47 protein-coding genes and 1 pseudogene (1 of these 48 running past the window's edge) are annotated in these 57671 nt (G+C 63.6%); 28 read left to right on the top strand and 20 right to left on the bottom strand.

Going from position 1 to position 57671, the window contains the following annotated elements:
* On the bottom strand, nucleotides 1-770 hold the 5' portion of the coding sequence (locus tag CMN27_RS11995) for an enoyl-CoA hydratase/isomerase family protein (protein ID WP_293626733.1). The gene continues 352 nt to the left of window position 1, outside the view; 770 of the gene's 1122 nt are visible here — the first part of the coding sequence; the start codon lies at nucleotides 768-770; its stop codon lies beyond the left edge, outside the window.
* Between the two features lie 183 nt (nucleotides 771-953).
* On the opposite strand from CMN27_RS11995, the gene CMN27_RS11990 reads away from it, so the two are divergent.
* Entirely contained in the window at nucleotides 954-1208 is a 255-nt protein-coding gene (locus tag CMN27_RS11990; protein WP_293626731.1) for an Lpp/OprI family alanine-zipper lipoprotein, read from the top strand.
* A gap of 118 nt (nucleotides 1209-1326) precedes the next feature.
* Here the strand turns inward: CMN27_RS11990 and CMN27_RS11985 are convergent, their stop codons facing one another.
* From CMN27_RS11985 to CMN27_RS11975, 3 genes are all read right to left on the bottom strand, one after another.
* Nucleotides 1327-2286: a L,D-transpeptidase family protein gene (locus tag CMN27_RS11985; RefSeq protein WP_293626729.1), complete on the bottom strand. Its 960-nt coding sequence runs from the start codon at nucleotides 2284-2286 to the stop codon at nucleotides 1327-1329.
* 116 nt (nucleotides 2287-2402) lie between these two features.
* Nucleotides 2403-3047: a pyridoxamine 5'-phosphate oxidase gene (pdxH, locus tag CMN27_RS11980; RefSeq protein ID WP_293626727.1), complete on the bottom strand. Its 645-nt coding sequence runs from the start codon at nucleotides 3045-3047 to the stop codon at nucleotides 2403-2405.
* A gap of 43 nt (nucleotides 3048-3090) precedes the next feature.
* The gene (locus CMN27_RS11975) at nucleotides 3091-3309 is read right to left on the bottom strand and encodes a dodecin (RefSeq protein ID WP_293626725.1); all 219 of its coding nucleotides are present in this window, start codon (nucleotides 3307-3309) and stop codon (nucleotides 3091-3093) included.
* Between the two features lie 128 nt (nucleotides 3310-3437).
* Between CMN27_RS11975 and CMN27_RS11970 the strand changes: the two genes are divergently transcribed.
* The 5 genes from CMN27_RS11970 to CMN27_RS11950 all read left to right on the top strand — a co-directional run bounded on the left by CMN27_RS11970 (nucleotide 3438) and on the right by CMN27_RS11950 (nucleotide 9796).
* Nucleotides 3438-4424, top strand: coding sequence for a YhdH/YhfP family quinone oxidoreductase (locus CMN27_RS11970; RefSeq protein WP_293626723.1), 987 nt, complete (start codon nucleotides 3438-3440; stop codon nucleotides 4422-4424).
* 51 nt (nucleotides 4425-4475) lie between these two features.
* Entirely contained in the window at nucleotides 4476-5609 is a 1134-nt protein-coding gene (gene prpC / locus CMN27_RS11965) for a 2-methylcitrate synthase (protein WP_293626721.1), read from the top strand.
* 67 nt (nucleotides 5610-5676) lie between these two features.
* Nucleotides 5677-6069: an MAPEG family protein gene (locus tag CMN27_RS11960; RefSeq protein ID WP_293626720.1), complete on the top strand. Its 393-nt coding sequence runs from the start codon at nucleotides 5677-5679 to the stop codon at nucleotides 6067-6069.
* Nucleotides 6070-6382: 313 nt separating this feature from the next.
* Nucleotides 6383-7885: a wax ester/triacylglycerol synthase family O-acyltransferase gene (locus CMN27_RS11955; protein ID WP_293626719.1), complete on the top strand. Its 1503-nt coding sequence runs from the start codon at nucleotides 6383-6385 to the stop codon at nucleotides 7883-7885.
* 216 nt (nucleotides 7886-8101) lie between these two features.
* The gene (locus CMN27_RS11950; protein WP_293626718.1) at nucleotides 8102-9796 is read left to right on the top strand and encodes a glutamine--tRNA ligase/YqeY domain fusion protein; all 1695 of its coding nucleotides are present in this window, start codon (nucleotides 8102-8104) and stop codon (nucleotides 9794-9796) included.
* 398 nt (nucleotides 9797-10194) lie between these two features.
* Here the strand turns inward: CMN27_RS11950 and CMN27_RS11945 are convergent, their stop codons facing one another.
* A complete protein-coding gene (locus CMN27_RS11945; protein WP_293626716.1) occupies nucleotides 10195-11682 on the bottom strand; it encodes a carboxyl transferase domain-containing protein in 1488 nt (495 codons plus the stop codon).
* 333 nt (nucleotides 11683-12015) lie between these two features.
* On the opposite strand from CMN27_RS11945, the gene rsmG reads away from it, so the two are divergent.
* The 17 genes from rsmG to glmS all read left to right on the top strand — a co-directional run bounded on the left by rsmG (nucleotide 12016) and on the right by glmS (nucleotide 30873).
* Nucleotides 12016-12657 carry a 16S rRNA (guanine(527)-N(7))-methyltransferase RsmG gene (gene rsmG, locus CMN27_RS11940; RefSeq protein WP_293626714.1) on the top strand — a complete coding sequence of 214 codons (642 nt, stop codon included), beginning with the start codon at nucleotides 12016-12018 and terminating at the stop codon, nucleotides 12655-12657.
* A 138-nt stretch (nucleotides 12658-12795) separates the two neighbouring features.
* A complete protein-coding gene (locus CMN27_RS11935; protein WP_293626712.1) occupies nucleotides 12796-13641 on the top strand; it encodes a ParA family protein in 846 nt (281 codons plus the stop codon).
* 35 nt (nucleotides 13642-13676) lie between these two features.
* Complete coding sequence (locus CMN27_RS11930; protein ID WP_293626710.1) at nucleotides 13677-14525, top strand: ParB/RepB/Spo0J family partition protein; 849 nt, start codon at nucleotides 13677-13679, stop codon at nucleotides 14523-14525.
* A 181-nt stretch (nucleotides 14526-14706) separates the two neighbouring features.
* The gene (locus tag CMN27_RS11925) at nucleotides 14707-15057 is read left to right on the top strand and encodes an ATP synthase subunit I (protein ID WP_293626708.1); all 351 of its coding nucleotides are present in this window, start codon (nucleotides 14707-14709) and stop codon (nucleotides 15055-15057) included.
* 52 nt (nucleotides 15058-15109) lie between these two features.
* Nucleotides 15110-15952 (top strand): F0F1 ATP synthase subunit A, encoded by an 843-nt coding sequence (atpB, locus tag CMN27_RS11920; protein ID WP_293626706.1) that lies wholly within the window; start codon nucleotides 15110-15112, stop codon nucleotides 15950-15952.
* A gap of 50 nt (nucleotides 15953-16002) precedes the next feature.
* On the top strand, nucleotides 16003-16281 hold the full coding sequence (atpE, locus tag CMN27_RS11915; RefSeq protein WP_293626704.1) for a F0F1 ATP synthase subunit C: 279 nt from the start codon (nucleotides 16003-16005) through the stop codon (nucleotides 16279-16281).
* Nucleotides 16282-16334: 53 nt separating this feature from the next.
* On the top strand, nucleotides 16335-16808 hold the full coding sequence (locus tag CMN27_RS11910) for a F0F1 ATP synthase subunit B (RefSeq protein WP_293626703.1): 474 nt from the start codon (nucleotides 16335-16337) through the stop codon (nucleotides 16806-16808).
* Nucleotides 16809-16810: 2 nt separating this feature from the next.
* Nucleotides 16811-17347 carry a F0F1 ATP synthase subunit delta gene (locus CMN27_RS11905; protein WP_293626702.1) on the top strand — a complete coding sequence of 179 codons (537 nt, stop codon included), beginning with the start codon at nucleotides 16811-16813 and terminating at the stop codon, nucleotides 17345-17347.
* 70 nt (nucleotides 17348-17417) lie between these two features.
* Complete coding sequence (atpA, locus tag CMN27_RS11900; protein WP_293626700.1) at nucleotides 17418-18959, top strand: F0F1 ATP synthase subunit alpha; 1542 nt, start codon at nucleotides 17418-17420, stop codon at nucleotides 18957-18959.
* 37 nt (nucleotides 18960-18996) lie between these two features.
* Nucleotides 18997-19857 carry a F0F1 ATP synthase subunit gamma gene (gene atpG, locus CMN27_RS11895; protein ID WP_293626699.1) on the top strand — a complete coding sequence of 287 codons (861 nt, stop codon included), beginning with the start codon at nucleotides 18997-18999 and terminating at the stop codon, nucleotides 19855-19857.
* A 66-nt stretch (nucleotides 19858-19923) separates the two neighbouring features.
* A complete protein-coding gene (gene atpD / locus CMN27_RS11890; protein WP_293626697.1) occupies nucleotides 19924-21324 on the top strand; it encodes a F0F1 ATP synthase subunit beta in 1401 nt (466 codons plus the stop codon).
* A gap of 70 nt (nucleotides 21325-21394) precedes the next feature.
* Nucleotides 21395-21808 (top strand): F0F1 ATP synthase subunit epsilon, encoded by a 414-nt coding sequence (locus CMN27_RS11885; RefSeq protein WP_293626696.1) that lies wholly within the window; start codon nucleotides 21395-21397, stop codon nucleotides 21806-21808.
* 244 nt (nucleotides 21809-22052) lie between these two features.
* Nucleotides 22053-23174, top strand: coding sequence for a hypothetical protein (locus tag CMN27_RS11880; RefSeq protein ID WP_293626695.1), 1122 nt, complete (start codon nucleotides 22053-22055; stop codon nucleotides 23172-23174).
* 128 nt (nucleotides 23175-23302) lie between these two features.
* Nucleotides 23303-25078: a glucan biosynthesis protein gene (locus CMN27_RS11875; RefSeq protein ID WP_293626694.1), complete on the top strand. Its 1776-nt coding sequence runs from the start codon at nucleotides 23303-23305 to the stop codon at nucleotides 25076-25078.
* Nucleotides 25075-27573: a glucans biosynthesis glucosyltransferase MdoH gene (mdoH, locus tag CMN27_RS11870; RefSeq protein ID WP_293626693.1), complete on the top strand. Its 2499-nt coding sequence runs from the start codon at nucleotides 25075-25077 to the stop codon at nucleotides 27571-27573. Before CMN27_RS11875 ends, mdoH begins: the two co-directional genes overlap by 4 nt.
* A gap of 30 nt (nucleotides 27574-27603) precedes the next feature.
* A complete protein-coding gene (gene glmU, locus CMN27_RS11865) occupies nucleotides 27604-28980 on the top strand; it encodes a bifunctional UDP-N-acetylglucosamine diphosphorylase/glucosamine-1-phosphate N-acetyltransferase GlmU (protein WP_293626691.1) in 1377 nt (458 codons plus the stop codon).
* Nucleotides 28981-29040: 60 nt separating this feature from the next.
* Nucleotides 29041-30873 (top strand): glutamine--fructose-6-phosphate transaminase (isomerizing), encoded by a 1833-nt coding sequence (glmS, locus tag CMN27_RS11860; protein ID WP_293626689.1) that lies wholly within the window; start codon nucleotides 29041-29043, stop codon nucleotides 30871-30873.
* 146 nt (nucleotides 30874-31019) lie between these two features.
* Here glmS and CMN27_RS11855 read toward each other — a convergent pair whose 3' ends face one another.
* The gene (locus tag CMN27_RS11855; protein WP_293626688.1) at nucleotides 31020-31592 is read right to left on the bottom strand and encodes a pesticin C-terminus-like muramidase; all 573 of its coding nucleotides are present in this window, start codon (nucleotides 31590-31592) and stop codon (nucleotides 31020-31022) included.
* A 12-nt stretch (nucleotides 31593-31604) separates the two neighbouring features.
* On the bottom strand, nucleotides 31605-32063 hold the full coding sequence (locus CMN27_RS11850) for a hypothetical protein (protein ID WP_293626686.1): 459 nt from the start codon (nucleotides 32061-32063) through the stop codon (nucleotides 31605-31607).
* Between the two features lie 1179 nt (nucleotides 32064-33242).
* Here CMN27_RS11850 and CMN27_RS11845 point away from each other — a divergent pair.
* A pseudogene (locus CMN27_RS11845) lies at nucleotides 33243-33494 on the top strand (hypothetical protein); the annotation flags it as partial.
* Nucleotides 33495-33707: 213 nt separating this feature from the next.
* Here CMN27_RS11845 and CMN27_RS11840 read toward each other — a convergent pair.
* Nucleotides 33708-38414, bottom strand: coding sequence for a tropomyosin (locus CMN27_RS11840; RefSeq protein WP_293626684.1), 4707 nt, complete (start codon nucleotides 38412-38414; stop codon nucleotides 33708-33710).
* A 416-nt stretch (nucleotides 38415-38830) separates the two neighbouring features.
* On the opposite strand from CMN27_RS11840, the gene CMN27_RS11835 reads away from it, so the two are divergent.
* Genes CMN27_RS11835 through CMN27_RS11825 form a run of 3 tightly spaced genes read left to right on the top strand, consistent with a single transcriptional unit; the run spans nucleotide 38831 to nucleotide 41748 of the window.
* Entirely contained in the window at nucleotides 38831-40000 is a 1170-nt protein-coding gene (locus CMN27_RS11835) for an amidohydrolase (protein ID WP_293626683.1), read from the top strand.
* A gap of 60 nt (nucleotides 40001-40060) precedes the next feature.
* Nucleotides 40061-40288 carry a hypothetical protein gene (locus tag CMN27_RS11830; RefSeq protein WP_293626681.1) on the top strand — a complete coding sequence of 76 codons (228 nt, stop codon included), beginning with the start codon at nucleotides 40061-40063 and terminating at the stop codon, nucleotides 40286-40288.
* The gene (locus CMN27_RS11825; RefSeq protein WP_293626680.1) at nucleotides 40285-41748 is read left to right on the top strand and encodes a sodium:solute symporter family protein; all 1464 of its coding nucleotides are present in this window, start codon (nucleotides 40285-40287) and stop codon (nucleotides 41746-41748) included. The genes CMN27_RS11830 and CMN27_RS11825 overlap by 4 nt, the downstream gene beginning before the upstream one ends.
* A 107-nt stretch (nucleotides 41749-41855) precedes the next feature.
* On the opposite strand, the gene CMN27_RS11820 is transcribed toward CMN27_RS11825, so the two are convergent.
* From CMN27_RS11820 to CMN27_RS11790, 7 genes are all read right to left on the bottom strand, one after another.
* Nucleotides 41856-43025 (bottom strand): acyl-CoA desaturase, encoded by a 1170-nt coding sequence (locus CMN27_RS11820; RefSeq protein ID WP_293626678.1) that lies wholly within the window; start codon nucleotides 43023-43025, stop codon nucleotides 41856-41858.
* A gap of 50 nt (nucleotides 43026-43075) precedes the next feature.
* On the bottom strand, nucleotides 43076-44134 hold the full coding sequence (locus CMN27_RS11815) for a ferredoxin reductase (protein ID WP_293626676.1): 1059 nt from the start codon (nucleotides 44132-44134) through the stop codon (nucleotides 43076-43078).
* A gap of 406 nt (nucleotides 44135-44540) precedes the next feature.
* Complete coding sequence (gene murI, locus CMN27_RS11810) at nucleotides 44541-45356, bottom strand: glutamate racemase (protein WP_293626674.1); 816 nt, start codon at nucleotides 45354-45356, stop codon at nucleotides 44541-44543.
* 94 nt (nucleotides 45357-45450) lie between these two features.
* Entirely contained in the window at nucleotides 45451-47034 is a 1584-nt protein-coding gene (locus tag CMN27_RS11805) for a gamma-glutamyltransferase family protein (protein WP_293626672.1), read from the bottom strand.
* A 311-nt stretch (nucleotides 47035-47345) separates the two neighbouring features.
* Nucleotides 47346-47774 (bottom strand): BLUF domain-containing protein, encoded by a 429-nt coding sequence (locus CMN27_RS11800; protein ID WP_293626671.1) that lies wholly within the window; start codon nucleotides 47772-47774, stop codon nucleotides 47346-47348.
* A gap of 15 nt (nucleotides 47775-47789) precedes the next feature.
* Entirely contained in the window at nucleotides 47790-49412 is a 1623-nt protein-coding gene (locus CMN27_RS11795) for an EAL domain-containing protein (protein ID WP_293626669.1), read from the bottom strand.
* 124 nt (nucleotides 49413-49536) lie between these two features.
* Entirely contained in the window at nucleotides 49537-50958 is a 1422-nt protein-coding gene (locus tag CMN27_RS11790; RefSeq protein ID WP_293626667.1) for a sensor domain-containing diguanylate cyclase, read from the bottom strand.
* Nucleotides 50959-51221: 263 nt separating this feature from the next.
* On the opposite strand from CMN27_RS11790, the gene CMN27_RS11785 reads away from it, so the two are divergent.
* On the top strand, nucleotides 51222-52457 hold the full coding sequence (locus CMN27_RS11785) for an MFS transporter (RefSeq protein WP_293626665.1): 1236 nt from the start codon (nucleotides 51222-51224) through the stop codon (nucleotides 52455-52457).
* Between the two features lie 33 nt (nucleotides 52458-52490).
* Here CMN27_RS11785 and CMN27_RS11780 read toward each other — a convergent pair whose 3' ends face one another.
* The 5 genes from CMN27_RS11780 to CMN27_RS11760 all read right to left on the bottom strand — a co-directional run.
* Nucleotides 52491-52880 carry a DUF2267 domain-containing protein gene (locus CMN27_RS11780; protein ID WP_293626664.1) on the bottom strand — a complete coding sequence of 130 codons (390 nt, stop codon included), beginning with the start codon at nucleotides 52878-52880 and terminating at the stop codon, nucleotides 52491-52493.
* A 157-nt stretch (nucleotides 52881-53037) separates the two neighbouring features.
* Entirely contained in the window at nucleotides 53038-55458 is a 2421-nt protein-coding gene (locus CMN27_RS11775) for a heavy metal translocating P-type ATPase (protein ID WP_293626662.1), read from the bottom strand.
* The gene (locus CMN27_RS11770) at nucleotides 55451-55846 is read right to left on the bottom strand and encodes a MerR family DNA-binding protein (RefSeq protein WP_293626660.1); all 396 of its coding nucleotides are present in this window, start codon (nucleotides 55844-55846) and stop codon (nucleotides 55451-55453) included. Before CMN27_RS11770 ends, CMN27_RS11775 begins: the two co-directional genes overlap by 8 nt.
* A gap of 131 nt (nucleotides 55847-55977) precedes the next feature.
* A complete protein-coding gene (locus CMN27_RS11765) occupies nucleotides 55978-56787 on the bottom strand; it encodes a copper resistance protein B (RefSeq protein WP_293626658.1) in 810 nt (269 codons plus the stop codon).
* The coding region (locus CMN27_RS11760) for a multicopper oxidase domain-containing protein (RefSeq protein WP_293626656.1) at nucleotides 56780-57671 on the bottom strand (892 nt) is incomplete at its 5' end. The genes CMN27_RS11760 and CMN27_RS11765, both read right to left, overlap by 8 nt.

The raw sequence follows: 57671 nt of genomic DNA, 5'->3' as shown, positions 1-57671 counted from the left end.
ACGATGCCCGCCAGCGTGGCGGCATCGGTGGCTTCGCGAATGGTCATGGCGTGTTCGAGCAGCTTCGATTCGCCCAGGCCCGCGGGGTGTTCCCGGGCGTGCTGGCGCAGCACGCGATCGACCGCGGCATGCGGCTGGTTCCAGTCGGTGATGCGGGTCAGGGCATCGAAGACGGTCTGCTTGGCGTCGTGATCGATGGCGCGGTCGGCAAGGCCTGCCACCAATGCATCCTGTGCGCCGAGCGTGGCGCCGGTCAGGGCGACGAACAGGCCCAGGCGGGTGGGCAGGCGGTTGAAGAACCAGGTGGCGGCGCAGTCCGGGAACAGGCCGATCTTGATTTCCGGCATCGCCAGCTTCGATGAGGCGGTAACGATGCGATGCGAGGCGGCCGAGAACAGGCCCATGCCGCCGCCCATGATCAGGCCGTTGCCCCAGGCGATACAGGGGGTGGCCAGCATGTGGATGGCGTGACAGAGCCGGTATTCGAGAGTGAAGAAACGGTCGGGATAATCCGGATCACCCTGTCCGGTCATGCCCTTGTAGAGCGCGACGATATTGCCGCCCGCGCAGAAGGCCTTGTCGCCGCTGGCGTCGATGAAGATCGCGGCAATTTCGGTATCGGCGTCCCAGGCGGTGAGCTTTTTGTACAGCGGCTCCAGCATTTCCAGCGTCAAGGCGTTGAGCGCGCTCGTGTTATTGAGCGTAACGTGGCCGATACGCTTGCCGTTGGTGCTCACGACCTCATCGAAAAGAATGGCGGCGTCTGTCATGGGCGATCTCGTAGCCGTGCTGATCGGGCGCGCATGCTCGCGCGGAATGCGGGTATGCACAAGAATTAGTTTTCGGCTGCAGAATATGATCTACAAAAGTGTATGGCTGTGATAGCTTATAGACGCCCTGTCAGGCGGTTTGCCTGGCGTTATATGAAAGAAATGAAAGACAGGAGTCTTATTATGACCAAGACGCTGCTGAAATCCGCGTTTGTTGTTGGCGTTGTCGCTGCTGCTGCCGGTTGCGCGAGCAACTCCGACGGTATGCAGTCGCAGGTTGACCAGGCCATGCGCAAGGCCGAATCCGCTCAGTCGACTGCCAACGAAGCGCAGCGCACGGCCAACCGCGCGATGCAGACCGCGCAGGAAGCCAAGTCCGCCAGCCAGGCGAACTCGCAGCGCATCGAGCGTATGTTCGAGTCCTCGCAGCGCAAGTAAGCGTTTGCGAATGACGGCGGCCTGAGCGCCGTCGCGTGAAAAACCCCGCCTCGGTGCGGGGTTTTTTTTGCCCGGCTGAAGCGGCGCGGCACGATCGGCGCGCCGGCCGCAGCAGGCGCTAGCGTTGTTCGACGGTCACCCCGATCGGTTCCGGCATGCCGTCGGCCTTTTCGACCACGGCCTGGGCACGATCCCAGTCGATCGGCGCCTTGGGATGATTGGCGGTCGCCGCGATCAGGCTTTCCACCCACGGCGTGAAGGAACGCACCGGCGCGTCGCCGTTGGCATCCGGCGGGTGCGATTCAATGAACAGCGTATTGCCTTCCCAGCCGATCTTGTACGGTTCGCTGATGATGTTGACCGGTGTCCCCGTGGGTACGAGCGCGAACAGCGACGCGATATCTTCCGGATAGAGTCGGATACAGCCGTGCGACACCTTCAGGCCGATACCGGCCGGCTTGTTGGTGCCATGCAGCAGGTAGGAGGGCAGGCCCAGATACAGGGCATGCTGGCCGAGCGGATTGTCCGGCCCGGCAGGCACCACGGCCGGCAGCGTATCGCCGGCCTTTTCGTGTTCCGCGCGAATCGAGGCCGGCGGCGTCCAGGTCGGATCGGCCTTCTTGCGCACGATCGTGGTCTTGGCCAGCGGGGTGGACCAGCCTTCGCGGCCGATCCCCAGTGGGTAGGTCACCACCTTGCCCGCATATTCGCTGCCCGCCGGCGGGAAGTAGTACAGGCGCATTTCCGGGATATTGATGACGATGCCCTTGCGCGCCACGTTGGGCAGCACATAGCGGGTGGGGATCACCATCGGCGTGCCGTCGCCGGGCAGCCACGGGTCGACGTCGGGGTTGGACAGGCGCAGCTCGCGATAGCCGACGTTGTAGCGGCGCGCGAGTTTGACGAAGGTGTCATCTTCCGAGGTCTTGATGTGCTGGAGTTTGCCGACCACGTCCGAGCCCTCGGGCGGCATGTTGTAAATCGCCGCATGGGCAGCGCTCGTGGCGAGGCCGAACCCCAGCAGGCCGGTCATGAAGACAAGAAGAGCGTAGCGGTGCAGGCGCGCGCGCAAGGTCATAGCATCAGTTCCATCAAAACGGTACGGCCGATATCGGCATTCGGCCCATGCAACTGCAGACTGTACCGAATTCGTTCGGGCGCGGTGGCACACGATCGCAGCCAGCGCCTTTGGGTTCAGGGGGCGAGCCGGTCGATCTGCCAGTGCTCGCCGCTGCGCTGGTAGCGCAGACGGTCGTGCAGGCGGCTGCGCCGCGCCTGCCAGAATTCGAACATATCGGGTACGAGCGCATAGCCGCCCCAGTGTTCCGGCCGGGGTACTTCCTGTTCGGCAAAGCGGGCTTCGACATCGACCACGCGCTGTTCGAGTTCGGCGCGGTCGGCGATCACATGGCTCTGCGGCGAGGCGTGCGCGCCCAGCCGGCTGCCGCGCGAACGGCGCGCAAAATAGGCATCAGAGGCGCTGGCATCGAGTTTTTGGACCCGGCCTTCGATACGCACCTGGCGTTCGAGCGCTTCCCACCAGAACACCAGCGCGGCCTGCGGATGCGCGGCCAGTGCCTCGCCCTTGCGGCTGAGGTAGTTGGTATAGAAACGAAACCCCTGCGCGTCGAAGCCCTTGAGCAGCACGATACGCGCCGAGGGCCGACCACTGGCGTCGACCGTGGCCAGGGTCATGGCCGTGGGTTCGATCATGGCGGCCTGTTGGGCAAGGCGATACCAGTCGTCGAACAATGCGAGCGGCTCGGCCGGCGCGTTCTCTTCGATGAGATCGCGCCGGTCGAGCTCGCCCTGCCACGGGCTTGGAGCGTCGTCGGTCATCGAGTCGGATCCTCTATTCACGCCCCAACTCCCGTATCAGTCGTTAACCGGCCTTGTCTTCGAGCGTGAAGCCGACCTTCACCGACACCTGCCAGTGGGCGACCTCGTTGTTCTCGATATGCCCGCGCACGCCCGTGACCTGGAACCAGCGCATGTTCGCGATCGTCTTCGATGCTTCGGCGATGGCCTTGCGCACGGCGTCTTCCTGACTGGTTTCCGAGGAGCCGGTCAGTTCCACGGATTTATATACGTTGTCGCTCATGAATCGTTCTCGTTGGAAATTGAACCCCGGCAAGCCTACGCCCGAGCCGGCAAGGCCTCAAGCGAGGGCGAACAGTTGTTCAATATGATACAAACGGCGGCCTGACCTTCAGTCACGGACACGCGAAAATGAAAGCACTGCGCATCGTCGATACGGACGACGGCACCCGCGCCGATATCACCGACATGGAGCTCAGCGAGCTCAGCGACGGCAACGTCGTCATCAAGTCGCACTATTCCTCTCTCAACTTCAAGGACGCACTGGCGATCACCGGCAAGGGCAAGATCGCGCGCAAGCGTCCGCTCAATGCCGGCATCGATGTGGCCGGCGTGGTCGAGTCCAGCGAGGACGATCGCTTTTCCCCCGGCGACGAGGTGGTGGTCACCGGCTGGTTCATGAGCGAAACCCGCGACGGCGGTCTCGCCGAGTACGTGCGTATCCCGGCCGAATGCGTGGTGAAAAAGCCCGAGGGGCTGACGCTGTGGCAGACCATGGCGCTGGGCACGGCCGGTTTCACCGCCGGTATGGCAGTCAAGCGCATGACCGACAACTTCCAGAAACCCGAGGACGGCCCCGTACTGGTCACCGGTGCGACTGGCGGCGTGGGCATGTTCGCGATCGATATCCTGGCCCGGGCCGGCTATGAAGTCGTGGCCGTATCGCGCAAGGCCGAGGCCGAAGGCGATTTTCTCAAGACGCTCGGCGCCTCCGACGTCATCACCCCGGACGCGCTCGATCTGGAAGGCAAGCCGCTGGGCAAACCGGTCTATGCCGGCGCGATCGATGCAGTGGGCGGCGATCTGCTGGCCAATATCGTGGCCCAGGTTCAGCCCTACGGAAACGTGGCCGCGATCGGTCTGGCCGGCGGGCCCAAGCTGTCGACCACGGTGATGCCGTTCATCCTGCGCGGCGTATCGTTGCTGGGTATTCATTCGGTGGAATGCCCGAACCCCTGGCGCGAGGAAATCTGGGGCAATCTCTCCGGCGCGCAGAAGCCTGCCCATCTGGACACCATCGCGAACCAAACCGTAGGCTTGGCCGACGTTCACGGCGTGTGCGACACCATCATGGCGGGTGAAAACACCGGCCGCACGGTCGTCGATATTCAGGCCTAGGGTCTGGCTTATCCACACGTCGAATCACGAACAATCCCAGGAGTTTCAGGTATGAGCAAGACAGAAAACACGGCCGGTCTGGCCGGTGTCACTGCGGGCAAGACGGCCATCTGCACGGTCGGCAAGAAGGGCGTGGGTCTGACCTATCGCGGCTATCTGATCGAGGATCTGGCAGCCAAGGCCGAGTTCGAGGAAGTGGCGTATCTGATGCTCTACGGCGAGCTGCCCACACAGAGCCAGCTCAGCGACTACAAGAAGCGCCTGGCCGGCATGCGTGGTCTGCCGGACGGGGTGAAGACCGCGCTGGAAGTGTTGCCGCGCGATACCCATCCGATGGACGTCATGCGCACGGGCGCGTCGGTGCTGGGCACCATCGAACAGGAAAACGATGCCGAGAAGCAGCAGCACGACGTGGCCGATCGCCTGCTGGCGAGCTTCCCGTCAATGCTGATGTACTGGTACCACTTCATGGAGTCGGGCAAGCGTATCGATGTGGATACCGACGACGACAAGATCGGCGGCCACTTCCTGCATCTGCTGCACGGTGAAAAACCCAGCGAGGACGCCATCAAGTGCATGTCGACGTCGCTGATTCTCTACGCCGAGCACGAGTTCAACGCCTCCACCTTCACCGCGCGCGTGATTACCGCGACACTGTCGGACTTCTACTCGGCGGTCACCGGTGCGATCGGCGCGTTGCGCGGCCCGCTGCACGGCGGTGCCAACGAAAAGGCCATGGAGCTGATCCAGACCTTCAAGGATCCGGACGACGCCGAAGCCGGCCTCAAGAAGATGCTGGAGAACAAGGAAAAGATCATGGGCTTCGGCCATCGTGTCTACAAAAAAGCCGATCCGCGTAACGGCATCATCAAGGAATGGTCGAAGAAACTCGCCGGTGACGATCCGTACAAGCAGAACCTGTACGCGATCTCGGAACGCCTCGAGCAGGTCATGCTCGACGAAAAAGGCATGTTCCCGAACGCCGACTTCTATCATGCGACGGCCTACCACTTCCTGGGCATTCCCACCCAGCTGTTCACGCCGATCTTCGTGATCTCGCGGCTGACCGGCTGGGGCGCGCATATCTTCGAACAGCGCGCCGACAACCGCCTGATCCGTCCGAACGCGGAATACGTGGGTCCGGAAGTGCGTGATTTCCGCCCCATCGATCAGCGCGGCGCATAATCGCAATCGTGGCGCGCGCCGGTAGGTCGTCAGCTCTGTCGACAATAATCAAAGCAAGGAGATAGTGATGATTCTGGCTTACTGGTGCGTGCTGGTTGCCGCGCTCATGCCCTTCGGCTTCGTGCTGTACGCGAAGCTCGCGGGCCGCGACAAGATGGGGTTGGAAGAAAACCGCTACCCGCGGCAATGGCTCGAGCAGGTGGAAGGCGCGCAGAAACGCGCCTACTGGGCTCAGCTGAATTCGTTCGAGGCGTTTCCGCCGTTCGCGGCGGCGGTGATCATTGCCGTGATTTCCGGCGGCTCGATTGGCGCCATCAACTTCCTTGCCGTGCTGTTCATTCTGCTGCGCCTGGTCTACGGCTGGTGCTATATCAGCGACCGGGCCACCCTGCGCAGCCTGGTCTGGTTTGGCGGTTTGAGCTGCGTGCTGGCGCTGTTTGTCGTGGCTGCCATTGGCTGAGGTCGGGCGGCCTCGTCCCTTGGGCCTGGAATCGTTGATCGTGTAACGCAAGATGCGTCGTACCCGGCTTGGGTATGGCGCATTTTTTTGTATGCGGCATTCCCGACAGGTGCGCCGGCGCATGAAAGAGCGCAACGTAAAGGCGTAGACGGCACACGCGGGACTTGCGTTGCGCTACCGTGTTTACGATTATTGGCAATAATAAAAATATCAATTTTCACAAATGCGCGATGACACTAACCCGGCCTGAGCCGGTAAAAGATCGTGCCGGTCGATCCATGCCCGGCATCGTGTGCGAACAGGAGACACGTTGATGGAGACCAAACGCCTGAACCTGGTCGATATGGCCTGGCTCAATGTGGAAACCGAAAATGCGCCGATGCAGGTCGGCGGGTTGCTGACCTTTCAGATCCCCGACGGTGCGCCGAAGGATCTGCCGCGCCGCATCGTCAAGCATTACCACCAGTTCTCGCAGGCCTATTCGCCCTGGAACCACCGCCTGCGCAAGGGTGCGCTGCGTACCGTCGCGCCGGAGTGGGAGCTGCTCGACGAAATCGATGTCGAATACCACTTCCGGCATTCGGCCCTGCCGGCGCCCGGTGGCGAGCGCGAACTCGGCGAACTCGCGTCGCGTCTGCATAGTCATCCGCTGGATTTCCGGCGCCCGCCCTGGGAAGCGCATCTCATCGAAGGGCTCGAAGGCAATCGCTTCGCGCTCTATATCAAGCTGCACCATTCGCTGCTCGACGGCGTGGCCGGTATGCGCCAGCTCGCCAGGGCGCTCACCGACGATCCCAACGATACCGAGCGCCCGCCATTCTGGGCGCTGCCGCCGAAAAAACGCCGCAAGCGTTCGCCCAGCGAAGCGCGGCCGGGCCTGTATCGGGCCGTGGCCGAATTGATGGGGGGTGCGGCCGAGCAGGTCGGTTCGCTGCCGGGCTTCGCGCGCGTGGTGCGCAGCATGCTCAAGAGCGCGCGTTCGGAAACCGGCACCGCCGGCCTGCCGTTCTCATCGGCCTCGTCGCTGCTCAACAGTCGTATCCAGTCGCAGCGGCGCTATGCCACCCAGCTGTACTCGCTGGCCGAATGCCGCAGCCTGGCGCACAACGCCGGGGTGACCGTCAACGACATCGTGCTCACCATCTGCGGCGGCGCGCTTCGGCGTTATCTGCGCGAGATCGGCGAACTGCCCAGCAAGCCGCTGACCGCCGGTATTCCGGTTTCGGTACGCCCGGCCGACGATCAGGACGAAGGCAACGCGCTGACCTTCATCGTCGCCAACCTGGCGACCGATATCGAGTCGACGCCGGAACGTCTTCAAGCGGTGGCGCGTTCGACAAAACGCGCAAAGAACGAGCTGAGCAAACTCTCGGCGGCGGCCATCACCCAGTACACGGTCGCGCTCATGGCGCCCTACGTGCTGTCGCTGGTCACCGGCATGGGCGGACGCACGCGGCCCGTGTTCAATGTGACGGTATCCAACCTGCCCGGCCCGGAAGGCCCGCTCTATATCCACGGCGCGGAGATGGAAGCGTTCTACCCGACCTCGCTGGTGACCCACGGCCAGGCGCTCAATATCACCGTGCACGGCTATGGCGATACGCTGGGCTTTGGCTTTATCGGTTGTCGGGAGACCCTGCCCTCGATGCAGCGTCTGGCCGTTTATGCCGGCGAAACGCTCGACGAACTGCGCGAAACCTACGGCGATCGCGAGCCGGCCGGCAAAACCGAGGCGGCAGATAGCGACGCGTCTTCGGCAAAGAAGAGTACGGCCAAGCGGCGCAGCAAGACCCAGCAGAGCAGCGCTGCCAGCTGACTTTTGCGCCCGGTCTGATGGCGACGGGCCGAGTCCATCTCGGCCCGTGGCCCGGCGTCGCTTCGCCTCGATACGCATGCAACGCCGGACCGAGTGTGCGCCCCGATACGCCGGTGCAATGAACCGGCGCCGAAAGCCACGCCCCGAGCCGTTATAATTGGCGCCTGAGTTTCATGTTTTTCGTTCGGCTTGCGGGCACGAGCGCGGGTGGCATTTATGAGCGACAACGCACCGTCGACGTCCAGGTCCGGCAACAATTTCGTACGCAACATGATCGCCGAGCAGATCGAGCGCGGCGATCACGTGGGCGAGGTGGTCACACGCTTTCCGCCCGAGCCGAACGGCTTTCTGCATATCGGCCATGCGAAATCGATCTGTCTGAACTTTGGTCTGGCCGAGCACTTCGGTGGGCGGTGTCGGCTGCGCTTCGACGACACCAACCCGGAGAAAGAGGAACAGGCCTTCATCGATTCCATTCAGGAAGACGTGCACTGGCTGGGCTTCGACTGGGATGGTCATGTGCGCTTTACGTCGGACTATTTCGATACCCTTTACGAATACGCCCTGCACCTGATCGAAAACGGCGATGCCTACGTCGACGAGCTGACTTCCGAACAGGCACGCGAATACCGCGGCGACTGGAATACCCCGGGCACGAACAGCCCCTATCGCGATCGCACCCCGGCCGAAAACCTGGCGGCCTTCGAAAAGATGCGTGCCGGTGAATTCGGCGAAGGCCAGGCCTCGCTGCGCGCCAAGATCGACATGGCCGCCGGCAACATGAATCTGCGCGACCCGGTGATCTATCGAATCCGGCATGCCGCGCATCATCAGACCGGCGACAAATGGTGCATCTACCCGTCCTACGATTTCGCCCACGGCCAGTCGGACGCCATCGAAGGCGTGACCCACTCCATCTGTACGCTGGAATTCGAGGATCATCGCCCGCTCTATGACTGGTTCATCGAGCATCTGCCGGTGCCGGCCCGGCCCGTGCAGACCGAATTCGGGCGGCTCAACCTCAACTACACCGTCACCAGCAAGCGCAAGCTCAAGCGCCTGATCGACGAGCACGTTGTCGACGGCTGGGACGACCCGCGCATGCCCACGTTGGCCGGTATTCGTCGGCGCGGCTATACGCCGACGGCGATCCGCAACTTCTGCGAAACGATCGGCGTGGCCCGTACCGACGGCGTGGTCGATGCCGCGATGCTCGAACACGCCATTCGTGACGACCTGAACAACAACGCGCCGCGGGCGATGTGCGTGCTCGATTCGCTCAAGATCGTGATCACCAACTATCCGGAAGACGGCGTCGAACAGCTCACCGCCGCCGGCCATCCGAACCGCGACGATCTGGGCGAGCGCAGCCTGCCGTTCACGCATGAAATCCTGATCGAGAAAGAGGATTTCCGCGAAGAGGCCAACAAGAAATACAAGCGCCTGGTGCTGGGCAAGCGCGTACGTCTGCGCAATGCCTATGTGATCGAAGCCACCGATGTGGTCAAGAACGATGCCGGCGAGATCGTGGAAGTGCATTGCACCTATGACCCCGACACCCTCGGCGACAACCCGGCCGACGGCATCAAGCCCAAGGGCGTGATCCACTGGGTATCGGCCAGCCACGGCAAGAAAGCCACGGTACGCCAGTACGATCGACTGTTCGCGGCCGAACACCCCGGCCGCGGCGAGCGCGACATGCTCGACGACCTCAACCCGGATTCGCTCACCGTGTACGAAAACTGCACGATCGAGCCGGATCTGGCTATGGTCGAGCCGGAGTACCGGGTTCAGTTCGAGCGTATAGGCTATTTCGTGGCCGATCGCCACGATCACGCCCCGGGCAAGCCGGTGTTCAACCGGATCGTGCCGCTACGCGATACCTGGGCCAAGATCGAGGCCGACGGGTAACCGCTTCGATCTCTCGAGCAGTCCGCGAATGAACGCGAAGACACGCGAATAAGGTGAAAGACGGATCGCGCGAGGCCGGGTGGTCCGATATTCACACCGCGTGTTGAGCTTTGTCAGAAGAGTTATCCGCAGGTTACAGCGCGACTCAGCGTGTCGGCGGCACAGGGGATTCGAGACAGGCACTGTCCGCAGATCGACGCAGATCAACACAGATCCAGGTCGACTGCCTGGCGGCGCCGGGTTTGCGCGGCGCCCCGGTCTTGAGCGAGCGTCGAGGACGCGCTCCGCTTTTCATCTGTGTGGATCGGCGTCGATCTGCGGACACTTCTTCATAAAACCCAGTGCGGTGGCGCCAACAAAACTTTGCGTATATTGGCGTTCATTCGCGGACTAAAAAGCTAGCTGCCAAGCGCCCCCGCGAGCCAGCGGCGGGATTCGCCCGGGTCGATCACGTCATCGATTTCGAAATAGCTGGCCACGTTTTCGGCCTTGCCCTGTTCGTACATCGAATCCACCAGCTGCTGGTAGCGCGCGGCGCGTTCGGATTCGTCTTCGATGGCTTCCAGTTCGCGCCGAAACCCGAGCGTGACGGCGCCTTCGACGCCCATCGGGCCGAATTCACCCTGCGGCCAGGCCACGGTGAAGTTCGGCCGCTTGAGATGCCCGCCGAGCATGGCCTGTGCGCCCAGGCCGTAGGCCTTGCGAAGTACGATGCCATACCAGGGCACGGCCACTTTGGCGCCGGCAATGAACAGCTGCGAGGCATGGGCGACGGTGCCGCTCTTCTCGGCCTCGGGGCCGACCATGATGCCGGGCGTGTCGCAGAGCGTGAGCAACGCGATGCCGTGGGTGTTGCACAGGCGCATGAAGTCGGCGGCCTTGCGCGCGGCCGCGCTGTCGATGGCGCCGGCCAGGCTGCGCGGGTTGTTGGCGATCACGCCCAGGGGCCGGCCTTCGACACGGATGAAGGCGGTGACGAGGTTGGGCGCATGGGTCGCGCCCAGTTCGGTCATGGAGTCGATATCGGCGATTGCGGCGATGATCCGGCGTACGTCATAGGTCATGCGCCGGTTGGCCGGCATGAGGTCGGCCACGCGGGTGCTGTCGGGGGCCTCGAAGTCGGCGACCGGGCCCTGAAAGTACGACAGACAGCGCTTCGCCGTGGCTACGGCCTCGGCTTCATCGTCGACCAGAATATCGATCACGCCGATGGCCGCCTGCTGCTCGGCGGGGCCGATATCCTCGGGGGCGTATTCGCCCAGGCCGCCGCCGGCGATCATGGCGGGGCCGGCCATGCCGAGATTGGCATCGCGGGTGGCGATGGTGATATCGCAGCAGCCGAAAAACGCCGCGTTGCCGGCAAAACAGCGCCCGGCATTGATACCGATCAGGGGCACTTCGCCGTTAAGGCGTGCAAAGCTGTAGAAGCTGGTGACTTCCAGTCCGGAGTTGACCACCAGCGCTGCGTCGGTATCGCCCGGACGGCCGCCGCCGCCTTCGGTGAAGAACACCAGCGGCAGGCGTTCGCGGCGCGCGATCTCGACCATGCGGTCGGTCTTGCGATGGTTCTGATAGCCCTGGGTGCCGGCGAGCACGGTGTAGTCGTAGCTCATCACCACGCAGCGCGTGCTTGCGCGATCGAAGCGATCGCCGTTGATCCGCCCGATGCCGCTGATCAGCCCATCGGCTGGGGTGTCGCGCTTGAGCTCGTCGAGCGCGCGGCGGTTGCGCTGCGCGGCGATGGTCAGCGCGCCGTACTCCATGAAGCTATCGCCATCGCAAAGATCGGCGATGTTTTCGCGGGCGGTGCGTTTACCCAGGGCATGGCGCTTGGCGACGGCCTCGGGGCGGGCGCTATCGCGGGTGGCGGTATGAGAATCGGTCATGGGCGATCTGGTTGTTACAAGCGGCGATCGGGCAGCATGGCGCCTATTAACCCGGCACCAAAACAGCTGACTCGGTCAGCCGTTTTCAACGCTATCAAAAATCAACGCCGGCACGTGTCCGTCCTTGATTTTTGATAGCTTCGCGGCCGTCGGCCGCGGCGAGTACGCTGGCGCGCACTCGCGTTGTTAACCCGATAATTCATCTATATTTGTGTCGGGTTAATAAAACAACTCTTACGCAGCCGCGACATGGCCGTGATGACGAATCGCTCGGCTAAAATCGCTATCCTGAAGGGCTGACACGGGGAGGATCACGATGGGGAAAGCATGGCGATGACGGATTGGCCCGCCTGCGAACAGCGTCTGGCGGAGGGGATCAAGGAAATCGGCGTCGATGTGGGGCGGCCGGTGCAGGCGCAGCTGATCGCGTATCTGCGCGAGCTGTCGACCTGGAATGCCACCTATAATCTCACCGCCGTGCGCGATCCGTTGGCGATGGTCACGCGGCATTTGCTCGACAGCCTGGCGGTGCTGGATTTCGTTTCAGGTGCGTCGGTCGCCGATATTGGCAGCGGGCCGGGACTGCCGGGGCTGGTGATTGCGATCGCGCGTCCGCGCATTACGGTGACCCTGGTCGAATCCAACCGCAAGAAGGCCGCGTTTTTGCGCCACGTGCGCCGGCGCCTGGAACTGGACAACGTCCTCGTGGTGCAGGAGCGGGTGGAATCGGTCGAGACCGACGACAAGTTCGATACCGTGATTTGTCGGGCGTTTGCCGCGGCCGGCGAGTGCGCGCGACTGGCCGGCCACCTGGTCGCCCCGGGCGGGCGTTTTCTGTTGATGAAGGGCCGCGATCCGGCCCCGGAAATGGCCGACTTGCCGCTGGATTTTCGGCATGTGGATACGGTGGCCCTGCGCGTGCCCGGCCTCGAGGCCGATCGTCATCTGGCCATTCTGGAGCCGGGGCTGATCTGAAGCGCTGCCCAAACGCATGCAGCGTTGGATCGCGCGGCCCGACCCCGCATGGCGAGCGGGCGTCGTTGCACAGCGGGCATGCGCGGGAACGGGCTTGGGCATAACATGCGCTTCACGAGTCCATTAGACTGAGCGGCCATGAGCAACATCATCGCCATTGCCAACCAGAAAGGCGGCGTCGGCAAGACGACGACGAGCATCAATCTCGCGGCTGCGCTCGCCGAGGCCGAGCAGCGCGTGCTGCTCGTGGATATGGATGCCCAGGGCAATGCCACCATGGGCGTGGGCGTGGACAAGAACGCGCTCGAAGCCACCGTCTGCGATTTTCTGCTGGGCGACAAGGGCGTCTCGGAAGCGTTGCAGGTGGTGCTCGACGGCCAGTTCTTCCTGCTGGGCGCTAACGGCGACATGACCGCGGCCGAGGTCGGGCTACGTGATCGCAAGAACGGGCGTCTCGCGCTCAAGCAGGCGCTCGCCGAAATTTCGGACAGCTTCGATTACGTGATCATCGACTGCCCGCCGGCGCTGTCCATGCTCACGGTCAACGCGCTGGCCGCCGCTCGCGGGGTGATCATCCCCATGCAGTGCGAGTACTACGCCCTGGAAGGCCTGTCCGACCTGCTCGAAACCATCGAGAGCGTACGCAAGATGATGAATCCGGAGCTGATCATCGAAGGCGTGCTGCGCACCATGCACGACCCGCGCAACCGTCTGACCGGCGATGTCTCGGCCCAGCTGATCGACTATTTCGGCAGTGCCGTCTACGAAACCTGCATTCCGCGCAACGTGCGCCTGGCCGAAGCGCCCAGCCACGGGGTGCCGATCATGCAGTACGATAGCGCCGCATCGGGCGCGACCGCCTATCGCCAGCTGGCTGCCGAAATTCTCGCGCGCGACGACAGCGAAGTCATCGACGCGCCGCGCAAGGGCGCGCGCCGCGCCGTGTCGTCGCTGTTCGGGCGGCGTCGGCGTAACGCCGGTTGAGCGCATCGAGCGCATCACTCAAACAAGATCGGGCTATGGCACAGAAAAAACGCGGACTGGGGCGCGGTCTCGAATCGCTGCTTTCCAACGATTTCGACGACACGCCGGAAAGCGGCAGCGAACTCGTCGAGCTCGAGCTCGATGCCCTGCGTCCCGGGCGCTATCAGCCGCGTCGTGACATGGACGCCGAAGCGCTGGAAGCGCTGGCGCAGTCCATTCGTACCCAGGGCGTGGTGCAGCCGCTGGTGGTGCGCGATGCCGACGGCGGCTACGAGATCGTCGCCGGTGAGCGGCGCTGGCGCGCGGCACGCCTGGCAGGCCTTGCCACCGTGCCGGCCGTGGTGCGCCCGATGGCCGACGAAGCCGCCATGGCCGTCGCGCTTATCGAAAACATTCAGCGCGAAGACCTCAACCCGCTGGAAGAAGCCGCCGCGTTGCGTCGGCTGATCGAGGAATGCGGCATGACCCATGCCGCCTGTGCCGAGGCCGTGGGGCGCTCGCGGGCGAGCGTGTCCAACCTGCTGCGCCTGGCCGAACTGGTGCCCGAGGCGCAGGCGCTGCTGCGCGCGGGTGATATCCAGATGGGCCATGCGCGAGCCCTGCTGGGCGCGCCGACCGCCCTGCAGGCCGACCTCGCCGCGCGGGTGGCCTCCCGCCAGCTGACCGTGCGCCAGACCGAAGCGCTGGTGGCCTCGGCCATGGCCGAAAAGGATGTCGAAAGCGCACCACGACAGAGCAATCGACTGGTGCGCTTCGAGCACGAACTGGGGGAAACGCTGGGGGCCAAAGTTACCGTGCGCTCGCAGCGCGGCGGGCGTGCCCGGGTGGTGATCGACTACCCCAATGCCGGCGAACTCGATAATTTGCTCGACCGTTTGAAGTAACGGTGCAAGCGCGGCTCGAGCGCGTTTTGTTGTAAATAACAGGCGTTTTCGAGCCGATTGACCTTCCAATTCGCTTTGTCTATAGTCCGCCGAGCGTTGGACGCGCCGTGAGTGATTCGCGTGTCCGTCCGGAGCCGCGGTGGGGGGTTCTCAAGTGATATCCCGACCACGTCCGCGCAACATGCGCCTAGCTTGGGTGGTGTTGGGCACGCAAACCACAATCGGCCTGTTGGTGGCTGCCATGTTTGGCGCCGTGACCGGCCCGGCGTCGGCCAAGGCTGCGCTGTTCGGTGTGGCTGTGGCGGTTGTTCCGGGGCTGTGGATGGCGCTTTGGTTGCTGCCACGCCGCAGGCAGGTCGACGCACGGGTTATGGCTCGCGCCTTTTATTGGGGCGAGCTGGGAAAACTAGGATTGACTGCGGGGCTGTTCGTTGCGGCAGCCCTTTTATTTGGTCAGCAGTTTTTATCGCTGCTGGCGACATACGTGGCTTGCCAAGCTTGTTACTGGCTCGCCTTAGTTTTGACGCGCTAGCTGCCGCCGAGGGTGGGCAGTTCGACGACGGCTTGATCGAGGACAACTCCATATGGCCAGCGCCGAAGAAGGCGGTAACACCGCGAACCAGTACATCCAGCACCATCTGTCGAATTTGCAGCTCGACCTGTCCACCATGGAAGTCGGCGGCAATATCAGTGGCTTCTGGGTGCTGAATCTCGACAGCCTGTTCTTTTCCGTTGTGCTCGGCGTGTTTTTTCTGGTCGTGTTTCGCATGGTGGCCAAGAAGGTCACGGCCAGCGAGCCGGGCAAGCTGCAGACGTTCGTGGAAATGGTCCACGACTTTACCGATACACAGGTACGTGACATCTATCACGGCAACTCCACGCTGATCGCGCCGCTGGCGATGACGATCTTCGTATGGGTGTTCCTGATGAACTTCATGGACCTGATCCCGGTCGACGCGCTGCCCGCGGCCGCTCATGCGGCGGGCATCGATTACCTCAAGGTTGTGCCCACGACCGACCTGAACATTACCTTCGGTCTGTCGTTGTCGGTGTTCTTTCTGATGATCGTCTACGGCATCAAGGCCAAGGGCGGCCTGGGCTTCCTCAAGGAAACCCTGACGCATCCGTTCGGCAAGTGGCTGGCGCCGTTCAACTTTGTTCTGTTTGTCGTTGAAACCGTGGCCAAGCCCGTATCGCTGTCGCTGCGTTTGTTCGGCAACCTGTACGCTGGCGAGCTGATCTTCATTCTGATCGCCGTGTTCACGCTGGGTGCCGGGGCGAGTCTGCTGGCCGTGCCCATGTTCATCCTGCAGATCCTGCTCGGCCTGGGCTGGGCAATCTTTCATATTCTCGTGATCACGCTGCAGGCGTATATCTTCGGCATGCTGACCATTGTTTATCTGAGCATGGTTCAGGACGACCACTGATCGATCGACACCACCAACCACTGACTGACTCGTAAACTGGAGAGTAGAAAATGGAACAAGCCATTGCAGACGTTCAGGGCATGACCGTGATCGCGGTCGCGATCCTCATCGGCCTTGGTGCCATCGGCACCGCACTCGGTTTCGCCCTGCTCGGCGGCAAATTCCTTGAAGGCCTAGCCCGCCAGCCCGAAATGGCGCCGATGCTGACCGGCCGTATGTTTCTGATCGCCGGCCTGCTGGACGCCGTGTCCATGATCGGCGTGGGTATCGCCCTGTTCTTGATGTTCGCCAACCCGTTCGTGGCGGCCGTACAGTCCGCGGGCGGCTAAACACCGGGTTCGCCACGTCGCTTAACTCGAGTTACGCAAGCCAGGGGTAACCCATGAGCATCAATGCCACACTGCTGGCCCAGATGATCGTCTTCGCGGTCTTCGTCTGGTTCACCATGAAGTTCGTATGGCCGCCGATCATGCAGGCCATGCGCGATCGTCAGAAACGAATCAGCGAAGGTCTCGCCGCGGCCGAGCGGGGTGTTCGGGAGCTGAACGAAGCCACCGCCAAGGCCGAGGATATGGTCGCCAAGGCGCGTACGCAGGCTCAGGAAATCCTGACCAATGCGCAGCGTCAGGCCGATGAAACGCTTGAGCGTGCCCGTGAGGACGCGCGTGCGGAAGGCGAGCGTATCGTCACTGCCGCGCGTGAAGAAGTGGACCAGGCCGTGGTCTCGGCCAAGGAAGACCTGCGGCGCGAGGTCGGTTCGCTGGCCGTCGTGGGCGCCGAGCGTATTCTCAAGCGCGAGATCGACGCCAAGGCGCACAATGACATCATCGACGACCTCGTCGCGGAGATTCGTTAGCCATGGCAGAGACGCAGACGCTGGCACGGCCGTACGCCGAAGCCGTGTTCGAGCTCGCCGAATCCAACGGTCGGCTGGACGAATGGTCGCGGGCGCTCGAGGCGCTTTCGGCCATCGTGGCCAATCCGGACGTCTCGCTGCTTCTGGACAACCCGGAGATCAGCGATACTCGGCTGGTTGAACTGGTTGTCGAGCTCGGCCGCGAGGATATGGACGAGGGCAGCCAGAACTTCGTTCGGCTGCTCGTCGATAACGGCCGTCTGGGTCTCGCGCCGGCGATCGCGTCACTCTACGAAACGCGCAAGGCCGAGGCCGAGAACCGGGTGGACGTCAGTGTCACCTCGGCCGTCGAGTTCTCCGAAGAGCAGCGTTCGGCGCTGGTGAAGTCGCTCGAAAAACGGCTTGCCCGCAACGTTTCGCTGACGTTCGAACAGGATGAAGACGTGATCGGCGGCGCGATCATTCGTGCCGGCGACCTGGTGATCGACGGTTCGTTGCGCGCACAGCTTGAGCGCATGCGTCAGTCGCTCGCGCAATAGCCCGACCCACAAGCGATCATCCGCTGGCGGCAGCAGGCCGCAGCGACATGGATATAGAGGAATAAGGTCAATGCAACTCAATCCGTCGGAAATTTCAGACCTGATCAAGAAACGGATCGAAAACTTCGATTCCGTGACCGAGTCCCGCAATGTCGGCACGCTGGTGAGCCTGGCCGACGGCATCGCAAAAATTCACGGCCTGGCCGATGCGATGCAGGGCGAGATGCTCGAATTCCCCGGCGGCACCTACGGTATCGCGCTCAACCTCGAGCGGGATTCGGTCGGCGCGGTGCTCATGGGTGAGTACACCCATATCTCCGAAGGCTGCGAGGTCAAGACGACCGGTCGAATCCTCGAAGTGCCGGTGGGCGACGAGTTGCTGGGTCGTGTGGTTGACCCGCTGGGCAACCCCATCGATGGCAAGGGTGAACTGGGCACCACCCAGACCTCGCCGATCGAGAAGGTTGCACCTGGCGTGATCGAGCGTCAGTCGGTGGACGAGCCGGTGCAGACCGGTCTCAAGTCGATCGACGCGATGATCCCGATTGGTCGTGGCCAGCGTGAGCTGATCATCGGCGACCGCCAGATCGGCAAGACCGCGATCGCGATCGACGCGATCATCAACCAGAAGGACACGGGCATTAAGTGCATCTACGTGGCCATCGGGCAGAAGAACAGCTCGATCGCGAACGTGGTGCGCAAGCTCGAGCAGGAAGGCGCGATGGATCACACCATCATCGTTGCCGCCGGTGCCGCCATTTCGCCGGCCCTGCAGTACATCGCGCCGTACGCCGGTTGCTCCATGGGCGAGTTCTTCCGCGACAAGGGCGAAGATGCCCTGATCGTGTACGACGATCTGTCCAAGCAGGCCGTGGCCTATCGCCAGATTTCGCTGCTGCTGCGTCGTCCGCCGGGCCGTGAAGCCTATCCGGGCGACGTGTTCTACCTGCATTCACGTTTGCTTGAGCGCGCTTCGCGTATCAACGCCGATTACGTCGAAGAGCTGACCGGCGGCAAGGTCAAGGGCAAGACCGGTTCGCTGACGGCGCTGCCGATCATCGAAACCCAGGCCGGCGACGTGTCCGCATTCGTGCCGACCAACGTGATCTCGATCACCGACGGCCAGATTTATCTGGAAACGGATATGTTCAACGCCGGCACCCGCCCGGCCGTGAACGCCGGTCTGTCGGTGTCGCGTGTGGGTGGTTCGGCCCAGACCAAGATCATCAAGAAGCTGGGTGGCGGTATTCGTCTGGCGCTGGCGCAGTACCGTGAACTTGCGGCCTTCGCCCAGTTCGCCTCGGACCTCGATGACGCCACGCGCAAGCAGCTGGAACACGGCGAGCGTGTGACCAAGCTGATGATTCAGAAGCAGTACAACCCGCTGTCGGTTGCGCTGACTGCCTCGTCGCTGTTCGCGGCCGAAGAGGGTTATCTGGACGACGTCGACGCCGACAAGGTGACCGACTTCGAAGCCGCTCTGCACCAGTACATGGAGAGCGAGCAGAAGGAGCTGGTCGACAAGATCAACGACACCGGCGACTACAACGACGAGATCAAGTCCGGGCTGCATAGCGCGCTGAAGGAATTCAAGGAAACGCATACGTGGTAGCACCGCGCGTTCCTGAGTCCACCAACGGAGTCAACTGATGGCCGGCGGCAAGGAAGTCAAAAGCAAGATCAAAAGCGTAGAGAATACGCAGAAGATCACCAAGGCCATGGAAATGGTCGCGGCGTCGAAGATGCGCAAGGCTCAGGAGCGTGTCGAAGCGTCACGGCCCTATGCCCAGAAGATTCGGCGCACGATCGGCCATCTGGCCCAGGCGAATCCGGACTTCAAGCATCCGTTCATGGTGGAGCGCGAGGCCAAGCGTGTCGGCATGATCATCGTGTCGACCGATCGCGGCCTGTGCGGCGGCTTGAACATCAACCTGTTCCGCAAGGTGCTCGCCGAACTGCGCGAGTGGGACAAGAAGAACGTCCCGGTCGAGATCGTGGTCGTTGGCCGCAAGGCCGCGAGCTTCTTCCGTCGTATCAAGGACATCAAGGCCGAGGTCACCGATCTCGGCGATCGGCCGCATCTGGAAGACCTGATCGGTACGATCAAGGTCATGCTCGACGACTATCGTGAAGGCAATATCGACCGCCTGTTCCTGATGGGCAACGAATTCGTCAACACGATGACCCAGCGCCCGGATATCCAGCAGCTGCTGCCGGTGCCCGAGGACGAAGACGAAGAGCTGCCGGACCACTGGGACTACATCTACGAGCCCGAGCCGCCGGAACTGCTGGAATCGATTCTGGTGCGCTACGTCGAAGCCCAGGTCTATCAGGGCGTGGTCGAAAACGTCGCCTGTGAGATGGCGGCACGCATGGTCGCCATGAAGTCGGCCTCCGACAACGCGGGTGACATCATTGACGACCTTCAGCTTGAGTACAACAAACAGCGTCAGGCAGCGATCACGCAAGAGCTGTCTGAAATCGTGGCCGGCGCGGCGGCAGTTTCGTAGCGCCCTGCAGGCAAGACACACCAGACACAGTTCGGCAGCCGACGCTGCCCAGGTGAGGAATCGGATATGAGTAGCGGTAAAGTCGTACAGATCATCGGCCCGGTCGTGGACGTGGAATTCGATCGCGAATCGTTGCCCCAAATTTTCGACGCGCTGATCCTCAAGGTCGAGGGCGGCGAAGATCTCGTGCTCGAGGTAGAGCAGCAGATTGGCGACGGCGTGGTGCGCTGTATTGCCATGGGCGTGACCGAAGGTCTGTCCCGCGGTGCCGCGGTCGAGAACACCGGCAAGCCGATCTCGGTGCCGGTGGGGCAGAAGACCCTGGGCCGCATCATGAACGTGCTGGGCCATCCGATCGATAACAGCGGCGACATCGGCGCCGACGAAACCGCGCCGATTCACCGCGCGCCGCCGACGTTCGAGGACCAGGCCGGCAGCCAGGAGCTGCTCGAAACCGGCATCAAGGTCATCGATCTGCTCTGCCCCTTCGCCAAGGGCGGCAAGGTCGGCCTGTTCGGCGGTGCCGGCGTGGGCAAGACCGTTAACATGATGGAGCTCATCCGTAACATCGCGGCCGAGCACTCGGGCTACTCCGTGTTCGCAGGCGTGGGTGAGCGCACCCGTGAAGGCAACGACTTCTACTACGAAATGAAGGAGTCGAACGTTATCGACAAGGTGGCCCTGGTCTACGGCCAGATGAACGAGCCGCCGGGTAACCGCCTACGTGTCGCGCTGACCGGCCTGACCATGGCCGAGTTCTTCCGCGACGAAGGCCGTGACGTGCTGCTGTTCATCGACAACATCTATCGTTACACGCTGGCCGGTACCGAAGTATCCGCGCTGCTGGGCCGTATGCCCTCGGCGGTGGGTTACCAGCCGACGCTGGCCGAGGAAATGGGCCTGCTCCAGGAACGTATTACCTCGACCAAGACGGGTTCCATTACCTCCGTGCAGGCCGTGTACGTGCCGGCGGACGACTTGACCGACCCCTCGCCGGCAACGACCTTCGCCCATCTGGACGCGACCGTGGTGCTCGCCCGTGGTATCGCCGAGCGCGGTATTTATCCGGCCGTGGATCCGCTGGATTCCACCTCGCGTCAGCTGGACCCGAACGTCATCGGCAACGATCACTACCAGACCGCCCGCGACGTGCAGCAGACCCTGCAGCGCTATCGTGAGCTCAAGGACATCATCGCGATTCTCGGCATGGACGAGCTCTCCGAGGAAGACAAGCTGTCGGTCGCCCGCGCCCGTAAGATCGAGCGTTTCCTGTCGCAGCCGTTCTTCGTGGCCGAAGTGTTCACCGGTTCGCCCGGCAAGTACGTGCCGCTGTCCGAGACGATTCGCGGCTTCCGCGGCATCGTGGACGGCGAGTACGATCATCTGCCCGAGCAGGCGTTCTACATGGTCGGCACCATCGACGAGGCCGTGAAGAAGGGCGAAGACATGGGCAAGAAGGCGGCCTGAGCGGCGCCCGAGTTCAAGGCATGACCGGGGCCCAACGGCGCCGGTCTTTTCCTTTCCCTAGAGCAGCGATATGAAACTACACGTTGATCTCGTCAGTGCCGAAGGCCAGATCTATTCCGGATCGGCGACCATGGTGGTCGTGGCCGCGGAAGAGGGTGACGTCGGTATTGCCCCGCGTCACGCACCGCTGCTCACCCGTATGCGCCCGGGGCAGGTGCGTATTCAGCAGGAAGGTGAGGAAGAGCTTCAGTTCTTCGTTTCCGGCGGCATCCTGGAGGTGCAGCCGCATCTCGTAACCGTAATGGCCGACACCGCCGAACGCGCGGCCGATATCGACGAAGCCGCCGCCGAGAAAGCCAAGCAGCGTGCCGAAGAGAATCTTGCACAGGCCGACGATCGCGTCGACGTGTCGCGTGCGCAGGCCGAGCTTGCTGAAGCCGCCGCGCGTCTGACCATGGTCAAGAAGCTTCGCGCCGGACGCTAATCCTTAAAGGTCGCAGTCGCTCGGCTGTGCCGAGTTAATGCAACAGACGATGTTCGACGGTTAACTTGCCGTATTTTCAGCAATCGTCTAGCTTGTTGCACTGCGATACCTAATTCCTGCTCCGGTAAACGGCATGCCGTCAGAGCGCTTTGCAATCCGAACCGCGGCCTGGCTCGCCACGAGCGTTCTGCTCTTGGGCCCGGCGCTCGCGCTGGCGGGGCCCACAAAGTCCATCTCGCCGTTCATGTCGCCTTCCTTCGACCGCACCATTCATGGTGAAGAGCGGGAAGTCGATCTGTCGGAGGTGAGAAAAGGGCTGGGCCGCGCCGAGGCGTTCTTCGGTGTCGATGCCCTGAGTACGCCGCAGCAGCGCTATCTGACCAGCGGCCTTCAGTGGCAGGGCGGTGCGACCGATGCATCGACGCTGCGGGCGGCCGCGATTCGTACCGAAGGCGAGGGCACTGCCTTCGGCGGTGGCCAGACGCTGGTGCGCGCAGAGCACCGCCTCGATCTGGGGGGGCGCTGGTATATGCCGGATCTGTCGACCGAAGTCGCACAGGTCAGCAATACCATGAACGATGGCAACGTGCTTGGGGGTCGGGCTGCGAGCATCGGCCTCGCGCAGTCGCTGGGCCGCAACGACCTGACCCTGAGTTATTTCCAGGCGGACGAACAGTTCGATGCCCTGGGCAGCTCGGTCGTGCCGGGCGATAACGGCTTCGGGCTGCAGGCCAGCCGGCCGCTGGGCAGCGACTGGCAGCTTTCCCACGACCTGCGTCTGCACGAGCCGTCCGAGCTGCGAAGCGATGCGGCCGTATCCCAGACCTTCCTGCTCGCGCGCAACAGCCGGCTCACCGATATCGGCCGGCCGTGGCAGATACGCGCGGAACTGGGCGCGCCAACCGATGCGCAGGCGGCGGCCAGTCACCCCATGGCGCTGGAGATCGCGGCGCAGACGCTGCAATGGCGCGATTGGCGCATGAACAGCAGCTTGGGCTGGTACGACGCGAGCATGGATGCGCCGCTGAACCTGCCGGTCGATGGGCGGCTGTGGCGTTTATCTGCCACGCGCGGGCTGGATATCGGCGGGCTACAGGCCGAGCTTTCGCCTACCTTCGCGCTCGGTGACAGCCGTTATCAGCCGGGGATGGGGGGTGCACGGGCCGGCTTGAACCTGGGGCTGTCGCAGCTCAGCGATCGTATCGATTTGAGCGTGAACTATCTCTCGGCCGGCTGGGCGCCCACCGTGGAAGCGGGGGACGACGTACAGATGATGCTCAATTTCACCCAGAGCACCGGCGCCATCATGCCCGGCATTCGGACCATGGCCGAAACCCTGCGCCTGCCCTGGCAGCGTCGCCGCTGAGTCGCACGCGCGAGAGTGGCCTGCGTTTTGATCGGTTATCATTGCGTATGCGCGAAGGGGAACTCGCCTGCCCGGCCTGCGGTCGGTAGCACCATGGCGGCGTTGGCCGGCCCACACTGGAGTGATACATGACAAGGCATTGGCCTGCCGGCTTGCTTGCCGGTTTCGTCGTAATCGGCGCAGCGATCGCGCTGCCGGCGACAGCACAGAATGAGTCGAAGGCGGCAACGCCCGATGCGTCCAAGCCGACAGCACAGGACGAGTCCAAGAAAACAGCGTCCGACGCGCCCAAGCCAACAAAAGAGGACGAGCCTAAGGCGACGGCTTCCGATGCGCCCAAGGCAAAAGCACAGGATGAGTCCAGCGCGGCAGCGTCCGATGCGTCCAAGCCACAAGACAACCCCGACGCCGGCGCGCAGACCACCGATGATGGCGACGCCGCACAAGCCAGCGGGCGATTCGACTACGACCGGGTCGTTGAGCAGGCCGAGGCGCTCGCCAAGAAGCCCTACTCGGAGCCGTCGAAGATTCCGCAGTTCCTGCAGGACTTTGATTTCGCCGCGCTCGACCAGATCAAGTACAAGCCTGATAGCGCGCTGTGGCACGAACGGCAACTGCCCTTCGAGGCGATGTTCTATCACCCGGGCTCCTATTACGTGCATCCGGTGAAGATGCATCTCGTCACCGACGACGGGGTGGGGGAATTTCGTTTCGACAAGAACCGGTTCGAGTACCCGAACGAAGACCTGCGTAAACGTATTCCCGACGATCTGGGCTATGCAGGGCTGAAGTTCATGCACGAGCTCGACACGCCCGGCAAGCTCGACGAGATCGTCTCGTTTCTGGGCGCATCGTATTTTCGTGCCCTGGGTGCCGAGCAGCATTACGGCCTGTCCGCACGCGGGCTGGCCATCGATACGGGCAGCGACAAGGGCGAGGAATTTCCGGCCTTCGTGAGCTTCTGGCTGGTTCGCCCGCGTCCGCAGGCACGCACGGTGACCGCCTATGCCCTGCTCGATTCACCGAGCGCGGCCGGCGCCTACAAGTTCGAGATCAACCCCGGCGATTCCACCGTCACCCGTGTCGAGGCGACCCTGTTCACCCGCAAGGCCATCGGCAAGCTGGGCGTAGCGCCGCTGACCAGCATGTACATGTGGGGCGAGAACAGCCTGGCCCGGCTCGACGACTATCGGCCCGAAGCCCACGACTCCGACGGCCTGCTCATTTCCGCCACCAACGGCGAGTGGCTGTGGCGGCCGCTGCGCAACCCGCAGAAGCTGTCGATGAACCAGTTCTCGGCCGACAACGTGCGCGGCTTCGGCCTGCTCCAGCGTGATCGCAACTTCGATCACTATCAGGATCTGGACTACGAATACGAGAAGCGTCCGAATGCCTGGATCACCCCCGAGGGTGACTGGGGCAAGGGGCATCTGGAGCTGGTTCAGATTCCCTCCGACAGTGAAGTCAACGACAATATCGCGCTCTACTGGGTGCCCGACGATCCGGTCGAAGCCGGTGCCCGGCTGCACTATGCCTACAGCATCCGATGGGGCAAGGAGCTGGCGAGCCCGGCATCGCTTGCGCATACCACGGCCTCGCGTATCGGCCGCGCCGCCGTCACGCCGGGTCAGCCGCGCAACACCCTTCAGGTGGCTATCGAATTCGAGGGCGGCGAGCTGGGCAAGCTCACCGATCCCGCCAGCGTGCAGCCGCGCGTCAACGCCATGCGCGATGCCACCATCAACAATATCGAAGCGGTACGCAATCCGCATACCGGCGGCTGGCGCCTGACGTTTCTGGTGCCCACCGATTCGCTCAAGCAGCCGCTGGAACTGCGTGCCTATCTCGCCGGCGCTGACGGCGGCGCGCTGACCGAGACCTGGAGCTATGCGCTATCACCGTGAGCGATTCTAATCCCGCGGCGGAGGTCGTCGACGCGATCGACGCCTATCTATCCTATTTGAGCCTGTCGGACGACCGGCGGCGTGCCCTGCGTGCGCGCGTGCTCGAGGCCCGGCCGGCCGATCGCGGCGCCGCACTCGAACGCCTTCAGGCCGAGCTCGAAAAAGCCCCCGCCGAGCCCGAGCTTGAAGACGACGACCGCGAGCTGCTCGGCCGGCTGCACGACAGCTACCCCAAGCTCAGCCAGGACGCCGAAACACGTCCACCCACCGCCGGTGCGTTGCGCAGTGCGGCCATGCCGCCGCTCAACCGCTGGCCGATGTCGCCGGCAGATATCGATCGTCGCCCCTGGCGGCTGCTGCCCTGGCTCGGGCGGCGCAGCAGCAGCCTGCCCAAGTCGGTGCCGAGCCGGCTCAAGGGCGTAGTGCGTTGGCGCCAGACTCTGCTGGCCCTGATGGTGGCGTTCCCGGCGGCCGGGGCGGCAGCCTATATGGCCACGGTGCTGCCACATCGGGGTGCGACCGTGCTCGAAGCGTTCATCCTGGGCGCCGCCTTCATGCTGTTCGCCTGGATCCTGGTCGGTTTCTGGACGGCCTTGTCGGGCTTTTTCGTGCTCTGGCGCGGCGATCGCTATCTCGTACGCAGCGATCCGCCCAACGGACCGCCGCCGCGCAAGCCACCCGTCGAGGGCGAGGCGCGGACCGCTGTGGTCATGCCGATCTACGAGGAAGACGTCTCCCGTACCTTTGCCGGGCTGCGGGCGATCTACGAATCGCTCGAAGCCACCGGCCGGCTCGATGGTTTCGATTTCTTCGTGCTCAGCGATTCGGTCAAGCCGGATACCGTCATTGCCGAAGAAAACGCCTGGGCGGAAAGCTGTCGTGCACTCGACGCCTTCGGCCGGCTCTTCTATCGTCGCCGCCGTGCGCGGGTGAAGCGTAAAAGCGGGAATCTGGCCGATTTCTGTCGGCGTTGGGGCGGGCACTACCGCTACATGATCGTGCTCGATGCGGACAGCATCATGGCCGGCGATACGCTGGTCGCCCTCGTTGATCGCATGCAGGCCAATCCGGGCGTCGGCCTGATTCAAACGCCGCCCACAGCGGTGAATCGCGACAGCGTGCTGGCACGCGTGCAGCAGTTCGCGACCCGCGTCTATGGGCGCATGTTCGCGGCCGGGCTGCACTTCTGGCATCTGGACAACGCCCACTACTGGGGCCATAACGCGATCATTCGTATCGAGCCGTTCATGGCCCACTGTGCCCTGCCGCGGCTGCCCGGGCGCGGTGCGTTGTCCGGCGATATTCTCAGCCACGACTTCGTCGAGGCCGCGCTCATGCGCCGGGCCGGCTGGGGCGTATTCATTGCCTACGACCTGCCCGGCAGCTATGAAGAAGTGCCGCCCACGCTGCTCGACGAACTCGGCCGTGACCGGCGCTGGTGCCAGGGCAATATCCAGCATATCCGGCTGCTGTTCTCCGACAATCTCGCACCCGCCCATCGAGCGCTGTTCGCCAACGGCGTCATGGCCTATACGTCAGCGGCCATCTGGTTCGTGTTCCTGCTGCTGTCGAGCACCGAAGCCGTGCTGGAAGCGGTACGTACGCCGGATTATTTCCCGGTGGCCGGGGCGTTGTTCCCCGCCTGGCCGGTATGGCAGCCGATCTGGGCGGTGAGCCTGTTCGTGGCCACGCTCGTGGTGCTGTTCCTGCCCAAGATTCTGGGCGTGGTGATGATCGTGGCCAAGGGCAAGCAGCGCGAGTTCGGCGGCGTGGGCAATCTCGTGGCCTCGACGCTCATCGAGATCGTGCTCACCTCGTTGCTCGCGCCGATCCGCATGCTCGCGCATACGCGCTTTGTGTTCACCACGCTCATCGGCAAGCAGGTGAAGTGGGACAGCCAGCAGCGTGCCGATGCCCAGGTGGCCTGGTCACGGGCGTTGCGCTTTCACGTCTGGGGCATGTTGCTGGCGTTGGGCTGGGGCGCGTTGCTGCTCTGGTTCACGCCCGGCTTCGCACCCTGGCTTGCGCCCATCCTGGTGCCGCTGATCATCGCGCCGGCGATTACCGTGCTCACCTCGCGTGCTGATCTGGGTATCTGGCTGCGCCGCCACGACCTGCAGCTCATCCCCGAAGAGCGTCACGCGCCGCCCGAGTTGGCGCGGGTGGTCGAGCTCGAGGCCGGGGCCGCGCCCGAGGCCGGGTTTGCCGAAGCCGTGGTCAACCCGGTGATCAATGCCCTGCATATCGGTATGCAGGGTCATGATCGCTCGCTCACCGGCGTGATTTCCGAGTACCGCCAGCTGCTGGCCGAGCGCGCGCTGGATAACGGCCCGGATGTGCTGAGCACCGATGAGCAGCGCCGCCTGCTGGCCGATCCGCAGCGTATGCGCTGGCTGCATGCCCAGGTCTGGGCACAGGCGCCCTCGGCCTGGCGCGCCTGGCTGGGCGAACGCCCGGCCGCCGCACCTACGCAGGACTCGCTGCGGACTGTATAGTCCCCAACAAACCGTCGAATCGTTCTAGTTATGGGTCTGCATATCGTCGTCCTGGCCGCCGGCAAGGGTAAACGCATGCGTTCGGCGCTGCCGAAGGTGCTTCAGCCGCTTGGCGACCGGCCGTTGCTCAAGCACGTGGTGGAAGCCGCGCAAACGCTCGATCCGGAACAGATCCACGTGGTCTACGGCCACGGTGCGGAGCAGGTTCAGTCGGCGCTGGGTTATCTTGAGGTGAACTGGGTCTACCAGCAGCAACAGCTGGGCACCGGCCATGCCGTGCGCCAGGCGATCGACGATGTGCCCGACGATGCCAGCGTGCTGGTGCTCTACGGCGATGTGCCGTTGGTACGCGCGGCCACCCTGTCGCACCTGGTGGACGCAGCCGCGAACGACGCCCTGGCGCTGCTCACCGTCGTGCTTGATGACCCGGCCGGCTATGGACGTATTCGTCGCGACGACGAAAACCGCGTGGTCGGCATCGTCGAAGACAAGGACACCACCGCCGACGAACGCCATATTCGCGAAGTGAACACCGGCCTGCTCTGTGCCCAGGCCCGTCACCTGCGCGACTGGCTGTCGCGGCTGACCAACGAAAACACCCAGGGCGAGTACTACCTGACCGACTGTATTGCCATGGCGGCCGGCGACGGCGTGTCGATCGTGGCCGGGCAGTCGGGCAGCATCGAGGAAACCCAGGGCATCAACGACAAGCGCGATCTGGCCACGGCCGAGCGCCTGCTCCAGCGCCGTCAGGCCGAGGCGCTGATGGATCAGGGCCTGACCCTGCGCGACCCCGAGCGCTTCGATCTGCGGGGATCACTGCATATCGGGCGCGACTGTCTGATCGACGTGAATGCGGTGATCGAAGGCGAGGTTGTGCTCGGCGAAGGCGTGCATATCGGTCCGCACTGCGTGCTGCGCAACTGCACCATCGGCGATCATACCCAGGTGCTGTCGCATACCGTGATCGAGCATGCGAACGTAGGCGCGCGCTGCCAGATCGGCCCCTTCGCGCGGCTGCGGCCGGACACCGAACTGGCCGACCGTGCCAAGATCGGCAACTTCGTGGAAACCAAGAAGCTCAGGCTCGGCGCGGGCAGCAAGATCAATCACCTGAGCTATGTGGGCGATGCCGTGGTCGGCGCCAACGTCAACATCGGCGCGGGCGTGATCACCTGCAACTACGACGGCGCCAACAAGCATGTCACCACTATCGGTGACGATGCCTTCATCGGCTCCGATTGCCAGCTGGTCGCGCCAGTGAGCGTCGAGCGCGGTGCCACCATCGGTGCCGGCACCACGCTTACCAAGACCGCGCCGGCCGATACGCTCACGCTCTCGCGTTCGAAGCAGTTCAGCATCGACGGCTGGAAACGCCCGCGCAAGAACAACCCCGGCCACTCATAACCATCACCCGATAAGCCGTGCGCCAGGCATTGCACGGCCGATCACAAAGGAATCAGCGCCATGTGCGGAATTGTCGGTGCCAGTGCGCAACGCAATGTCGAACCTATCCTGCTGGAAGGCCTGCGACGGCTCGAATACCGCGGCTACGACTCGGCCGGGATGGCGCTGGTCAACGACGGCGCGCTGGATCGCACCCGCGCGGTGGGCAAGGTTCAGGCGCTGGCCGACAAGCTTGCCGAAGCCCCGCGCCCCGGCGTGCTCGGCATTGCCCATACCCGCTGGGCCACCCACGGCGGCGTATCCGAAACCAACGCCCATCCGCACGTCTCGTCGAGCCGTATCGCCGTCGTGCACAACGGCATCATCGAGAATTTCGAGCCGCTGCGTGACCGGCTGAAACAGGCCGGCTACGAGTTCACCTCCCAGACCGATACGGAAGTGGTCGCCCATCTGATCGACAGCCATCTGGGCGAAAGCAACGATCTCGCCGCGGCCGTGCGGGTCACCGTCGCCGAACTCGACGGCGCCTATGCGCTGGCCGTGGTCTGCCGTGATGATCCGCATACGCTGGTCGCCACGCGTAGCGGCTCGCCCCTGGTGCTGGGCGTGGGCATCGGCGAGCACTTCGTGGCCTCGGACGTGGCGGCCCTGCTGCCGGTCACCCGCGATTTCGTCTATCTCGAAGAAGACGATCTCGTGGTGCTCACCCACGAAAGCTATACGATTATCGATGGCAGCGGCGCGCCCGTGGAACGGCCGGTCAAGGAATCCGGCCTGTCGCTTTCGGCGACGGAAAAGGGCAGCTACCGCCATTTCATGCTCAAGGAAATCTACGAGCAGCCGCGCGCGCTGGCCGAAACCTGGCAGGGGCGGGTGTCCGTCGACGATATCTTCGCCTCCAGCATCAGCGCCGAAGCACGAGAGCTGCTCGACGGCGTCGAATACATTCATATCGTCGCCTGTGGCACCAGCCACCATGCCGGGCTGGTGGCCCGCTACTGGCTCGAAGCCATGGCGGGTATTCCCTGCAATGTCGAACTGGCCAGTGAATACCGCTATCGCGATCCGGTGGTTCCCAAGAACTGCCTGTTCGTCACGCTATCGCAATCCGGCGAAACCGCCGACACGCTCGCCGCCCTGCGCTATGCGAAATCGCTGGGCACCGGCAAGGGCGGCTATCTGGCCACACTGGCCATCTGCAACAAGCCGGAAAGCTCGCTCACCCGCGAGTCCGATCTGGTACTCATGACGCACGCCGGCCCCGAAATCGGCGTGGCCTCCACCAAGGCGTTCACCACCCAGCTGCTGTGCCTGCTGCTGCTCACCGGCATGCTTGAACGCGATGCCGACGACCGGCGCGCGCTCGCCGAAGATATTCATCAGCTGGCCACCTCGGTCGAACGCGTGCTCGAACTCGACGACGCCATTCGCCATCTGGCCGAAGAGTTCGTCGACAAGGACCACGCCCTGTTCCTCGGGCGCGGACCGATGTATCCCATCGCCATGGAAGGCGCGCTCAAGCTCAAGGAGATCTCCTATCTCCATGCCGAAGCCTATGCCGCCGGCGAACTCAAGCACGGCCCGCTCGCGCTGGTCGACGAAAAGATGCCCGTGATCGCCATCGCGCCCAAGAACGACTGGCTCGAAAAGGTGAAATCCAACCTCCAGGAAGTCCGCGCCCGCGGCGGCAAGCTCTACGTATTCGCCGACGCCGCCTCCGGCCTGGATACCGGCCCCGGCATCACCGTGCTCGACATGCCCCACGTCGACGAAACGCTGGCCCCCATCGCCTACACCATCCCGCTGCAACTGCTCGCCTACCATGTCGCCGTCGCCAAAGGCACCGACGTCGACCAGCCGCGGAATTTGGCTAAGAGCGTGACCGTCGAGTAGCTGCGCAGGGGCACATAGCGTTCCCATAAAGCAACGCCTATAGGCCCAAGCGGACACTATGGTCGAGGCGAAAGCCCGGTATGTATCGGAAGCGTAATTGTGCGTTGCTGTCGATTACATCGGCTCCGTTCAGGGCTCTTCCGGTGCTACTGTCCCGGGCCGGTGATTGCTTTTTCGAGCAGGGCCGCTTCCAAATTGCGCCTGGATGGATATGCATCGCCGAATGACTTTAAGATCGTTACAGTTTTGGGCCAGTCCTGCGCGGTAACCGCAGCCCAGAGCTTCGGTGTTCGCACAGAGAGGTTTGTGCCGTACTGAAATGACACGGAGGCAATGACCGTTTGCGCCGCCGGGATTATTTCCTCAAAGCGTTTCTTATTGCCCGGTACCGAGTTGTAAGCGCTCTTGAGTCGCCGCAGATGCATCGCTTTCACGGCGCGATCGATGCGTAAAGCCTGCGCCGAGGTGATCGTCAGCGGCGTTTCGGAAAGAAAAGAAACGGCATCCGAGCCCATCAAGCCCAGGTATGGCTCGAGCTTTTTAATGAGCGGGCTGCTCAAACTCAATAGCCTTAGATCTTTTTTGTTTCGTTGCCCCAGATCGAAGCCGGTTGCGATCGTAACGCCGCTGTTACTGGAGGAGGCGGCCGGCACATACCCTTTCGTCTTTCGCCCACCCTCCCGGGCGCTCAAAAAGTCGTAATCTATTTTGACTGGCATTTGTCGAACCGATCATTCGTGGATTCGGTTACAGCCCGGGGTTTCGATTAAATCGAAAGCGAGCGCGACAAGATACCCCGCCGAATCGTATCGACTGACCAGCAGTGGAGTCTGAACGTTGTAACTGCCGTCCAGGGCGCGATCCTGAAAGCAAAGCTTTAAATCCTCGATGCCATCCTGATTGAAATCACCGCGCTCGAGGACTTGGATACGATATCGCCAGTCGTTCGACTCGAAGACAACGCCATCTGTAGCCCGGCTGGTCGGCTCCATTCCGAGATCAGCGAATGTGTGGTCACCCGGTTCGCGCCTGGGCCCGAGCGAATTTCGGAATGATGCCAAATCCAACGTGGAGACGATGAATTCGTCGATTTTCTCCTGCGGTATATAGGAGGTGGTTTCCGAACTGGCTATCGAGTCAGCGCTCGTACTCGCGAGTAATGCGAAGAACAGTAGTGCTCTGTAGCTCATAACCCATTCCGTCACGCGGCCTGTTTCGACATCATAAATAGCAAAGGTAGGTCATGCCAGTCGTATCTGGCTGCGCCTGGGGCACGACTGCCATACAGTGGGCTTGGTCCGTGAAAGCGGTATCCTGAAGCAGGTTTTGTTAAATCGAGCGGATCTCGGCGGTTCCAAGGACCTGCCGTAGCAGTTTTTGAGTTGGTTGTATTGTCTCGAATTCGCAAGGGCTATGGCTCGGCGAGACTCGTAGATAAACCGCCAGAGCGGTGGGCTGCCTGTTGATATGTTTAAGAGATATTTATCGCTATGTCGACTGGCATTAATTGCAGTTGTCGCACTTCACGTGTCGTTGGGAGCGGCGAGCGACGGCAAGGTCGTGCTATCAGAGTCGCCTTACGACGCATTTTTGGTCTATATGGAAGCGCTCCAAGATAAAGGCGCTCACTTAAGTAAATTTTTTTCCAGAGATAGTATTGAGTTTTATTTGGATGGCTTGACCGATAACCGAGAAATTGGGCGGAAGCTAAAGACGCTCCAGGTAGCCCGCAATAATTTGCGGTTCGGAGATCAAATAGGTTCAGTTTTACGGCACGATGTGATTTCTGTTTCTGAAAAGAGAAGCATTGTGAAGCTAGTTTGTGCCAGTTCGGGCGAGCAATTCACGCTCGATATAACGTACGTTAGGAACGGCGACAAATGGCTTATAGATACGCTTCACTACGGGGCGCCAGTGCGTTACCCGTCGGCTGATGCGGATTAACCGCAGGCTCTTATATGCGGGGTTTCCGCTGCGATACGGTTGCTTTATCTAGTTGGAAGGATATGCATTCATAAAGTGGAGATATCGCTAACTGTGGTGTATGGCGGTAAGGATCAGGGGCACCTCAGTACGCAGAACTCCGAACTTTTCGGGCGCATTAGATCCCATACCGCGATCGGCGCACTGGCCTTCCACTGTGCTGCCTGCTGATCGCGACGAGCAGGCAGCGGGCGTTAGCTAGCTAGATACGAGCGAGACGATGGCGCCGGTCGGGGAAAATCCATGATGCTTATAGTCGTGAACGTTAAGTTCGTTTAAGCGTACAATCGCAAGCGTAAGCGGTAGCAAAAAAGCGTGCAGCGGCCCGGACACAAATTCCCGTACAGCGCGGATTGCGAGAGTAGGGCTGCAATCTCAACAAGGCGCGCCGACGCCGGCGGATCCCGGTGGCTCTGATGGCGGAGCGTGCGCACATGAGCCGTACGACGCTGAGCAAGATCGAGGCAGGCGAACCCGGTGTTTCCATGGCGCACTACGCCAGCGTGATGTATGTCCTGGGTTTCATCGACGAGCTGGCAGCCATCGGCTCCGCAGAACGTGACCCGACAGGCACGACGCTCGAAACCGAGCATCTGCCCGAACGCGTTCGCGCGGCCGGCCAAGGCCGAAAGGCGTAACCACATGGAGCGCGGACTGCTGGTCCATGCCGATGTGGCTAGGCAACCTGTGCCGGTGGGCAGGCTGTTCGCGCGTGCGCGTGGCTACACATAAACGGCGAGCTTTGCCTATCACGATAGCTGAGACGCGTCGGGTCGCATCTATCATTGTGCGGGAAAAGCAAGGTTTCACTCGGTGTCGCAGGGTTCGCGCGCGAGCCCCGCGGCCTCGTTTCACCACGTCATGCCCACCCCGACCCGGGTAAGGGTGCGGCCGGCGCCCAGGCCGGTGCTGGTGCCGCCGCTGAGCATGACGCCGCTATCGAACAGCCGGGAAGCAGAGACGCCGACGGCGGATTCGCCGCCATAGGACGCCGCGCCCATGTTGAACGTCGAGCGGCCGTATTCCGGGGGCATGAGCGGGCTGCTGGCTGCGCTCGCGGCGATGCCGGCGAAAGAGTCACGACGCAGCTGATCCATGTCGCGCGCGAGGTTGTCGACGCGCAGGTCCAGGTTGCTGATGCGGTTGTCCACCGCCACGCCCCGCTCGACGAACTGCCCCACGTTGACGGCATCGGTGCGTTCGACGCCGGCGGCGACGTGGGTGACGCGTCGCTCGGCGCCGGCGCGGCCTACCGCCACGGTGTTATCGGCCGTGGCCTGGGAGCCGGCGCCGATGGCCACGCTGTTCTGGCCCTGGGCGACGCTGTCGGCGCCAATCGCCGTGCTGTGGTGGCCACTGGCCTGCGCCCGGGCGCCGTGGGCGGCGCTCAGGTCGCCGCTGGCCTGGGCATAGTCGCCGACGGCCGTTGTATTGAGACCACTGGCGGCGGAGCCGCCGCCGATTGCGACCGATGAACGCGCCACCGCGCCGCGGCCGATGGCGATCGATTCCGTACCCTGGGCCTCGGAGGCAGCGCCGATGGCCACACCGCCGTCCTTGAGCGCCGAGGCGCGCTCGCCAAACACGACGCTTTGCGTGCCCATGGCCTGGGCTGCATAGCCGACGGCGATACTGTATTCGCCGGCTGCGACGCTGCCGGCGCCGCTCGCCGTGCTCGCCGTGCCGGTGGCACGCGCGTTCTGGCCGGTGGCGGTGCTGTTGCGGGCGGCCGCCGTCGCGCCCGAGCCCATGGCGGTTGTGCCTTCATGGCTGGCGTGGGCGGCATTGCCGACCGCGGTGCTCTCCGTGCCGCTGGCGGTCGAGTTGTGGCCGGCGGCGAGCGAACTCTGGCCGCTCGCCGTGGCGTTCTGGCCGCCGCCGCTGTTGAGGTGGTCGCGCGAGTTCATGTTGATGGCCTGCATGCCGCGGGCCAGCGCATCCACGCGCGTATTCATGTTCAGCGCGTAGTCGTTGATCTGTACCAGACCGCTCTCGGTAGAGCCCAGGCGATCGCCCATGGTGGCCATGGTGCGGGTGGCTTCAGCCATGTCGCCGCTCAGGCGGCCGAAGTTGCGGCTCATGTCCTGATAGCGGGATTCATGGCCGTCGAGAGACTGTTCGATCTGGCTGACACGCTGCGATTGCTCGGCCGCTGCAGCCTGGGTGGCCGCGAGCTGGCCGGCAGTGGTCGACAGAGCCTTTTCGGCGCTGTCGATACGGCTGTCCTGACGGCCGACGCGCCCGCCCAGATCGGAGAGGGCGCGATCGCTGGCCAGGCGTTGTGCATGGTTTTCGGTCTGTGCACGTTCCATGTCTTGCAGGCGGCTGTCGTGCCCGGCGGTGGTCTGCTCGACGGTTGCCAGTTGGTTCTGGGCCTGTGCGATCGCGTTCGCCGTCTGTTCGGCCCGTGCATTGAGTGTGCCCACATTCCGCTCGGTAGCGGCATGCTGTTCGCTCAGGCGCGCGATGGCCCTGTCGCTGCCGTCGAGGCGCTGTGCGTTGTCGGCGGCATCGGATTGGGCTTGCCGCGAGCGGCTGTTCGCATCCGCAATCGCGGCTTCGCCTGCGGTCATGCGCCGGTCAAGATCGCCGACTGCGGCGTCGGTGGTATCGGCCCGGGTCTGGACGTCGGCCAGCGCCTTGTCGGCGCCGTCCATGCGTTGACCGACCGCGGTGAGACGGCGATCGGTGTCGTCCAGTCGCCCGGCGGTGGCATGGGCGGTGCGTTCGACGGTGTCGAGGCGTTCGGCGTTTTCGCCCAGACGGGATTCGGTGGCCGCCACGCGGGTTGTCGTCTCGGCCAGACCCTGCTCCGTGCGTGCCACGGCCGCGTCGTTTTCTTTGATGCGTGCGTCCATAGTGGCGACGCCAGCGCGCACGGTGTCGCTGTCCCGGCGCAGCGCGTCGAGATCGCGCTCGGTGCGATCGCTACGAGCTTCGACGTCCTCCAGGCGACGATCGGTGTCGGCAAGCGCGGTGGTGGTGTCGGCCGCGCTGCGTTCGATGGCGTCGAGCCGCTCGCCCTGGGCGGCCGCGACGGCCTTGCCCGTATCGAGCTCGCGTTGGACGTCGGCAAGGGCGTTTTCGGTTCGAGCGGTACGCCCGTTCAAGTCGCCGATCGCGGCGTCGCGGGAGTCGCCCTGCTGTCGGACAGCGTCGATCTGGCGCGTTGCTGCGTCCACCTGCTCGCCGATCTGAGTGACGGCCTGATCGGTTCTGTCACTGCGCTGGGTGAGATCGGCAATACCGCGTTCTGCGCTATCAGTGCGCTGAGCGATGGTATCGACGTTGGACTGCGTGACGTCGAGTCGCGCATCCGTCATGTCGGCCTGCTGGCGGGTATGCGCGATTGCCTGTTCGGTTACATCGGTACGCGATTTGAGCGCGTTCACCGAACGATCGGTGGCCTCGGTCTGGGTACGGATGTCGTCGACGTCTCGGGCTGTCGTATCGACACGGGCCGTCACATCAGCGATCGCGCGGTCGGTCTGGGCTGCGTGCTCGTTCAGGCCTTTCAGGGCGTTGTCCTGTGAATCCAGCCGGGTGGCGGTCTCGGCACCGGCGCGCTCCACGGCGCCGACTCGCTGGGCCTGTTGTTCGGCGCGATCTTCGGCGTCGTCAATGCGCCGATTGGCGTCGGCCAGTGCCTCGTTCGTGCGCGTCAGTTGGGTATCGGTTTGGTCGGCGCGGTGGCGTACGTCGGCGATGTCCTGGTCGGCCGCATCCGCGCGCCGGGTCAACTCCGAAAGCCCGAGATCGGTTTGGTCGACCCGTGTGGCCAGTTCCGATACGTCGCTTTCCGTACCGGCGGTACGCTGGCCGATGGTCTCCAGCGTACGATTCGTGCTTTCCAGGGCAGCGGCGGTGTCGCTGCCGGCGCGTTCGACGGCCTGCAGGCGTTGGTCGTGCTCGACGGCAAGCGCCTGCGTGTCGTCCAGTCGCTGTGTCGTATCCGACAGTTGGCGCGTTGTCTGTGCCAGCTGCGCGTCGGTGGCGTCCGCCCGTGTTTGTACATCGACCACGGACTTTTCGACGGCGTCCGTGCGTGCGTCGAGTGACTGCACGGCTTGCGTGGTCTGGCCGGCCTGCTCGTCGAGATGGTCGATCGCCTCGGCCTGCGTGGCGAGGTCCTTATCGATCGCACGGGTCTTCGTATCCAGTGCGTCCAGCTGTTGCGTGTGTTCGCCCAGTTGGCGGTCGGTTTCGGCCCGTGCCTGGGTGAGATTGTGGTCGACGGTATCGAGGCGCGCGTTCGTCGTAGCGATATCGCGGTCCGCCTGATCGATACGCGTGTCGAGCGCTGCCTGCACGCGATCGGTGACGTCCTGGCGAGCGACTGTCTGCTCGGCGGTCTGCTCGAGTTGCCCAAGCCGGTCCGCATGTTCGGCAATGGTTTGTTCGCTGCTATCGACACGCGTGCCAATCTCGCCCAGCGTTTGTTCGGTTTGCGTGTGGCGTGTGTCGGACGCGCTAAGCCGCTCGCCGAGGTCGGCGATATCGGCTTCGCTGTCTTGGGTGCGGCCTTGTAGTGCGTCCACCTGGCTCTGGGTGGCCGCAAGCCCGTCTTCACTCGACGCAAGCCGCGTATCCAGCTCGCTCAACGCACGGTCGGTTGCATCGGCGCGGGTTGCGAGCGTGTCCATGTTCTGGCCCACAACAGCCAGTTCGGCGGTCGTTTTCGCCTCCGCCTGTTCGAGCTCGGAGAGGCGGGTCGTGGTATCGCTGGAGCCGGCTTCGAGTTGGTCGAGGCGGCTGTTGTGTACCGTCGACGCTTCATCGTGGGTGTCGAGTCTTGCGCCGATGTCGGCGCTTTCGCTTTCGAGATTATCGAGTCGGGCGTCCTGCGCCTGGCCCTGTGAATCCTGGACAGCGAGGCGGCTTTCGACGTCGTTCAGGCGTGCGTCGCTCACGACCGCCTTTTCGGCGAGTGCGTCGACGCGCTCATCAACCGCGGCGACGCTGTCGTTCACGGTCTGGATGTCGCGGGTGGCTTGCGCGCCGTCGCGTTCGAGTTCGGTTACCCGGCTGTCGGTGGTGTCCAGTCGTTGTTCGGTTTGGCCGGTCTGCTGTTCCAGATTGGCCAGGCGCGCGTCTTGTACCGCTGAGTCCTCATCAAGGCGGTCGAGACGGTCATCGACGGCGCCAAGCGCAGTACCTATATCAGCGATATCGCTATCTATGCCATTGATCGCTTCCTGCGTGTTCGCGACGCGTTCGTCCAGAGTGCGGATGTCCTGTTCGGCCTGGCCGGTACGCTGGGTCACCGTATCCAGGCGTAGTGCATCCTCGGCCTGTTCGTTTTCGAGTGCTTCGACGCGCGTGTTCGTATTGGTGAAGTCGGTGGTGAGAAGATCGACATCAATACGCAGGCCGTCGGTTGTATCCGTCAGTGCCGTAATTTGGGCGGTATGCCGGTCCAGCAGCGCGCTTACGGATAAATCGACGATGGCCGCCTGGGTCGAGAATGCGGTCGATGCTGCACAAGCGCCGAAAAAAGCCAATAGAAACAGTCGTGAGAACGCGTAACCTCGCGTCGTCGATATATGACTTTCCGCCATGGCGCTTTTACTCCTCGAAGCGTCTTCTTATAAGAGCGCGACGCTTTCAGAGATACAGCGACGCGAATTGAAACCCGATAGTCAGTAGGCGGATTTAACACTCGCGATAGTTTTCTTATTCAATAGAGAAAGCGCATTTTTCGGCCGGTTATAGCGCAATTAACCGGCCAGACATTGCAGCGCAAAGGTTTCGCGAAAGGAACAGTCTTGGCGATTACCGTATTTCGATTCAACGCATTGATTGGCCTCTCGGCTATCGCTTGTTCGTGCCGCAACGAACCCGCAGACTGGCTGAAGTTGCCGCGGCATGAACGGTAGACAGATAGGCACGGGCAGAAGAATGCATAGTGCATGTATAAGCCCTATTTCTTATGCCCTGAATTTCTGTCGCTGAGGATATGATTGGAGATCTGATGTTGGATGAAGCGCCCGCGCACTGGCTCGCCTTTCGGCATGCCTTGCACGAAAACCCGGAGCTGGGATTCGAAGAGCAGGCCACGGCCGAGCGGGTCTGTGCCTGGCTGGACGAGCTGGGCGTGCAATATGAGCACGGTATCGGCGTGACCGGGATCGTGGCGTGGGTGCAGGGCGACCAGTCGGGCGGCGCGGTGCGGGTCGGCCTGCGGGCCGATATGGACGCGCTGCCGATTCATGAAACCAGCGGTGTGGCCCATGCTTCCAAAGTGGATGGGCGCATGCATGCCTGCGGCCACGATGGGCATACCACGATGTTGCTGGGTGCAGTGGAGCACTTCGCGGCCCATCGCGATTTCGCCGGCACGGTCTACTTCATCTTTCAACCGGCCGAAGAAGGCGTGGGCGGGGCCAGCGCGATGATCGCCGACGGGCTGTTCGAGCGCTACCCGATGGATACGGTGTATGCGCTGCACAACTGGCCGGCGTTGCCGATCGGCCAGTTCGGGCTGATCGAAGGCCCGATCATGGCAGGCGGCGATCGTGTGGACATCACGATTCACGGCCGCGGTGGCCACGGCGGGCTCAATCCGCATGGCTGTATCGACCCGGTACGGATCGCTGGCGATCTGATCACGCAGGCCCATGCCATCGTCGGCCGGGATATCGACCCGCTGGCGCCGGCGGTGCTCAGCCTGTGTTCGATTCAGGCCGGTGATCTGGCCGGTTTCGCGGTGATTCCGGATACCGCGCGGCTGTCCGGCACGCTGCGCGCGCTGGACAACGACACCCGCGAGAAACTCCGCGAACGCCTGCGTGCGATTTGTGCGGGGCTGGAAGCGAACTATGGCGCGACCATCGAGTTGTCCATCGAGGACAAGTTCAGCGTGACCTACAACCACGCCGGCCCGACCGCCAAGGCCCGCGCGGCGATCGCCTCGACGTTCGGCGAAGCCGCCCTCGCACCGAACTATCCGCCGTGCATGGGCGGCGAGGATTTCTCCTACATGCTGGATGTCTGCCCGGGGGCCTATATCCATGTCGGTTCGGGCGACGACGCGCACACGCACGGGCTGCATCACCCGGCCTACGATTTCAACGACCGCATCATGGCGCCGGGCATTGCGCTGTTCGTGCAGCTGGCCCGGGACACGCTCGCCCAGGGGGCGTAATCAGCCGCGGCCCGGCCAAATGCATTGGGGCCGGCCGGGCTTTTCATCGCAGGGAGCATCATGGAAAACAAACCCAGGCGTCGCAGTGCGACCGGCGCCTATATCGTGTTCTTGATCGCGGCGGTCACGCTAATGACCGTACCCGTATTCACCTTTGCGGATCGCGTCGAGCCGCTGGTGTTCGGGCTGCCGTTCAATCTGTTCTGGATCGTGCTGGTCGAGCTGGCCGCGTTCGTGGCCATTCTTTGCTTCTACGTCTATGAACACGGCCGCGGGAGCGAGACATGAGCAACTGGATGTTCGCGCTGGGCTCGATGCTGGTCTATCTGGTCATCGCATTCGCACTGGGGCTGCTGGCCGGTCGCAAGCGCTCGTTCTGGTCGGTGTCCGAATATGCGGTGGCCGATCGGGGACTGGGCTTCATCGTGGTCTGGTTCATGATGGGCGGTACGGTCTTCAGTGCCTTTGCCTTTCTGGGCGGGCCGGGGATGGCCTTCTCGCAGGGGGCGGCTGCGTATTTCGTGCCGGCCTATCTGGCGCTGGGCATTCTGCCCTGGTACGTGCTCGGGCCGAAGGTCGGGCGGATTGGCGCGCGCAAGAACTTCGTCACCCTGGGCGAGTTCGTGGGCGATCGTTATTGCTCACGCGCGCTCACGGTATTGATCGGCGTGATCTCGGTGCTGGCCTTCATCCAGTACCTGACGCTGCAGATCAAGGGCATGGCCTTCATCTTCAGCATTCTCACCGAAGGCGTGATCCCTTACTGGTTCGGCGCGCTGCTGGCCTATGGGATCGTGGTCATCTACGTGGCCAGTTCCGGCGTGCGCGGCGCGGCCTGGAGCGATGTGCTGCAGGGCGCGCTCATGCTCATCGTCGCCTGGGCGGTGGGCTTTTATCTGGTGAACACACTGCACGACGGGCCGAGCGACATGTTCTCGGCCATCAACGCCGCGCAGCCGGATTTTCTGACCATCGGGCGTGACGGCTCGCCCATGTCGGCGATGGCCTTTGCCTCGGTGATCGTGGTGTCGGCCCTGGGCTTTCTGATGTGGCCGCATCTGTTCACCAAGTCCTATACCACCACGGAAAAACGCATCAAGCTCACCACGCTGGCCTTCCCGCTGTTCGGTATTTTTCTGGTGCCGGTGCTGTTCGTGGGCTATGCCGGTATCGGCGTGGTCGCACCCGACGTGCTCGGCAGCGCCGACGAACTGTTGCCGTATCTCATCACCAACGAGCTCGGCGCCAGTGGCTGGCTCTATGGCCTGATCGGTGCGGGTTCGCTGGCCGCGGCCATGTCGTCGTCGGACGCGATCACGCACGGCGGTTCGGTGTCCTTCGGGCGCGACATCTGTCGCGCGGTCAAGCCGGATCTGTCCGAGCGCGCCCAGATCTGGATCATGCGCCTGGCCGTGGTCGGCATCGGCGCGGCGGCCTACTGGCTGTCGATTTTCGGCGCGGCCGGGATCATCGCGCTGCTGGTGGGCGCCTATGGCTCGATCGCGCAGTTCGTGCCTGCGGTCTACGGCGCACTGATCTGGAAGCGCGGCACCGCCGTGGGCGCGATCAGCGGCATGGTGGTCGGCATCGGCATCAACTACTACTACCAGATCGTGGTCGACACCACGCCCTGGGACATGAACGCGGGGCTTATCGGGCTGCTGTGCAATATCGCGATCTTCGTGGCCGTGAGCCTGATCACCAAGCCGGTTGATGAAGCACTTGCGGCTGAATATCGAAACGCCTAGAGCACGAGCGCTCTAGCGGTCTATGGATAGCGCGCTACCGAAGGGTAGCGCGCTGTCGGTCAGCCTGCGGGGTCAAGCATCGCCTGACCCTGTAAGGTATCTCGCTCTCAATGGGCAGCCGCCGTGGCCGCCGAGCCGTTCGTGCGCGTGCGCCGCTGGGCCTGCGTTTTCGCTGCCGGGCGTTCGTGGTGAATGCTAGAGGGCATGGGGCCCTTGCGCTTGCGCCGATGGGGCAGCGCCATGCGCAGGATGCGTTTCGCCACGCCACCAAGCTGTTTCGAGAACGGGCCGGTGTTGTAGTTGAGGTTGTAGCGCTCCGCGATCGCCTGGATCTTGGGCCCGATTTCGCGATAGCGGTTCGAGGGCATGTCCGGGAACAGATGGTGCTCGATCTGATAGCCCAGATGGCCGGTGAGCACATGAAACGGCACCGAGCCGTTCACGTTCGACGAGGCCAGTAGCTGGCGCAGATACCACTCGCCCTGGGTTTCGTTTTCGGTTTCCTCGATACGAAACATCTCGGCTTCTTCGGTGAAATGCCCGCAGAAGATGATCAGAAACGACCAGACGTTGCGGTTGAAGTTGGCGACCAGGTTGCCGGAAAACACGAACGGCGCCATCGGCCCGGCCAGCACCGGGAACAGCACATAATCCTTGAGCACCTGCCGGCGAACCTTGCGCCAGATATCGCGGCCCTGCGATAGCGCCTCGGCATAGCTCTTGTCCTTGCCCACACGCTCCCATTCCAGGTCGTGCAGAGCCACGCCCCACTGGAAGAATGCGGCGAGGGCGAGCACATAGAACGGCTGGAACAGAAAGGCCGGGTTCCATTTCTGGTCTTCGCTCATGCGCAGGATCGAATAGCCCACGTCGCGATCCATGCCCACGATATTGGTATAGGTGTGGTGCATGTAGTTGTGCGAATGCTTCCACTCGCGCCCGGGGCAGGTGTTGTCCCAGTCGTAGGTGGCCGAGTCCAGGGCCGGGTCCTGCATCCAGTCCCATTGGCCATGCATGGCGTTATGGCCGATTTCCATGTTCTCCAGAATCTTGGAAAGCGACAACAGCGCGGTGCCGGCCAGCCAGGCCGGCGGCAGGATGCCGGCAAACAGCAGCGCGCGCCCGGCCACTTCGGAAAAACGCTGGGTGTTGAGCACGCGATAGATATAGCGGGCGTCGTCCTTGCCGAGGCTTTTCATTACCTCGTCGCGCAGGGCGTCGAGTTCGGCGCCGAATTGTTCGACGTCGGCGTCGCTTAAATGTGTCGGTCGGCCCATGATTTGCTCCTCGGTTGGGTAGAACGACGTTCTTGCATCGAGAACGCCTGTTAGATTTCCAGCGCGACGTCGCCCGCCGCGGCATGGATACAGATCTGGATGTCGGTATCGCGGATCTCGCGCACTTCGTTGCTGCGCAGATCGCGCACCGTGCCCTCGCTCACGCGGCACTTGCAGCTGTGACAGATGCCCATGCGACAGCCGTAGGGCGGGTTCAGCCCGGCGTTTTCGGCCACTTCCAGCAGCGAGCCCTCGTCGCCGGAGGCCGCCACGTCGGATTTGATGAAATGCACCTCGCCTTCGCCCTGGGCGGCTTCGCGGCGACTGGATTCGAACTGTTCGCGAAAGATCGGCTTTGTAGTGCGTGCGTCGAGCAGCGATTCGGCCGCGTCCATGAAGCCCGACGGCCCGCACAGCCAGGTCATGCGTTCGCCAAGCTCGGGCACCTCGCGGTCGAGCGTGTCGCCATCGATACGCCCGTGCTCCTGGGTATAGCGGATGATGAGCGTCAGTGCGTCGTGCTCCTTGGCCAGCGCTTCGAGCTCGTCGGTATAGATCATGTCTTCGTCGGTGCTGGCGTAGTGCATGAACACCACGTCCGGCAGGCGATCGTCATCGATCCACGAGCGCAGAATACTCATCACCGGCGTAATGCCGCTGCCCGCACTCAGCAGCAGCGCCTTCGCCGGCGGTTCGACGTTGGGGTAGAAATCGCCTTCGGGGTGGCTCAGATAGACCAGCTGGCCGGCCTTGGCATGGTCCACCAGAAAATTGCTGACCACGCCGTCGCCGTTGCGCTTGACCGTGATTTCCACCCGATCGTCACGGGCCGCGCTGGCAATCGAAAAACAGCGGCGATGACGTACCCCGTCGAGATCGATCCCGAAGAGAATATGCTGGCCCGGCCGCGGTGTGATCCAGTTGTCGTTGGGGGCGATGGTGAGGGTGACGCTATCGGGCGTCTGGCGCTGGACGTCGGCAATGCGCCCGCGCGGCTCGTTGATGGACAGCTTGCTGTCGATCAAGCCCAGATAATGATCGACCGACAGCGGCGTGGTCAGGGACCGCGCCAGAGAGCTTTGCAGCACCTTCCTCACGATCGGTTTCATCGCATCTCCTCTCACGGCATCGCCGTTGCAATCGTGTGCGCTCTGCGGCGCGCTTCGACTGCTTATTCTGTTGGGTTTGTTGTAGCACAGGCGCTTCGTTTCAGATATGGCGCTGCTTTTCCACCCTTTCGGGGCGACGAATCGTACCCGGCGGCCGGAAACGTCTTTATCGATCAGGGATGTGTCGTTTGAAACGGATCATTTTACGATTAATATCGTGAAACCAGAGGCTTACGCTCAGGCCGCACAGACAACCGTTTAACGCCGGTTTCGGCGCTAATAATCGTCATCGAGTGAATTGGCGACGTTAAATCGCCATACGCGACGACCGATCGCCGGCGCAGACCGCACTGCAGCATGCCGTTATCGCGCAATTAAACGGCGACACACGGTTTTTTCGGGGCAGTCAGCCCGGCACCGCGACCCGCAAACCGAATTGCGCCATCAGCCGGCACTGGGCCGGGCCGGGTCGCCGGGATGTAAACACGGCAACCGGGTCTGTTGCCTCGCCGGTGCCGGCGCCAAGCTCGGCCGGGCTGAGAGCGGCCCCGGCCACGGTGACGACATGCCGGGCGATCGCCGGCGCCGGATCCAGCCACTGCACGGGCCAGGGGGCCAGCTGTTCGAACACATCGGTCAAGAAGGGGTAGTGGGTGCAGGCGAGTACCACGATATCGGTGCGCTGACCGGCCTTTTCGACAAAGCAGGGGTCGATTTCAGCGTGGATCGCTGCGTGGTCGTCGGTATCGCCCTGAACATGGGCCTCGGCCAGCCGGGCGAGCTGGCGGCTGCCCACGAGGTTGATTTCGCAATGGGCCGCGAACGTCGCGATCAACTGGCGGGTGTAGTCGCGGCGCACGGTCGCGGGCGTGGCCAGTACCGATACAAGCCCCGAGCGGCTGCGCTCGGCGGCCGGCTTGATTGCCGGTACCGTGCCCACGAAACAGGCGGCCGGGTAGGCGTGGCGCAGATCCGCGAGGGCGAGCGTGGCCGCCGTATTGCAGGCAATCACGACGATTTCCGGCGCGTGGTCGATCAACAGGCGGCCCATCAGTGCGATCAGGCGCTCGCGCAGCCGGTCTTCCTCCCAGTCGCCGTAGGGAAAACCGGCATCGTCGGCCACGTAGACGAAGTGGCGATCTGGCAGAACCTGGCGGATTTCGCGCAGCACGGTCAGCCCGCCGATGCCGGAGTCGAATACCAGAATAGGGCGCCGTGCCATGCCTGTTGCGATCTGCCTGCGAAAGCCCGCTATTCTGGCATGCTCCTGGCCTGAACCAAGCTAGGGAAGCTCTGACAGCTTGTGCAAAGCTTGCCTAGAGCGTGACCGCACCGCCGTCGGCGCGCGGGTCGCTCGCGCCTTCGCAGTAGCCCTCGGGGTGGCGCACGACGGCGCCGGCATGTCCGGCCAGGTCGGAAAAGGCATCGATCATCTCCACCTGATGTCCGGTGGCGATGAGTTCGTCGACCAGCGCCGGCTCGAAACGATCTTCCAGCTTAAGGCTGGTGGTGGCATCGCCCCAGGTCTTGCCCAGCAGCCAGCGCGGCGCGGTCACCGCTCGTTGCAGGCCCTGGCCGTACATCGCATAGCGCGAGAAGACCGCGGCCTGGGTCTGGGGTTGGCCTTCGCCGCCCATGGTGCCGTAGGCCATCACCCGGCCGTCGTTGAGTTCGGCCATGGTCGGATTCAGGGTATGGAAGGGGCGCTTGCCGGGGGCGAGCTGGTTCGCGCCCGGGGCCAGCGAAAAGCCCGCGCCCCGGTTCTGGAACGTCACCCCCGTATCCGGGCAGGTAAGGCCTGAGCCGAACTCCCAGAACACGCTCTGAATGAAGCTGACCATGGTGCCGTCGGCGTCGGTCGCCCCCATCCAGATGGTATCGCCGGCCTTGGCTTCGTAGGGCCAGTCCAGCGCCTTGCGCGGGTCGATGGCGCCGTGCAGTTCGTCCAGATGCGCCGCCTCCAGCCAGGATTCGGCCGGCCGGGTCATGTGGTCCGGGTCGCCCAGCTCCGCGTTGCGGATCAGAAACGCCTGTTTGGTCGCCTCGATCAGCCCGTGCAGATGGTCGAAGCCCTCGGCCTCGGCCACTTTCAGGCGGTCGAACAGGGCCAGAATCATCAGCGACGACACGCCCTGGGTCGGCGGCGGCATGTTGTAGATGGTGCCCACGGAAAGCGGCGTGGACAGCGGGGCGACCACGTCGGCCGCACACTGGGCCAGGTCGGATGCACGCAGCGGCGAACCCATGGCCTCGAGATAGGCGGCATGCGTGGCCGCCAGCGAGCCGGTGTAATAGCTGTCCAATCCTTCGCGGGCCAGCGTTTCCAGCGTATTGGCCAGGGCGGGCTGGGAAAAGATCTCGCCTTCGCGCGGCGCGCGCCCGCCGGGCAGGAAGATATCCGCGAAGCCGGGCACGTCGCGCAGCTCGTTTGCCTTGGCCGCGGTACAGGCGGCCTGGTTGCCGGTGGCCACGAAGCCGTCGCGGGCATGGGCGATCGCCGGTGCCAGCAAGGTGTCCAGCGCCATCGGTTCGCGCTCGAGCTGGTTCAAGGCGGCCTGCCAGCCGGCGATCGTTGCCGGGGCGGTCAGCGCCGCCCGGGCGCCGCGGGCCGGGATCTTGTCGTGATCGCCGTGGTCGGCATACCAGTCCGGCGTGGCCATAGCGGCGGCACGCCCGCAGGCCGATATGCCGACCGGCTTCTGGCCGGGTTTCTTGATCAGCCAGAAACCGTCGCCGCCGATCGAATTCATATGCGGATACACCACGGCGATGGTCGCCGCACTCGCCACCATGGCTTCAATGGCACTACCGCCGGCTGCCAGTACGTCACGTCCGGCCAGCGCGGCCGACAGATGGGGAGCGGTGACACAGCCGTAACGGCCTTTCGCGCTTTGCAGCATGAAGAGCGTCCTTTCGATCGGCGCGTCGCCGTGTCGGCGCGCCGGATATTCGCTGATACGTGGATGCCAGATGATGCCGCATACGCCCCGGAGCGTGCATGGATCGGTGGTGTCTTTGCGGTCTGAAGGCGGCGTTTGTTGCCCGTATCCCGGTCGTGTACGGCCTGCGGCCAAGGCATGAATAGGCATGCCTGCATCGGCGGAATCGTCGTTTTTACGCGTCTAACGAAGCGGTTCGTAACCGGCGAAAACATTGGCGACCGTCGCCCGTAGGACCGGCCTGTACATCGGTCGATGCGTCTTGCGTTTGTCTACGCAGGTTCGGCGTCGTGGAGGTTTGCGCGCAGCACGTTAAATATTTCGTTGCCGTCGAGCGTGTCGAATTCGAAGCCGGAATCGTGGCCCAGATGCCCGAAACGTTGCTCGGCGGCGGCCTGTGTGCCGACGTAGGCCATTGCCCAGTTGGAGAAAACGCGGGCATCCAGAGGCTCGAACAGCAGCACGGTCACGTTGGAGTGGCGTTCATCGCACTGAATACGTTCGAACGTGGCCTGGATCGCATGGTGCGGGCCTTCGAGCACTTGGGCGAAACAGCCCGCATTGAACATGAGCGCGCCGGTGATCTCTGCTCGGCGGTTGTTTTCGCGCGAGATTTCCAGAATACCGCCGATCTGCAGTTCGATCTCGTCGGTTATATCGTTGCGGCTCATATAGACGAGGCGGTACAGCGTATCGGTCATCGTGAATCCTGGGGGCTAGCCTGCCTGGGCCGTAGGCGGGGCAAACTGGTCGAGAAAATCGGCGATCTGATCGGCCGGCATGGGACGGGCGATGTAGTAGCCCTGGGCGCTGCTGCAGCCCTCTTGCTCGAGCTGGTGATATTGCTCGGCGGTTTCGATGCCTTCAGCGGTGGTGGCCATGCCGAGGTTCGAGCCCATCGCCAGAATGCCGCTGACCAGGGCGCTCGCCCGCGGCGACGGTTCGGCCTGGATGAAGGATTTGTCGATCTTGATCTTGGAGAACGGGAAGCTGTTGAGATAGCCCAGCGATGCATAGCCGGTGCCGAAATCGTCGATCGCGATGGCCACGCCCAGTTCCTGAATGGCCCAGAGCCGACGCATGATCGCTTCCGATTCATCGAGGAACAGGCCTTCGGTAATCTCCAGCTCGAGACGCGCCGGCGCGAGGCCGCTGTGGGCGAGCGCATCGCGAACGACGTCGATGATGGTGTCGTCGACGAACTGGGCCGGGGAGACGTTGACCGCCACGATCAGGCGTTCGTCGCGCCAGGTCATGGCCTGTTCACAGGCCTTGCGAATCACCCAGCGGCCGATGGATGCGATTTCACCGATCTCTTCGGCCAGCGGGATGAAGTTCAGCGGCGATACGCGCCCGCGCGTGGGGTGCTCCCAGCGAATCAGCGCTTCGAAGCCGATCACGCGTTCGTCGCGGATCGAGGTCTGTGGCTGATAGTGCAGGGTGAATTGGCGCAGGCCGAGCGCGCGCCGCAGATCGACTTCAAAGGCGCGCCGGTCGAAGGCGCGTTGTTCCAGCTGGGACTGGAACACGTAATGGCCGGCGCGCCCCTGATGCTTGGCCTCGTAGAGGGCGAGATCGGCATGGCGCAACAGGTCCTGAAGCTGTTCGCTGTCGCCCACGAGCGTGGCAATGCCGATGCTCGCACCGATATTGATCTGGTGGCCGTTGACCAGAAACGGGCGCCCGAGCAGGTTGACCAGTCGGGCCGCCAGCGCTTCGAGGCCTTCGCGCCGTTTCTCTTCCGGTATGAGGATCACGAATTCGTCGCCGCCGAGCCGGATGAGCGTATCGTTGCCGCGGGTCGAGGCGCGAATACGCTGGGCGACCAGCACCAGCAGTTCGTCGCCGGCGCCGTGCCCGAGCGTGTCGTTGACCTGCTTGAAGTGGTCGAGGTCGATGACGAGCACGGCCGCGCAGCGCGCGCCGGTGGCTTCGAGCTCACGCAGGCGTTCGGCATACATCAGCCGGTTGCCGAAGCCGGTCAATGGATCGAGCTGTGCGGCGAGATCGAGCGTGGACTCTTCGCGACGGGGCCAGCCGCTGGCTACGATAACCATGCGTTGGTCGTCGCGGCGTGCGCCGATATAGAACGTCAGCGTCCGGCCGGGCGCGATCTCGATGGTGAGCGCCGATTCGCCGATATCGCGCAGCTGCCATTCGAGCAGATCGCGGGAACGGGCTTCAGGCAGGGTGATATCCGTGAGCCGGCGCGGCAGCACCTCAATATTCAGCCGCCGGGCGAACGTGGTATTGGCATACGTAATGACGTTGTCGCCATCGATAATGGCGATGCCCGTGGCAAGCGCCTCAAGCTCCGTCACGCTGTCGATCATGCTCATGGCCCGTTCGTCGCGCGCAGCGACAATAGACAGACCGGCACAGCCGGGTCTGCGCTAATAAATTGGTAGTACGACGTTTGATCGGCGGTTGCGCCGCCAACTTGAACGGATGTTTGGCTGTCGGCTAGCCGCAGTTCACGCGGTCGCGGCCGTCGTCCTTGGCGCTGTAGAGCGCATCGTCGGCGCGCTTGAGCACCTGAGCCGGCGTCTCGTCGTTCTGGGCGCAGGTCACCCCGGCGGAGACGGTGAGGGTGATTTGCTCGCCTTCGATTTCGAGCGGGGTATCGCGTACGCGAGCCACGAGGCGCTCGAGCGTGTTGGCGGCCGCGGGCAGCGTTGTTTCGGGTAGCAGCGCCAGAAATTCCTCCCCACCCCAGCGGCCGATCGTGTCGCTGTTGCGCAGCGTCTGGCGCGCGATATCGGCGAACAGTTTGAGCGCGGCATCGCCGGCGGCGTGGCCGTAGCGGTCGTTGAGCTGCTTAAAGTGATCGAAATCGATCAGGGCCACGCTCAGGTTGCGCGTATAGCGCTGGCCGCGATTGAGTTCATGATCGAGCTGCTCGGAGAGCAGCCGCCGGTTGGCCAAGCCGGTCAACTCGTCCTGCGTGGCAAGCGTTTGAAGTCGTTCGTGCGCATGGCGAAGTGCGGCGAGATCCTGTTCGCGCGCGATTTCATGACCCAGCCACTGGGCGAACATGGCGATCAGATCGTAGTCTTGCTGAGTGAAGGGGGACGACGGCAGAGAGCTGGAGAAACTCAACACACCATAAACACGGCCGTCCACGGTGATCGGGGCGCCCAGATACGACTCGAGCCGGAATTTCGCATAGCAGGGATGGGCGTTGAGTTTGCTCTCGCCGGCGTGATGAACGCCGAACGGACCCCGCTTCGAAAGCACGTGATAGCAGTACGTATCGGGCAGTTCATAGATAGCGCCGACGGCGATGCTGCCGTCCGGCGATTCGGCCTCTTTGACTTCGTAGCGCTGGCCGTCGATTTTTGCGACCACCCCGTAGGCCATGGCGAAATGCTGGACGCCCAGCTCGACAATCTCACGCCGGCGTTGCTCGAACCCGCGGGTCGGATCGGACGTGATCTGGTTGAGCGAGTGCAGCACCTTGTTCGTGGCGATATGCGACGATACGTCGCGAATAATCCCCAAAAACAGTGGCGTGCCGCGGTCGCCGTGGCGGATCGCACCGGCGGTGGTCTCACCTTCGAATACGCTGCCGTCGCGACGCCGATAGCGCATGAGATAAGTATGACGGGCGTCGTCGGCCTGGGCGTTGTAGCGCGTCGCGCCGAGCTGCTCGAAATCTTCACGCCGCTCGTATAACTCCGCCGTGGAAAGGCCGGCGAATTCATCTGCGGTATAACGAAAGAGCCGGTTGGCAGCTTCGTTGGTCATCACCACCTGCCGGTCGACGTCGCTGACGATGACGGCCTCGCTGACCTCGGCAAACACCCGGGCGAGCAGAACACGCAGCGACTGGCTGTCGAGCGCCAGTGCTTCGTCTGCGATCCTACCTTCTTTTAGGTTTTTCAAAATGCCCCTCCCCTGGCACGCGTAGGGTCGCGTGTTTTGCCGCCGAACATCGCGTGTGCGATTTGGCCACCTGCAAAGCGTACCGCAAACCAGCCGGGGGCTTTGTGCGAAGTATGGCTTTTATCGTCGGCCGGGCATGTGCTATGCCATACCCGGCGGCGTCAAGACCGCTTTGATCCGCGAACTGGAGGATAAGCCTTGCTGATCGACCAGCCGGTATATTCGTGGCGTGTGCGTGGTCGCGCGCCGGTCGAGCCCGAACGATGACGGTCAACGCGTCGAGCACCGGCGTGGCTGATCCCACGGGTCGCTGGCAGGCATTGCTGGTTCTCGCGGCGGCGCTGCTTTTGGGCATGACGGCCTGGTTTTCTGCCACTGCCGTCGTGCCGCAGCTGCGGGCCAGCTGGGCCCTATCGCCGGGCGCGGCAGCCTGGATGACCATCGCGGTACAGCTCGGCTTCGTGGCCGGGGCGTTGGCCAGCGCCGTTTTCAATATCGCCGATCGCGTCAGCCCGCGCCGGCTGATGTTCTATGGCGCGGCGCTGGCCGCCGTGTCCAATGCGGCGTTGTTGCTCACGCCGCCCGTCGTTCTTGCGGTGGTGCTGCGTGCCATCACCGGCTTCGGCCTGGCCAGCGTCTATCCGCCGGCGATGAAAGCGATGGCGACCTGGTTCAAGCGAAAGCGCGGCACGGCGCTGGGCATCATGGTGGGCGCGCTCACCCTCGGCTCGGCCGCGCCGCATCTGGTCAACGGCCTCGGCGGGCTGGACTGGCGCGTGGTGATTGCCGCGAGTTCGATCATGTCGCTCGCTGGCGGCGCGATCGCCCGTTATCTGGGGCGCGATGGCCCGTTCGACTTTCCACAGGCAGTGTTCGATCCGCGCAAGGCCTGGCAGGTGTTTGCGGACCGGCCGGTGCGTCTGGCCTGTATCGGCTACTTTGGCCACATGTGGGAGCTCTATGCGATGTGGGCCTGGTTCGGCGTGTTTGTAGGCGATGTGCTCCAGGCCCATGCCTTCGAGGCGCCGCGGGCGCTGGGCGCGCTCGCCACCTTCGCCGTGATTGGCATCGGCGCCGCGGGCTGCTGGGTGGGCGGTATTCTGGGCGATCGCTGGGGCCGGGGGCAGGCCACCGTGCTGGCCATGAGCATTTCCGGCGTCTGTGCGCTGGCCATTGGCTTCATTCCGGCGAGTGCCTGGCCGCTCATTCTCGTCGTGGGCCTGATCTGGGGCTTCTGGGTGGTGGCCGATTCGGCCCAGTTCTCGACCGCGATCACCGAGCTGGGCGATCAACGCTATGTGGGCACCGCGCTTACGCTGCAGCAGGCGATCGGCTATGTGCTGACCATCCCCACGATCTGGCTGATACCGATCGTGCATGAAGCGCTCGGCTGGTCGTATGCCTTCGCCCTGCTCGCGCTCGGGCCGTTGGTGGGCACCATTGCCATGCGCAAGCTGGCCGTGATCGAAAATGCGCGGGCAGGCGGGCACGCCGGCTAGGCCGGCAGGCTCTGCCGTGCCCGCGCGGGTATATCAGCTGGCCAGCAGCGTATTCAGTTCGGCCGGCAGGTCGAAGGTCACATCGACGAATTCGCCGGTGGTCACCGCCTGTTTGAGCGTATTGATCACCGCACGCACCGGGCCCTGCACGTCGTTGGCGTCCATATTGGCGCGGGTGGCGACTTCGCTATAGAAGTCGTCGAGGGCCACCGTGTCTTCGGCCTGACCGGTCTGCTGCTGTCCGCCCTTGAGCGCGGACTGGGACAGCTCCGAGGGCAGCTGCGAGGTGAGCTGGCGGATTTCTTCCTGCGGCAGGTGCAGGCACAGCGACTCGATGGTCGCAAAGGTGACGTTGGTGGCCACGGTACGGTCGTTCACGGCCGAGGCCTTTTCTACGCGGGCAATGAAATCTTCGGTCTGCATGGGGCAATCCTTGTGCTGTCGTTCGATTCGGACACGCCGTCAAACGCATCCACTGGCCGGAGACTGTGCCCGCACGTCCCCCGCGCGGCTATCGGGACAACCACGTAATTGCGGTCACGCACGGGCCGCGGGCGGGGCCGCTCGCAACAAAGATCGGTCAGAGCGAGGCCCCGCGCAGGCGCAGCGCATTGGTGATGACCGACACCGACGACAGGCTCATCGCTGCCGCGGCGAGCATGGGCGACAGCAGCGTGCCCAGCAGCGGATAAAGCACGCCCGCCGCGATGGGTACGCCGATGCCGTTGTAGGCAAAGGCAAAGAACAGGTTCTGACGAATATTGCGCATGCTCTGGGCGGACAGTCGCTGCGCCTTGGCGATGCCGCGCAGATCGCCCTTCACCAGCGTGATCGGGGCGCTTTCCATGGCGATATCCGTGCCGGTGCCCATGGCGATACCCACATCGGCCTGGGCCAGCGCCGGTGCATCGTTCACGCCGTCGCCGGCCATGGCGACGCGATAGCCCTGTTGCTGGAGTTGTTCCACCAGGGCGTGCTTGTCTTCGGGCAGGGCGCCGGCATGCACTTCGTCAATGCCCAGCTCGTGGGCGACCGCTTTCGCCGTGGCTTCGCTGTCGCCGGTGAGCATCACCAGCCGCAGGCCGGCCTCGTGCAGGATCGCCACCGCATCGCGGGTATTCGCCTTGATCGGGTCGGCCACGGCCACGAAGCCCGCCAGCGCGCCGTCGACGGCGACCCACATCACCGTTTCGCCGCCGCCACGGCGTTCGTTGGCCTGGGTGGTCAGGGCGGTGGTGTCGATGTGGTTGTGCGTCATCAACGCGGCATTGCCGATCTGGACTGTACGGTCGTCGATACGCCCGGTCACGCCCCGGCCGGTGATCGATTCAAAATCGCCGGCCTGCTCGAGCGTCAGTTCGCGTTCGTCGGCGGCCGCGCAGATCGCGCGCGCCAGCGGATGCTCGCTGGCGCGCTCCAGACTCGCAGCCAGGCGCAACAGGTCGGCCTCGTCGAAGCCGTCCGCGGTTTCGATGGCGACCACACGCGGCGCGCCCTCGGTGAGCGTGCCGGTCTTGTCCATGAGCAGCACGTCCACGTCCTGCATGCGCTCGAGCGCTTCGGCATCGCGTATGAGCACGCCTTCACGCGCGCCGCGTCCGATGCCGACCATTACCGACATGGGTGTGGCAAGACCCAGCGCACAGGGGCAGGCGATGATGAGCACGGAAATGGCCGCGACCAGCGCATGCGAGAGAGCCGGCGCCGGGCCGAACAACGCCCACGCCGCGAAGGCGATGACGGCGGCGAGCACCACGGCCGGCACGAACACGCCGGCCACCTTGTCGGCCATGCCCTGAATCGGCGCGCGTGAACGCTGGGCCGCAGCCACCATATCCACGATGCGCGAGAGCACCGTATCGTCGCCGACCGATTCGGCCCGCATCACGAAGCTGCCGGCCTGATTGACCGTGCCGCCGGTGACTGTGTCGCCGGACTGTTTGTTCTGCGGCTCGGGCTCGCCGGTGATCATGGATTCATCGAGGGTGGAGCGCCCGTCGACGATCACCCCGTCCACCGGCACCTTTTCGCCCGGGCGTACCCGCAGCCGATCGCCCTTGGCCAGATCGTCGAGGGCGACATCGGTTTCGTTGCCCTTATCGTCGAGGCGGTGGGCGCTGGGCGGCGCGAGGTCGAGCAGCGCGGAGAGTGCGCGCGAGGTGGCACCGCGTGCCCGGGCCTCCATGACCTGGCCCAGCAGAATCAGGGTGATGATCACGGCCGCCGCTTCGAAATACAGGGGTGTATGCCCGTTCTGGGCGAACGCCTCGGGCAGCAGGCCGGGCAGTAGCAGCGCGAATAACGAAAACCCGTAGGCCGCGCCCACGCCCAGGGCGATCAGCGTCCACATATTGGGGCTGACGTTGACCACCGACTGCCAGGCACGCTTGAAGGCAAAGCCCCCGCAATAGAACACCACCGGCGTGGCCAGGGCGAACTGCAGCCAGCCGAAGCCTGCGCCCAGCCAGCCGTGCAGATCCACGCCGGGGATCATGTCGCCCATGGCCAGTATGAACACCGCCCCGGCCAGCGGCAGGCTGATCCAGAACCGGCGCAGCATGGCCTTGAGTTCCGGGTCTTCGCTATCCGGCGTGACGGTGGTCGGCTCCAGCGCCATGCCGCACTTGGGGCAGTCGCCGGGTTTGTCTTCGACCACTTCCGGATGCATGGGGCAGGTGTACTGCGTCTGGCGTTTCGGCGGTTGGGCGGGCTCAAGGGCCATGCCACATTTGGGGCAATCGTCCGGGTGGTCGCTTTCCACGCCCGGGCACATCGGGCAGATATAGCGGGTGCCGGGCGGCGCGGGCGTGTCGTCTTGCACCGGGTTCAGAAACGATTCCGGATCGGCGGCAAAGCGCTCGCGACAGCGCGCGCAGCAGAAATGATAGGTCTGGCCGGCGTGCTCGTAGCTCGGTTTTTCGCCGGGCACGACGCTCATGCCGCAGACCGGATCCTTGACCGTATTCTCGCCGTTGGCCTGTGCGTGGCAGCAATCACTCATTGTCGTTCAACGTTTCGATGATGGGGCAGCCCTCGACCGGCCCGTGACCGGAGCAGCGTCGGGTCATGTCTTCGAGCGCGGCGCGCATGCGCTGCAGATCGTCCAGACGGGTTTCGATCTCTTCGAGCTTGGCCTCGGCAATCGCCTTGATATCCGCCCGCTGGCCGCCGGCCTGCAGCTGCAGCAGGGCCGAGATCTCGTCGAGCGTGAAGCCCAGCCGCTTCGAGCGGCGGATGAAGCGCAGCCGTTGCACGGCATCGCCCGGATAGCGTCGATAGCCGCTGGCCGCACGCGGCGGCTCCGGCATCAAGCCTCGCCGTTCGTAGTAGCGAATGGTTTCGATGCCCGTATCCGTGGCCTTGGCCAGTTGTCCGATCGAATAGGTCATGGCGTCACCTGTGTAGGGACTTCAAACCTTAAGTCTGTAGTCGGCTACAGAGTCAAGTGTTTGTTGCGGCGGTGGCGCCGATTCGGGGGGCTGACCAGGGACCGCCGCTTCCGGGCCTTCGACCGTGGGCGCTAGTACCAGGCGCGCACCCCCAAAACGAGCGCGGTCGAAGAGGTGGGCTCGCCCTCGACGCGGGCCATGTCCTTCGTTTCGCCGTAGCTCTGCTCCCAGCGCACACCGATATAAGGGGCGAATTCGCGCATGAGCTCGTAGCGCAGGCGCAGCCCCATCTCGGTGTTGTTCAGGCCGCTGCCCACGCCGTAGGCCGCCACATCCTGGGCGGCGGCATTGATCTCGACCCGTGGCTGCAGGATCAGCTTCTGGGTGAGCAGCAGTTCATATTCGAACTCGCCGCGAAAGCTGGCGTCCCCGTCTTCACTGACGAACACGGCCAGGTCGGTTTCGAGCCAGTACGGGGCCAGGCCCTGGAGCCCGAGCACGGCAAAGCCGCGGTCCGGATTCGGGTTGGTGTCATAACGCAGGCCCGCCTGGGCGTTCCAGAACGGCGAGATCGTGCGGCTGTAGAGGGCCTGGAATTCGGTGTCTTCGGGCGAGCCGCCGCGCATGGGCCCTTCGCCTTCGCTCTTGAGCCAGAGCTTGTTGAGATCACCGCCGATCCAGGCCTGGGCATCCCAGAGATAGTTGTTCGTGCCCTCGACGTCGCCGTATTCGAGCCGGTCGAGCAGCACGAAGGTATGGGTCTGCTTGTCATGGATCGGTTTGCTCCATGCGGCTGGGGCGCCACTGTTGGGATCGGCCGGGCCCGCGGGAATCACCGAGTCCAGCGCGGCCTTGCCGTCGCCATCAGCCTGGGCCCAGGCCGACGTATTCACGCCCGACAGCAGGGCGCAGCACAGCAGCGTGAGTGCTTGTTTATGCATCGACGCCTCCCGCCTGGTCGCTCACGCGCACAACGCGAAACATGCCCATTTCCATGTGGTAGAGCAGATGGCAATGGAACGCCCAGCGGCCCGGCTCGTCGGCGGTGACGAGCAGCGAGGCACGCGAGGCCGGCAGCACGCTCAGGGTGTGCTTGAATGGCAGCCGGTCGCCCTGGCCGTTTTCCAGCTCCATGAACATGCCGTGTAGATGGATCGGGTGTTCCATCATGGTGTCGTTGACCAGAATCAGGCGGATGCGCTCGCCATAGGGGAATTCGATCGGCGTCGAATCGGCGTATTTCACCCCGTCGAAGGACCACATGTAGCGGTCCATGTTGCCGGTCAGGTGGATTTCGATGGTGCGGGAGGGCTCGCGGCGATCCTGCATGGGCCGCAGGTTGCGCAGCTGGCTGTAGGTGAGTACGCGATGATCGACGTCTTCCAGGCCGGTGCCACGCTCGGCCAGCCGGTCGCGCTGGACGTTGGCGACATTGATATTGCCGGGGCCGTGCATGTCGGGCCCGTGCTCGGCGACGACCGGCCCTGCCTGTACCATCATCGCGCCGGTGCCCATGCTGCCGGCGTTCGGCCCGGTGCCGTGGGCCATCTTCTGCATGTCGTGGTGTTTGCCTGGCTTGTCGGTTCTCTTCTTCGACCCGTCCATGGCATGGGTCGAGTGGACCATACCGGCCATGTCGTGCGTCTTGTCTGCATCTGACATCTTCCGCATCGAGCCGTGGTCCATGGCCTTGCCGCCATGGGCCATCGTCTGGGCATGCTGGCCGTGGTTCATCTGCATGCCGCCCATGTCCATATGGCTCATGTCCATGCCCATATCCATCATCGTGCGCTGCGGCTGTTCGCGCAGCGCGGGCACGGGAGCG

This window comes from Salinisphaera sp., assembly GCF_002729955.1.
Taxonomy (GTDB): Bacteria; Pseudomonadota; Gammaproteobacteria; order Nevskiales; family Salinisphaeraceae; genus Salinisphaera.
This window is presented reverse-complemented; position numbering and strand designations above follow the sequence as displayed.

What these genes read in the sequence shown, in the direction of transcription:
- CMN27_RS11990 (WP_293626731.1), top strand. Translation starts at nt 954, where the DNA reads ATGACCAAGACGCTGCTGAAATCCGCGTTTGTTGTTGGCGTTGTCGCT.
- CMN27_RS11985 (WP_293626729.1), bottom strand. Translation starts at nt 2,286, where the DNA reads ATGACCTTGCGCGCGCGCCTGCACCGCTACGCTCTTCTTGTCTTCATG.
- pdxH (WP_293626727.1), bottom strand. Translation starts at nt 3,047, where the DNA reads ATGACCGACGACGCTCCAAGCCCGTGGCAGGGCGAGCTCGACCGGCGC.
- CMN27_RS11975 (WP_293626725.1), bottom strand. Translation starts at nt 3,309, where the DNA reads ATGAGCGACAACGTATATAAATCCGTGGAACTGACCGGCTCCTCGGAA.
- CMN27_RS11970 (WP_293626723.1), top strand. Translation starts at nt 3,438, where the DNA reads ATGAAAGCACTGCGCATCGTCGATACGGACGACGGCACCCGCGCCGAT.
- prpC (WP_293626721.1), top strand. Translation starts at nt 4,476, where the DNA reads ATGAGCAAGACAGAAAACACGGCCGGTCTGGCCGGTGTCACTGCGGGC.
- CMN27_RS11960 (WP_293626720.1), top strand. Translation starts at nt 5,677, where the DNA reads ATGATTCTGGCTTACTGGTGCGTGCTGGTTGCCGCGCTCATGCCCTTC.
- CMN27_RS11955 (WP_293626719.1), top strand. Translation starts at nt 6,383, where the DNA reads ATGGAGACCAAACGCCTGAACCTGGTCGATATGGCCTGGCTCAATGTG.
- CMN27_RS11950 (WP_293626718.1), top strand. Translation starts at nt 8,102, where the DNA reads ATGAGCGACAACGCACCGTCGACGTCCAGGTCCGGCAACAATTTCGTA.
- CMN27_RS11945 (WP_293626716.1), bottom strand. Translation starts at nt 11,682, where the DNA reads ATGACCGATTCTCATACCGCCACCCGCGATAGCGCCCGCCCCGAGGCC.
- rsmG (WP_293626714.1), top strand. Translation starts at nt 12,016, where the DNA reads ATGACGGATTGGCCCGCCTGCGAACAGCGTCTGGCGGAGGGGATCAAG.
- CMN27_RS11935 (WP_293626712.1), top strand. Translation starts at nt 12,796, where the DNA reads ATGAGCAACATCATCGCCATTGCCAACCAGAAAGGCGGCGTCGGCAAG.
- CMN27_RS11930 (WP_293626710.1), top strand. Translation starts at nt 13,677, where the DNA reads ATGGCACAGAAAAAACGCGGACTGGGGCGCGGTCTCGAATCGCTGCTT.
- CMN27_RS11925 (WP_293626708.1), top strand. Translation starts at nt 14,707, where the DNA reads ATGCGCCTAGCTTGGGTGGTGTTGGGCACGCAAACCACAATCGGCCTG.
- atpB (WP_293626706.1), top strand. Translation starts at nt 15,110, where the DNA reads ATGGCCAGCGCCGAAGAAGGCGGTAACACCGCGAACCAGTACATCCAG.
- atpE (WP_293626704.1), top strand. Translation starts at nt 16,003, where the DNA reads ATGGAACAAGCCATTGCAGACGTTCAGGGCATGACCGTGATCGCGGTC.
- CMN27_RS11910 (WP_293626703.1), top strand. Translation starts at nt 16,335, where the DNA reads ATGAGCATCAATGCCACACTGCTGGCCCAGATGATCGTCTTCGCGGTC.
- CMN27_RS11905 (WP_293626702.1), top strand. Translation starts at nt 16,811, where the DNA reads ATGGCAGAGACGCAGACGCTGGCACGGCCGTACGCCGAAGCCGTGTTC.
- atpA (WP_293626700.1), top strand. Translation starts at nt 17,418, where the DNA reads ATGCAACTCAATCCGTCGGAAATTTCAGACCTGATCAAGAAACGGATC.
- atpG (WP_293626699.1), top strand. Translation starts at nt 18,997, where the DNA reads ATGGCCGGCGGCAAGGAAGTCAAAAGCAAGATCAAAAGCGTAGAGAAT.
- atpD (WP_293626697.1), top strand. Translation starts at nt 19,924, where the DNA reads ATGAGTAGCGGTAAAGTCGTACAGATCATCGGCCCGGTCGTGGACGTG.
- CMN27_RS11885 (WP_293626696.1), top strand. Translation starts at nt 21,395, where the DNA reads ATGAAACTACACGTTGATCTCGTCAGTGCCGAAGGCCAGATCTATTCC.
- CMN27_RS11880 (WP_293626695.1), top strand. Translation starts at nt 22,053, where the DNA reads ATGTCGCCTTCCTTCGACCGCACCATTCATGGTGAAGAGCGGGAAGTC.
- CMN27_RS11875 (WP_293626694.1), top strand. Translation starts at nt 23,303, where the DNA reads ATGACAAGGCATTGGCCTGCCGGCTTGCTTGCCGGTTTCGTCGTAATC.
- glmU (WP_293626691.1), top strand. Translation starts at nt 27,604, where the DNA reads ATGGGTCTGCATATCGTCGTCCTGGCCGCCGGCAAGGGTAAACGCATG.
- glmS (WP_293626689.1), top strand. Translation starts at nt 29,041, where the DNA reads ATGTGCGGAATTGTCGGTGCCAGTGCGCAACGCAATGTCGAACCTATC.
- CMN27_RS11855 (WP_293626688.1), bottom strand. Translation starts at nt 31,592, where the DNA reads ATGCCAGTCAAAATAGATTACGACTTTTTGAGCGCCCGGGAGGGTGGG.
- CMN27_RS11850 (WP_293626686.1), bottom strand. Translation starts at nt 32,063, where the DNA reads ATGAGCTACAGAGCACTACTGTTCTTCGCATTACTCGCGAGTACGAGC.
- CMN27_RS11840 (WP_293626684.1), bottom strand. Translation starts at nt 38,414, where the DNA reads ATGGCGGAAAGTCATATATCGACGACGCGAGGTTACGCGTTCTCACGA.
- CMN27_RS11830 (WP_293626681.1), top strand. Translation starts at nt 40,061, where the DNA reads ATGGAAAACAAACCCAGGCGTCGCAGTGCGACCGGCGCCTATATCGTG.
- CMN27_RS11825 (WP_293626680.1), top strand. Translation starts at nt 40,285, where the DNA reads ATGAGCAACTGGATGTTCGCGCTGGGCTCGATGCTGGTCTATCTGGTC.
- CMN27_RS11820 (WP_293626678.1), bottom strand. Translation starts at nt 43,025, where the DNA reads ATGGGCCGACCGACACATTTAAGCGACGCCGACGTCGAACAATTCGGC.
- CMN27_RS11815 (WP_293626676.1), bottom strand. Translation starts at nt 44,134, where the DNA reads ATGAAACCGATCGTGAGGAAGGTGCTGCAAAGCTCTCTGGCGCGGTCC.
- murI (WP_293626674.1), bottom strand. Translation starts at nt 45,356, where the DNA reads ATGGCACGGCGCCCTATTCTGGTATTCGACTCCGGCATCGGCGGGCTG.
- CMN27_RS11805 (WP_293626672.1), bottom strand. Translation starts at nt 47,034, where the DNA reads ATGCTGCAAAGCGCGAAAGGCCGTTACGGCTGTGTCACCGCTCCCCAT.
- CMN27_RS11800 (WP_293626671.1), bottom strand. Translation starts at nt 47,774, where the DNA reads ATGACCGATACGCTGTACCGCCTCGTCTATATGAGCCGCAACGATATA.
- CMN27_RS11795 (WP_293626669.1), bottom strand. Translation starts at nt 49,412, where the DNA reads ATGAGCATGATCGACAGCGTGACGGAGCTTGAGGCGCTTGCCACGGGC.
- CMN27_RS11785 (WP_293626665.1), top strand. Translation starts at nt 51,222, where the DNA reads ATGACGGTCAACGCGTCGAGCACCGGCGTGGCTGATCCCACGGGTCGC.
- CMN27_RS11780 (WP_293626664.1), bottom strand. Translation starts at nt 52,880, where the DNA reads ATGCAGACCGAAGATTTCATTGCCCGCGTAGAAAAGGCCTCGGCCGTG.
- CMN27_RS11775 (WP_293626662.1), bottom strand. Translation starts at nt 55,458, where the DNA reads ATGAGTGATTGCTGCCACGCACAGGCCAACGGCGAGAATACGGTCAAG.
- CMN27_RS11770 (WP_293626660.1), bottom strand. Translation starts at nt 55,846, where the DNA reads ATGACCTATTCGATCGGACAACTGGCCAAGGCCACGGATACGGGCATC.
- CMN27_RS11765 (WP_293626658.1), bottom strand. Translation starts at nt 56,787, where the DNA reads ATGCATAAACAAGCACTCACGCTGCTGTGCTGCGCCCTGCTGTCGGGC.